Source organism: Paenibacillus sp. J5C2022 (assembly GCF_025567625.1).
Taxonomy (GTDB): Bacteria; Bacillota; Bacilli; order Paenibacillales; family Paenibacillaceae; genus Pristimantibacillus.
This window is the reverse complement of the sequence record NZ_JAOQJC010000012.1, coordinates 1-57,671: the sequence shown is the minus strand read 5'-3', so window position 1 is coordinate 57,671 and position 57,671 is coordinate 1. Positions and strand designations below refer to the sequence as shown.

Genomic DNA, 57,671 nt, shown 5'->3' with positions numbered 1-57,671 from the left:
CTGACGATGGCGTATCCCGCTATCCGCGACATGATTGCGGAAGGATTCGTCTCTCTCATCAAGGAACGCTACTCCGATGCGGAGGTTATCGCCGGTACTTCCACTGCCGGTATTCCTCATGCCGCCTGGGTGGCGTCGAAGCTGAATTTGCCAATGGCTTACATTCGCGATAAAGCGAAAGGCCACGGCAAGGGCAATCAGATCGAAGGCCGCATTGCGCCGGGGCAAAAAGTCGTCGTAATCGAGGATTTGATCTCCACCGGCGGAAGCTCGTTGAAAGCGGGACTTGCCGTACGCGAGGCAGGCGCCGAAGTGCTGGCTGTGCTGGCGATCTTCACCTATCAGTTCCAGAGGGCTGTCGATGCGTTCCTGCAAGAGAATATGCCGCTGGAGACGCTCTCCAACTATTCTGCGCTGATTGATACGGCGGTGAAGCTGGGCAAAGTGGCGGAATCCGACGTTGCCGCCCTGCAAGCGTGGCGCAACGACCCGCAGTCATTTGGCAAATAGCATAGTAGTCGCAAAAGGAAGAAGAGTGATTCTGCTGACGATGATCAGCCGGGTTCACTCTTTTTCTGTTTTTACCGATATAAATCATAGCTGATAATTAAATGAAAAGGGGTCTTGCGGTTGAGATTAACGTTGCGCGTGAAACTGTTATTGTTGGCTGTGCTGCCGATTTTGGTTTACTTGTGTACAGGGTTGTACCTGCTTGCGGAAGAGAGAGCGATATTCAAGCAAATGTCGAGCTCGATATACGAATCAGCCGCCAAGGTGGAATCGCTTATATTAAATGCGGACCGTGACATGTACCAAGCCTATGTCGCTTATATGAGGCTGGAATCGGGAAATCTGGGAGCTTCGGAGCAGGAAGCGGCATTGGCCGACTTGACGGAGAACCGGGATCAGGTCTTCGAACGCGCGGAAGAGGCCAAGGCGATATTGGAGAAGCATGAGCTGCTCGGTCTTCGGCATGTGAGTTCCGGGGAAGCGCTGCAAAGCACCTTCGATATGTCTGCTGCACAATTTACAATCTGGTATGAGGAAGTGTTGAGGGCTGCCGGAGACGGGAAAGCGCAGCTGCTCGACAGCGTTTACGAGGAGCATTTTCAAAAGAGCCGAACAGGCATCGATCATATCGGCGAAGTCATGGATGATTATGCCTATGATACGTTAACGGAAATAGATGAGCAACTGAAAGAAACGCAATTGTCGGTGTTCATCGGAATGGCAATAGTAACTGTGTTATTAATTGTATTCATGCTATATATCATAAGAGTGATTATGGTGACGGTCAGGAATGTCGTGAACAAAACGCGGAAAGTGAGCGAAGGCGACCTGACGATTTTGGCGGAGAAGCGCTATTCCAAAGATGAGCTGGGGGATATATCCCGTTCCGTGGACAGTATGATCGATGCGATGAAGGGGCTCATATCCGGCATTAAGCTCAATACGGTACGGGTCAATGAATCGGCGGCGCAGCTGTCCAATGCGTCCAAGGAGTCGTCAGCCGCGGCCGAGCATGTGGCCAAGCAGATCGGGGAAGTCGCCGGCAGCTCAGAGCTGCAGGCGAGAGGAGCCGATGAGATCGCGCGCGCGATAGAGGAGATGACGGCAGGAGTGAACCGCATTGCGGAGAATACTTCCACAGTAGCGGACGATTCCAGCTCCACGGCAAGCCAAGCGGATGAGGGACAAGCTGTGCTGTCAGGCCTTACGGAGCAAATGAAGGAAGTGAAGAGCGTCATCGGCAAGCTGTCGGAGGTGATCGGAACGCTGGAGCAGCGTTCTCAGGATATCGGCACGATCGTAGAGAACATTACGACCTTCTCCAACCAGACGAACATTTTGTCGTTGAACGCCTCGATAGAAGCGGCCAGGGCAGGCGAGCACGGCAAAGGCTTCGCCGTCGTGGCAGATGAAATCCGCAAGCTTGCGGCCAATTCGCTGCAATCCGCCGAACGTATCCATCAGCTTGTGAGCATGACGCGCAATGAAATATCCGATGCGTCAGGCTATATGAATCGGACGATGGAAGAGGTGGAGAACAGCAGTGTGAGGCTCGGAGACGTCGGAGCCAATTTCCAGTCTATCATCGCCGCGATCTCCAGAATATCGGAGCAGCTTCAGGATAATTCGGCGATAACCGAACAGATGTCGGCCAGCTCCGAGGAAGTGAGCGCGTCGGTGGCGGAGAGCTCGACCAGCGCCGCTCGCAATATGGAAAAGGCAGATAGCGTTGCTGCCGCTACCGAAGAGCAGCTCGCACTGATAGAGAGTATCTCATTATCGGCAGACGGACTGAACGAGGTTGTCCGCAAGCTGAACGAAGCAGTAGAACAATTTAAAATGAAATAAAAGAATGCGGCTGTACGGGATGATTTCTTATTTCGTGCAGCTTTTGTTATCCGTCCGGGACACCCGAAAAAATGTTTTTCAAGATATTGTCGTTTGCAGTAACTTTTTGCGCCGCATCAACGTCTATGGTGGTAAGATTAGAATTATGAAATCAAGAATGAAGGGGTGGAGAGAGCAGAGTATGACCATTACAACAAATAGAGAGGATGCCCATGCTGTTGAAGAACTGGATTCTCGCAGTGACCACAGTAACCACTCCGACGAAGGGCAGCGCGACCGGGAGGCGGGAGCTAGCAGCGATTCACAGCAGAAGCTGATGGCCGTCAACATGGTTGAACGGTCGTTTCCTGTGGGCGGGAGTACGCTTCACGTCCTGAAGGGCATTCAGATGGAGATCAAGCCTCGCCAGCTGGTGATGCTCAAGGGCAGATCGGGCTCTGGCAAGACGACGCTGCTCAACTGTCTGGGCGGGCTGGATACGCCGAGCAAAGGCGAGATCTGGTTCAATGGAATGCCGTTCAGCAAGATGAGCGACGATGAACGGACGCTTGTCCGGAGGAAGGACATGGGCTTTATTTTCCAGGCGTTCGCACTTATGCCCCTGTTATCCGCTTACGAGAATGTAGAGCTATCGCTCCGCATGGCGGGCAAGCCGCGTTCGGAATGGAAGAAGCGCGTGGAGGAATGTCTGGAGCTGGTAGGGCTGGCGAAGCGCATGCATCATCGTCCGTTCGAGCTGTCCGGCGGCGAGCAGCAGCGCGTTGCCATTGCCAAATCGATCGCTCATCGCCCGATATTGCTGTTGGCGGATGAGCCGACCGCAGAGCTGGATACCGCAATGTCTGCGCAAGTTATGTCGGTATTTCAAAATATTATCGAAACAGAAAATGTATCTATCTGCATGACTACACATGATCCTACAATTATGGAGGTTGCCGACCATGTCTATGAAATGGTGGACGGGAAGTTTATATAAACGTTCATTGATTGCCGTTATGAGTGTATCACTAGTATTCGCAAGCGGGTGCTCGCTGCTCCCATCGGAGAAGGAAGAGGAGCAGATTCCGGATATCACTCCGCCCAAAATATCCCAAAAGCCGGAATATGAAGTGAAGACGAAGACGCTGGAAACAAAAGTTCAGGTCATTGGCAAGCTGATCTCGATGGAGGAAGAGACGCTGTACTTTACGAAAGACGCGCGTCTGAAAGAGCTGTATGTGAAGAGCGGCGATAAAGTGAAAACCGGAGATCTCATCGGCGAACTGGACGTCTCCGATCTGGAGAAGTCGCTCCGACTGGAGCGGATCGCCTTCCAGCGGGAAGAGAACGCGATGAAGGAGAACTTGCGCAAGCGCGACGAGATGGAGCCGATGGCATTCGAGGAACTTCGAATCTCGTTCGAGGAGAAGCGCCAGCAGTTGGTGGATAAGCAGGAGGAGATCGACAAGGCGACCCTCTACGCGCCGTTCGACGGCACAATCGTATCCTTGAGCGTGCAGAAGGGCGATTCCATTAAAGCATATGACCCGGTAGCGATCGTCGCCGACACAAGCTTGATCACACCGGCGGCCAAGCTGACCAAGACGGAACTGGAGAAGGTGGCGCCGGGCATGGAGGTTCTCGTCAGCATTAGCGGCGTAGGAGCTTTCGATGGCAAGGTGAAGCAGCTGCCGGTGAAGTCGACGGAGAACGACAACAATAACGGCTTTCCGAACCCGAACAACAACAATAAGCCGGAACGTCCCGAGGACTTCATGATTGTGAACATTCCGAAGCTGCCCAAGGATCTGAATCGCGGCACTCCGGTATCCATCCACGTCATTACGAAGCGGACCGAGAATGCGATTGTCATTCCGCCGACCGCCCTGCGCAATATCGGATCTCGTACATATGTTCAAGTGATAGACAAAGAGGGCAATAAAGCGGAAGTGGACGTTGAAGTGGGACAGCAGACTGCGACGGACGTCGAAATATTGCAAGGACTGAAGCCCGGCCAGAAAGTCGTAGGTCGATAGCTTATGGGAATCCCGCTGCTAAAATTTCTATTCCGCAAAATGTGGAACACCAAATGGATGACGATAAGTACGCTGGCGGGCTTGATTATGGCGGTTGCGTTCGCAACAAGCATTCCGATGTACGCGGACGGCGCGCTTAAGCGCGTGGTGGCGAAGCAGCTTCAAGAGAAGAGCACCGGCTTGCCGGCAGGCTCGCTGCTCATCCGCTATCAGTCTACGCCTGGGGAGAAGACGGAGCTGTCCGATCTGACGGAAGTGGAGACGTATATTAAAGAGCAGATTCCGAAGGATATTGGCTTCGCTCAGGATGCATTCGTTCAGAATTATTCCATTCGCAGCTCGGAGGTGGTGCCGGAAGATCCGTCGAAGGTCGATGCAGGTCGCAACCGGCTGCTGTCCTTACAGGCGATGTCCGGCCTGAAGGAAGAGGTTGAGATTGTACAGGGACAATGGTACAAGGACGGCGCAGGGGATAAAGGGCTGATTGAAGCCGTTATGCTGGAGGAAGCGATGTACCGCAACGATGTGCATATCGGCGATATATTCGAATACCCCATATATGGCGGCCTTAACTTGACGCTCCGGGTGAAGATTGTCGGCGCCTTCAATCCCACTAACGACTCCGATCCTTATTGGTATCAAGGCTTGGAAGGGATGCTGGGCTCGCTGATCATTCATGAGGAAGCGTTCCAGCAGACGCTGCTGAAGCAATTGAATATCCCGATTCATAATGCAGCCTGGTATTATGCATTCAATCTTTCCGAGATTCAGACAAGTCAATTGACGCCGCTGGGCAAGACGCTGGAGCGAATGAACATTGAATTGTATCAGCGCCTGAAGGATACACGCGTAGAGCTGTCCTTCGCGGACACGCTTACGGAATTCAAGAAGCAGAGTTTGCAGCTTCAGACGCTGCTGTTCACATTGGCGGCGCCGATGATCGCCATGGTATTTTTCTTTATAGCGATGAATGCGCGCCAATCGCTCGACAAGCAGCGCAGCGATATCGCCGTTCTGCGCAGCCGTGGTGCCGGCACAAGGCAGATCATTCTCATTTATTTGCTGGAGGGACTGTTGCTGGGAGCTATCGCGCTTGCGGCAGGCCCGTTCATCGGCTGGTTCATGGCGAAGAGTATCGGTTCAGCCGACGGCTTCCTGTCGTTCGTCAACCGCAAGTCGATACCTGTCGGCTTCTCGACGGAAGCGATCATTGCGGGCGTAGCGGCAGTGGTGCTGGCTATTCTGGCGACGATCATACCTGCCATCATCTATGCCCGTGCTTCCATCGTGAACTACAAGCAGGATCTTGCCCGCTCCGACCGCAAGCCGGTATGGCAGCGCTGGTTCCTGGATGTGCTGCTGCTGGGAGCGGCGGGTTACGGCTGGTATATGTTCAATGAGAGGCAGATGCTGACATTCCAGACGGGCATGACGACGGACCAACTGAACGTGCAGCCGTTCCTGTTCTTTGTCCCGGCGCTTGCCATATTCGCACTCGGCTTGTTCTTCCTGCGTCTGTTCCCATGGCTGCTCAAGCTGTTCAACTGGCTCGGCAGGAAGTTTCTCCCCGTGCCGCTGTACTTGACGCTGACGCAGCTCTCGCGTTCATCGAAAGGTTATTATCCGCTTATGATCTTGCTCGTGCTGACGCTCGGGCTCGGCGTATACAATGCGTCGGCGGCGCGGACAATCGATCTGAACTCAACGGAACGCACGTTATATAAGTACGGTACGGACGTTGTTATTCAGACGATATGGGACGGTACGCCGGAGTCGAAGCCGCCCGGGCAAGGCGACGGGCAGAATCCCGGCAACCCTGGCACCCCCGGCAATCCGGGCAACCAGGGAGGCAATCCGCCGACGCGCATTCTGTACAATGAGCCGCCATTCGAGATATTCCGAACGCTGGAAGGCGTAGAGCATGCTGCTCGCGTGTTGAAGACGAAAGGCAATGTCATTATCTCCGGCAAGTCGATCGGTCAGGGCAACATCCTTGGCATCGACAATGTCGACTTTGCCGATGTTGGCTGGTTCCGCAACGATTTGTTCCCATACCATCCCAATATCTTCCTGAACAATATGGGGGCCTACGAGCATGGAGCAATCATCCCTTCCGGCGTAGCGGAGAAATATCAGCTGAAGCTCGGCGATATCGTATCCGTCGGCTTTACGGACGGCATGGTGGAGTTCACCGTCATGGGCATATTGCCTTATTGGCCTACGCTCTACCCGGATCAGGCGCCATTCCTGATTGCCAACCTGGATTATCTGTATGATCAATTGCCGATCATGCCATATGAGGTATGGCTGAAGATGAAGCCGAATGCTCCGGCTGCTCCAATCGTGGAGAAGCTTCTGGAAGCCAATATCGAGATTGCTTCATTCGAAGATGTGCGCAGTGAATTGATTACGCAATCGAAGCATCCGACCAGAGGAGGCGTATTCGGTATATTAAGCCTCGGATTCCTCGTATCGGTAATTGTCACACTGGCCGGTTATGTGTTGTATTGGTTCTTCAACTTGTCCGGTCGTGTCGTTCAATTCGGCGTACTGCGTGCGATGGGCTTATCCCGCAAGCAATTGACCGGCATGCTGCTGCTGGAGCAGCTGTTCACGGCAGGCCTTGCGATCGGACTTGGCGTACTGATCGGGAAGGCGGTCAGCTTGCTGTTCCTGCCGTTCCTGCAGACGACGGAGAATGTGGCGGAGACGGTGCCGCCGTTCCGCGTCGTCTTCAATGCAAGCGATACGAACCAATTGTTCTACGTCGTTGGCTTTATGATGCTTATAGGCGCAATGCTTCTGTTCCTTCACATTCGCAGATTGAAGGTCCATCAAGCGGTCAAAATGGGAGAGGAGCGTTAAGAGCGAATGATTGATTGCGAAGGCCTCGTAAAAATATATAAGACGGATGACTTGGAAGTCGTAGCTCTGCAAGGCTTGAACCTGAAGGTGGAGGAAGGCGAGCTGATGGCCATCATCGGCAACAGCGGCAGCGGCAAGTCGACGCTGCTCAATACGCTGGGCGGTCTGGACCGCCCTTCCGCCGGCCAGGTGAAGGTCGGTCCTTGGGACTTGCTTAAAATTACGGAGGAGGATCTCGTCAAATACAAGCGGGAGACGGTAGGCTTCATCTGGCAAAACAATGCCCGGAATCTGCTGCCCTATCTGTCTGCGCTGGAAAATGTGGAAATGCCGATGATCCTGTCCGGCAAAGTGGACCGTGAATACGCAAAGCAGCTGCTGGAGTGGGTTGGTCTGAAGGAGCGCATGCACAATAAGCTGCATCAGCTCTCCGGCGGCGAGCAGCAGCGCGTCGCGATGGCGATATCGTTATCGAACCGCCCGAAGCTTCTGCTTGCGGATGAGCCGACCGGCTCGGTCGATACGGCAACTTCAGATTTGATCATGGGCATATTCCGCCGCTTGAACAAGGAACTGGGCGTTACAATCGTCATTGTTACGCATGATATGACGCTGGCCAGCAAGGTGGACCGCGTCGTCGCAATTCGCGACGGATTGACGAGCACCGAGTTTATTAAGCGCAACCCTAACATCGGCGAAGGCGGCGAGCTGCCCCAGACGCCGGGCAAAGGCTTGCAGCAAGTGCATGAAGCCTATGTTGTCGTCGATCGCGTCGGCCGCCTGCAGGTTCCGAAGGAATTTTTGTCGGAGCTGGGCATTAAGGACAAGGCGTCGATGGAGTTCGACGGGGAGCGCATTATTATAACTGCACCTAAATCATTGGGGGGAGAATGAGATGATGAGCAATGATTTAACAAGTAAGAAGTGGAAGAAGTGGACGGCAACGGGCATGACTCTCGCACTGGCGACGGGCTTGCTCGCCGGCTGCAGCGGCGGCGATGATCCAGGCAAGCAGGAAAATCAGGTCGTGCGCATCGGGGTGCTGTATGGCGGTCCCGAAAATGAGCCGTACTTCCGCCAGCAGTACACGGATATGTATGAAATGATGAATCCGAATGTCCAGTTCGAGATTGTCACGGCCGTCAATTACGATGATCAGCGGTATATGCAACAGAAGCCCGGTGAAGAAGTGGAGCGGCCCAATCCTTACGAGGAAATGAAAAATCTCATGACGGGCAACAATCCCGTCGACGTTGTCGTCATCGACTATGGTATGCTGCGCAGATTCACGCAAGACAACCTGCTGCAGCCGCTTGATCCGCTAATCCAGAAGGATAAATTCGATTTGACGGACTACGTCGATACGGTCATTGAAGGCATCAAGCAAGCCGGCGACAATCAGATATTCGCATTGACGCCTACCTTCACATCTTCTGCGCTTTATTACAACAAGAAGATCTTCGCCGACAACAATATCGAGCCGCCGCAGGATAAAATGCAGTGGGCCGACATTCTCAACCTGGCCCGTCAAGTGAGCAGCGGCGAAGGCGAGGACCGGACATTCGGCTTCTCGTTCAATCGCTGGAGCAATGACGGCTTCAGCAGCGTAATGAGTTATAGCGAGAGCTTGCAACTGAAGATGTGGGATGACAAAGGCGAGAAAATGCTGGTGAACACCGATGGTTGGGCCGATGCATGGGATACCGTCTACAAGCTGTACCAAGAAGATATTGTCCCGGATGAAGAATTCATGCAAATAATGTACAACAAAATGGCCTCCAGCGACGGCTCATATACGTACGATCCGTTCGGCGGCGACCTGTTCCTGAAAGGCAAAGTCGCGATGACGATCGACGGCTATTATTATATCAATGAGCTGAGAAGGGCGAACGACAACGCTGACAAAATTGAAAACTTCGAAATGGTGGACTGGGACGTTGTGACGGTGCCGACGCATTCAAGCGCTCCGGACATTGGCGGCAATATTTATCTGAGCCAGCTGATGGGGATTAACACGAAGTCGCCTAACCCGGAAGGCGCATGGGATTTCATCAAATTCTCCAACAGTGAGGATTGGGCGAGGCTGAAATCCAGAAGCTTGCATGAACTGGTCGCACGCAAGGAATTCCTGAAGCCGATCGCGGGAATGGACTACAATGTCAATGCGTTCACGACGCTTAAGCCGATTCCGCCGTCCACTGTCGACGAGGAACGGATCTATCAGGACAATCCGGGCATATGGGATGTGCAAAACGTAGGCCGGGAGATGTTCCAGAAGGTGATGAGCGGCGAGATGGATACCCGTCAGGCGCTCGCGGAATGGGAAGTGAGAGGCAATGAGATTCTTCAGCGCATACCTGGAGCGGATGGCGGCGTCATCGAGCCGATGCCAATGCCAAGAGTAACGGAAGAAGAAGTAACGGAGGAAGTAACGGAAGAGGTGCCGGCAGAAGATACAGCTGCTGAAGCAAGTAGCGAAGCATCATCAGAGGATGCGGCAGTTGACGAACCTGCCACTGATGACTCCGCAGCGGACGATACTGTTTCAACGAGCAATACCTCTGAATAAGTTGAATCACGATCCGCAAGCGTTTCGGCGCTTGCGGATTTTTTGTCTATTTGGCTTGTGGCGCATCCCCGAGTTGAAACGACTGATGAGAGGTCCAACCGCCTTGCTCCGTCTGGTATAACAGATGGAAGCGATCGATAGTAGAAGTCAAGGATAATTCTTTCATTCGAAGATTGCCGTATATGTCATGGAGCTCGTCAGAAGCCATATTCTGGCCTATGGTGACATGTGGTGTGAAAACGAATCGATCCTCGTGCAATGCCAGCGGACCGCCGCAAATGGCATTGTGGAGCTTCTCGACAGGAGCGGGGTCTTCAAGGGCGAAATAGAGCACATGATTGACCGGGAAAAAGGTGGAAACACGGTTAAAATGAACGGTGAACGGCTGAATAGCGGCAGCTACCTGTTCCAAATGCCGGACGACCGCCTCAAGCGTCGCCTTATCCCAGTCCTCTGGATCGCGAAGCGTCATATGAGCCGGAATATGGCAGTAATGCGGATCGTAGCGTATTCTCCATTTGTTCGCTTCGTCCTGGACGCTTTTATCCGGGAAGATGGCTATACCGTACTGCATCTCATCAGCTCCTTCGGGCTTTACTTTCTTATAGTATACCCTAATCGTTGGTATGCTAAGAACGAATAATGCTTGCAATCGACCGAATTTGGGTATTCTAATCATTAACCGATAAGATGCAAGTGGGGGATATGGCAATGATGAGATGGGTATATTGGCTTCGGCTGTATGACACCAAATTTCAGGCGGGCTGCTTGTTAAGACGTATGGAAAACGACTGGTGGATTTACGGCTACGATTGTCCGCAGGAAGCGGAAATATTCCGGTCCAGGAAGGGAAGATACGGAGTTAGATATTTGCCGTAAGTAAAATTAGAAAATAATGCTTGACTATATGGCATGTTATATAGTATATTATTTCATGTCGCCGTTAAAATACTTCTGCAAATATTGGATGACGCGGGGTGGAGCAGCTCGGTAGCTCGTCGGGCTCATAACCCGAAGGCCGCAGGTTCAAATCCTGCCCCCGCAACCAAACTTTCGACTAAATGTGTACTCATTTATAGAAGCGAGGGCCCTTAGCTCAGTTGGTTAGAGCGGTCGGCTCATAACCGATTGGTCGGGGGTTCGAGTCCCTCAGGGCCCACCATTTGTAGAAGGATTTACCGTGCCGGGGTGGCGGAACTGGCAGACGCACAGGACTTAAAATCCTGCGGTGGGTGACCACCGTACGGGTTCGATTCCCGTCCTCGGCACCACATAATGAAACCCGTAGTTATGGGGTTTTCTCTATGGTTTCTTGCGAATTTGACCATTAGAAAATGTCAGTATATTACGATGCGTAAAATACAAAATCCTGTGTGATCAGTATGATCTATCGGGTAAGATTAGCACCTTATAATCGCGCTTAATTCGTTTTAATACGAAAAAAACGTGAAGAGAGGGTGCTTTTTTATGTCTGAAAAGTCAAAACCAGTGAGAAGGAAGAATACAATTGCTGTACATGGATATGACGCAGTAAATAATTCAGTTGAAGCAGAAGAATTTCAATCTGCAACAACAACTTTTATTCGTCACTGTTGTATTCGAAATCTGTCTGATGGAACGATTACTTATTACAAGGATGTATTATCGATGCTTTCACGAATGATGGAATCAAGGGGCATTAAGCGTCCGATGGATGTTGATGCGGATGCTATTCATGAATGTATTCTATCCAAAAGACAAGAAGGTGCTGTAGATGCTACAATTGACAAGTATCTTAGAGGTTGGAGAGCATTCTTTAACTTCTTAAACACCGAGGGTTATCTTACAAGTAATCCTTTTGATAAAGTGGCTAAAATCAAGTCTGAGCGTCGTATAATTGAAACATTCAGCAAGCCTCAGATTAAACAACTACTTGAAACCCCAAATAAGCAGACCTTTACTGGATATCGAAATTTTGTAGTTATGCTGCTTTTACTTGATACTGGTGTTCGTATATCTGAGTGTGAAGGAATTCTGATTCCAAATATTAATTGGAAAGAAAAAAGGATTAAGGTTTTTGGTAAAGGCCGAAAAGAACGATTTGTACCCTTCCAGAGAACTCTTGAACGACACCTCAAGGAATACATCTCGATTCGAGGTCTATTAGACCATGATTTTCTATTCATTAACATTGACAATTCCCCAATCAAAAAACGAACGATACAAGAAGTAATCTCAGAAATAGGAGTTGCAGCTGGAGTCACGGGAGTAAGGGTCAGCCCACATACATTTCGACACACGATGGCCAAGATGTATGTGATGAATGGAGGCGATCCATTGTCCCTTCAAATTATTCTTGGTCATGCTACACTCGATATGGTAAGAACCTATGTAAATCTCTTTTCGTCTGACATCTCTAAAAAACATGAGCGCCATTCACCACTTGAGAATCTTTATCTTGAAGAATAATATTTTCAAGACTGATAAAACCGATTTCACACTGTCTTGGAGTTGAAGTCGGTTTTATCGTTTTTTTATATCATTGATACAGGAGCAAACATTCCCGAGTATTGAATTATTAAACTCTGGATGAACAGGAACGGGATATCTCATCACAAACGCCCTAAATGATTCTCTAAGTCACCGCAAGATAGAACTGTATCCTTCTTAGGAGCTGACTGTAGAGGACGTTGTAGACCGCATAGACACGCAACAGAGGAGGTTCATGGTGGATGGTGAATGGTTTGAGATAAGGGATATTGAGAGTGTGAGTATTGTGAGATTTGAATTTTTCTGGGACATATTTCCTATGTTGATGTATAATTATGTTGAAGAGAAAGACTGTGATACAAATGATTATGCGAGTCGCATGCAATTCAGTGTGAATCAAACTAATGAATCGTATAAGTGATAGTGAGGAAATTATGAATGGGGAGTCATTTATGGCATTGGCAATTTTTTTACTATTAGTAGGATTAGGCGTTCTGGCATTAGGTTACAAAAAGGGAAAAGCAGGTAAGAAAGTATCAAAAAAATGGTTGGTAACAGGGGCAGTATTATTCCTGATAGGATGCATGGGCATGGCTGTAGAGTTAGACGGTGGTACAACGGAAGACTCACAGGAAATCTCAGCACCTAAAGAGACACAGAAGCCGAAAGAAACACCTAAAGAGACAACTAAGGATTTGTCTACTCCAACTCCAAGGCCAGAACCTACGTTGAAAGAATTGGGTTTAGATGGGCTTAAAGACTTGCCCGAACATACTGTGAACACCTATAAAGAAAACGATAAGATGCCTTCGACTAATGGTAATATTAATTGTACCAGTGAAACTTGCTACCAAGTAGTTTTCGACGTGGAAGTTAATACTCCTGAAGAGAAAGTTCTAGAGGAGAAGCTTGATGCCATAAAACCAGTGTTAGGAGATCGAGAGATTTCCACTTACATGGTTGAATATTGGGTTAAGGACAACAAAAGAATGCTAGGTGCTTCGTTCCGTTGACAGAAGTGTTGATTCGTGTCAAATACCAGAAAACAGTAATCATGTAGCAAAAGTAAATTAAACAATGAACAAACATTTCTGACCAGGTGAAAATACAATTTCTTGAGGTGTAACTGCATGTTTTGGAGGAAAAAGAAAGTGAATGACATTTCAGCTATGGGAATAGTCTCACTTGCTTTACCATTCTCATATAAAGTTCATGATGCGATAATGGAAGAAGATAAAGACTATCAATACTTTAGTAAGAAAGGTGAAAGTCTATTTATACATGTGATGGCTGCTTCAGTCATGATGACAATAATTGAGTTGGATGATGACTACTATGCTCTATACTACAATGAAATCGTAAATCGTTTAGAGGTGCATTATTCCAGTTTGAGAAGTGTCTGCGATGATTTCAACGAATTTGTTCGTTTAAACTACTGTAAATGCTAGACTTGATTTAATCGTATTAGAATGGATGCATCTTAGAGTAGGAACAGGCGATACATCCAACCAAGTAGAAGTTGAAATGTTGGCAGGTGCAGTAAAAGCGATATTTCTAGTATGGTATCAATGGTTCGAAAAAAATGGAATGATGATAAAATAACGGACTATGGAGGTCTTAAAATTGAAAGCTCCCTCAGATGATGTTGAGGTGAGCTTTTTTGGTGTCAAAATATAAGCCTAACCGTCCCCGATTTCAAATATAGACTGTCCTGCGATTTGCTTGTATGAGTTGATCTCTGCTGTGATAATGTTGATGTCAGATGATAACTATTTATGTTATGATCGTACTTACAACTACATCAAGAGGTGACATCATGGAAAGAAAGAAAGCACCGACATTTAAACTTGACGGAAAGAAAATGGAAGAAGAGGCAGTTGAATTTATCAAACAATTCGGTGCGTACAGCGATAAGGAAATGGCACTCATAAAAACAATGCTCAGTCCATCGATTACAGTAATTGACTTTAAAAGCAAGCAACTAATTGGTAAGTATAATTAACAACCTACTAAAGATTACATAGGGAGGGGCTTAAAACGGCTTCTCTCCTATTCTAGCTTGGATGAGTTAATTGCAATGTTAAAGACTGCTGTGATTATTAAAAGCTCTCCATTACTGGAGAGCTTTTCTCGACCTTCTTGCAATATGTACAATTGCTGTGATGCCTGCATATAAGGCTATAGTAGTCAGTACAATTGTCTGCCATTGTTGCTCTACATATGACAATAGTACGATTGCCGACAGGAACAATATCAATCGGTAGTAAAGTGACGGCTTTATTAAGATCATCTCCTTTCCACAGTAGTGACAATGTCAATCAGATAGCACAAATCCAACTATTCCAGATTTTTGGCTTATGCCAAAATTATAAATCAATCGCTCAAGATTTACTACAAGTATTTACCTGTATTATACTCCTGCTCATGTTGATACAATTGAAAGTGACATGGAAATATATAGTCTTAAATGATTGTGTGTTTTCATATTTTGCTTATTAATTCAACTAGGAGAGAGCATCATGGAAGAAACGGTGAAGGAAGTACAACAAGCACATAGTAACATCACAATAGTTAAAGGTATCGGCATAGTTAGAGAGCATGCGGTGCTAGATATCGAAGGATTATTCAAAAAAATCCTAGAAATTCACAATCGATATGGAACAAAAACCAAAAATAAAGAAAACTAAGTGGTATTGTTAGTATAAAAACCAAGACCTTCTCATCTAGAGGAGGTCTTATTTGCGTCTGCAGGCCATCTTATTCACCAGTAATTTCGAATAACTCTTCAACGTTTACACCAAGTGCTTTAGCGATAGCAAATACATGAACATCCGAGTGTTGTGTGTTACGGTCAAATCGACTGATTGCAGACTGTGGTACACCAGTCATCTCCGATAACTTAGATTGAGTAATTCCACGTTGTTTTAATATTTCAGTTAATCGCGGCTTAACTTCTAACATCTTTTCAATACCCCTCCAATCTAATATCCATTATACAATATGCAAAATTAATTTGACATACTCATTGACAATCAAATATGCAATAGTGCATAATGTATACATCACCAAGAAGAACATATACAAAGCACATTGAAAATCGAATAGCTATTCAAGTTTCAAATCCGCTTCACCAATCCAATCATTTCCCACGCTTAATCTAGAAATAAGCGTGTTAACATAGCATGTCGATTAAACAAAACCTTAGGAGGAATTACATATGCCACAAGTTAACTTTATCACATCCACTACACCATTCGAAACTCTGCTGGAGTCGTGGGAAACCAATGTTCAAGATTTCCTGACATTCATTATTAGATGCTGTGGAGTGGAACAAAAATCCGAAACGTTTGCAATACTAAATAACAATATCAAGGATGTGTCCGACATCGAAAAGTTTGTGGAACATTTTGATGGCAGTTTAGATAACATTGAGGAGTGTACAACGCTGTATCAAAAATCTCTAGTGCATTAACTCGACTAGGCGAGTATAAAAAGCCATTAAGCCTAGTGCGTTGACAGTCAGCTCATCGGCTGTCAGGTTGATAAAAATATAATAATATGGAGGTCATCTAGAGGATGTGGGAAAGGACATAAAGCATAGGTGGGGGTATTCGCCATTAAAGAGAAGGCGAGATTACACACTGGAAAAAAATAGTATCGTCTGTGCTCCCACTTTGTTGTTTGACATACAATGTATGCCGTGATATCATGTACCACATGAAGCATACTTTGTATGCTATTGATGAAGAGGTGTAAGTTAATGATTGGACTAGAATTTATAACACAAGTCTACGGTAAAAACTTTTCTGAAGTGGCGTCTGAGTTAAATATAAGTAGACAGACAATGAACGATTGGATAAAGGGTCGTAAGAATATACCGAAGAAGCGGTTAGAGCAATTAAAGAAGCAATTCCCGAATATTCCAACTGAGTACTTCCAAAAGTCGTTAACTAAGTCTGAGCAAATAAAAATCCAAGAGATTTTTTTCACTGAAACTGATGAATACGAAGTGATTGAGTATCAAGATATTGATGATGATGGTAATGAATACACACGAACTCAAACTGTAAGTCAGTATGAAGGCCTTATATATCATTTGCGGAATGAGCACGAGAAACAAGCACTTTTAGAAAGGTGTAAACGACTTTTAGATGATGAGGGAGAAAATGCATACTTTTCAGAGAAAATGATTGAAAAATATATGAGTATATTGGAATCCAATAACGGAAAGAAAATTGAGTTATTGAGAATGGTATTTCATTTCTTGACGGATGAAAAAGAGTTTGCTTTTGGTTCCGATCCATTTTTCAGTGCTTCTGATAATAAAATTGCTATTTACACTGAATTTGAAAACTTCATTAGAAAACATAAATTTATCGATTAAACTGTTTGATACTATGTGGAGGTGATGTACTTGCAGTTATGATGAATCATTTATGAATTTGTATTGGGTTTAAGATTTAAGAATTTTACAATTGGCAAACAGGAGGAATTATATAATGGATGAATTAAAGTACAAGATTCTTAAGGCGATTGAGGGTTCGGAGAAGTTAAATTCGACATTGCTTGGAGTTGAGCAATTACTATATCATAATGCACTCGAAGAAATTGTGGAGGAAGATCTTGCTGCTAACATAAGTTTTTCGAGAGGTGGGAGAGGAAACCCAATCCTAGTAGCATATACAAATGGCGCAAGAGTTACATCAAAAGGCCGTGCTTATATTAAAGGGTTCGAAACAAACTAAATGGTTATCAATGACATCCATCATCGGTTGGTGGTGGGTGTCGATCAATCAAAATCACAGGAGGAATTATTAGTATTGGATTATAAGCCTCAACTAAATGTCACTGATAAGATTCATAATAAACATACTCAATGGAAACGTGGAGATATTGTTCTTATAAGCAGTGGTACAGCATCAGGTAAGTCTTACTTTGTTCGTAACAAACTTGAAGAGTTAGCTGATCAGGATAACACGTACATTTTGCTATTGGTCAATCGTTCTAAGCTGTTTCGGCAGAATGTATCACTGATTGGTCAGTCGTTTTTATCACGAATCAAGGTTGATCTATATCAGAACGTTGAACGTGAACTGCGAAACGGAACAGGCTATGACTTCTCACGTTTCAAGTATATCGTTTGTGATGAGTCGCATTATTTTACTTCTGATAGCACATTCAATGATTACTCTGATGAGTCCCTGAAGGCCATATTAAATCTTAAGAATCATGTGCGTATATTTATGTCTGCGACTGGAAGCATTCTGTTTTCTCATATAAATGAATCATATTCAAGTGTAATAAAGAAATCAGTAAACAAGATATGGACATATACTATCCCAAAGAACTTCAGCAACATCGCATCTCTTTCGTTCTACACGAAATTCAGCAGCGTCGAAAGATTGATTGAGAAGCGATTCAGCGATGAGAGAGATAAAATCATTTACTTTGCGAAAAGCATCCAGTCAGCTCATGAGTTACATATGAAGTATCGAGATTCATCAATGTTCGTCTGTAGCGATAGTAATGCAAAATATGCAAAGTACATAGATTTTGAACGAGTTGAATCAATGGTTAAGACGAATAAGTTTGATTGCAAATACCTGTTCACAACAATCGTACTTGATAATGGTTTCGACTTAAAGGACGAAAATATTAAATTAATTATCTGCGACATATTTGATATTGATATTATGCTTCAATGTATTGGACGTAAACGATTCAAGGATTTAAATGATAAAGTACATATTGTCTTATACAATCACACAAATCGAGACCTGTATAATTACAAACTATCAGTCGATCAGATGATCAAAGAAGCAGAAACTTTTATGCAGGATGGCGTAGATGGATTAGTCAAATTGAACGGAAAATTCGGCAAGGGAAGCAATTATATCATCGCTGACAATGTAACGGATGACAAATACTCATCTGCCAAGACTGTTTCAAGGACTAAATATCTACAATCAAAAACTACTAGCCATCGAATAGGCGATATGCTTCTCGACAACAAGGAAAACAATAAGATGCGTAAAGCGTTAGGCGAACGAGAGGAAAGGGATGCATACATGATGTACATAATGAATTTGTTCAACTTGAATAAGATTGCCATATTGGATAGTGAGCAGAAAATGGATGGACTAAGTAATTACATAGACTGCCTAGTTGGAAAGAAAATATATAAAGATGAGCAATCTCATGTAATTGAGAAATTTAATTTACGTGATTATAACAATCGGCTTCAGAAGGACATAAAACAGCTTCAGGCTTATTTAATCTCAAATATGATGCAGTATTCGTTGGCATGTTTCAAGGATAACCGGAGAGTGTTAGAGGATGGGAATGCGAATCCCAATAGAGGAAAGTATTACTGGTCTTTCTCTAAGCATTAATTCTGTGGCTCCAAAATTGCTGATTATCTATATATATAGTAATCTCACGATTTGGTGTCAAACATTAAAAGAAAGGGGGGCTATCCACCAACTCTATCGTTATTGCCAGCATTGCTTCGCAATTCCGTCAAAACGCTAGACCTGCCGTACCACCCCTCGTGCTACGCACTTCACCCCTCACGGCTTATTCTGACTTCTGGATATCCGAATTCAGATCATCGTCACGCCAACGTGTTTTTCGTTGGTGGGGCGGACAAGCAAAGATGGTTTTCCTTTGCGCGTCAGGCACTTGGACTTGATTCCCTAATTATCCTAATCTGCACATCTATATACCTATATGCATAGTTACTGTAATAGATTTAGTTACAGATTAAATTAATCAAACCGAAATTTTAGGAGGAATTACATGACCGTTTTACATCCATCTGTTTACATACCATCAGTTCAAGCTTCTCATTTATATCTTCATCATGAGTATAACCAATCGTTGTACGTTAAGTATGTAGGTATGCTTCCTGCTTCTCTGGAGTTAAGTGAATTAATTAGACAGGGAGTCGTGCCAACTGATGGGGCTAAGCGCACATCCAATGCCATTATTTCTATCTCATTTAAGCAAGCGATTAAAACTCCAGCGGAGATGTTAGCCGACAAAAAGGACAGACTGATTAGGTTTGAAGCGGTTCTGGCGAAGTTACAGAGCAAGTATGATATGTCTAAAAACGAAGCGAATAAGAAGCTATATGAGGATAAGATTGAAATTCAGATGGATAAAATTAATAGTCTGTCACAGCAAATTGATGAGTTGAAAACAATGATTCAATCTGGTGTAGCATGGACTAAGATTAGTAATAAGGAACTACGCACACGTCTATATGAGAATGGATTCTCTATCACATCAGCTAATGGTATTGTTACACAATATAAGATTAGTCATCGAACCAGTGCAGCAGCTAGGACTGGCAAGGTTATCGCTGTACGTGCTGATTTATATGAGGAGATGAAGAATTGGAGACGTATGGGATTAGAATTAGACGGTAGAAAGGATATAGATTTTGTATCCGTATTGGCATATGAGTCTCTTACTTCATCAAGTGTCGAGGACATGATTGAGATTAATACAAATAGTATCCTTGTTATTGATAAAGGGGAAAGTAAATTTAGATACAACGCTATTCTCGTGTCATTGGATGCAGAGGGCAAAATGGTTAGTAAATCAGGGACAACTGACTTTAGTAATGAGATCTGGGATGGTCAGGCGTTGCTCGATGAAGAGTATTTTTATGATACTGATAAGTCGATGAAACTTTTGCGTCAGCATTGGTTCAAGGCCGCAGCTTTCCGTACTAATATTCAGCAATTCCTGTTGGATAAATGTCCTGATGGTGTTGAGTTTGATAATTGGTACTTGACCGATACATACGGCAATAATATGAAGGCAAGTAATATCCGAATGATCCTAACCGAATCAACACTAAAGTTTATGAAGGTGGCTCATGTGGTAGGGGACAAAAAGCAAATGTGGAAACATTGGTGCGAACGAGTTGAAGCAGATGGAAACTCGTTCGGAGTTGTCAAGCACGATAAACCAAGCAGACGAATGGAGGATAATAAGCCGGTTCGTACATTGTCGTACCAATACATTAATAGTCTGCTGATTACAGAGGGTCAAATTGCTACACTGTGCAAGTATGATCATGAGTACCTTGACAAATTGAAGAATGACCATGAATTCTTTATTGCTCATCTGGAACGAACAAGTAATGAAGTAAATGGAAATGAAATGATGGTTAAATTGTATCAACATAATCCTGCATTCATCGGTGTTGATTTCTTCCGATTGTTCAAGTCCAAGAAAATAGAGGATTGGAAGAAAGGATTGCTTGGTGGTAAGGTAAGTGTTAAAGGTGCAGATTACTATACACTGTTATCTAACCCCATTGAGATGTTGTATAAGGCTGTAAATATGAAGCCCAAGAAAAAAAGTACATTGAAAAAGTATCAAGTATACTGTAAAAGGTACGATTTCGATACGGATTTATGTGCTATGCGTAGTCCTCATACAGCAGCAAATAATGTAGTGTTGCTTAATAACACAGACAATGCGCTGATTAATGAGTATCTGCCGAATCTTAGCAAGTCGATTGTTGTTATCAATTGTATCGGTGTTCCTATACTCACTAAATTCAGTGGGGCAGACATGGACAGCGATTGCGTTTACATTAGCGATAGTAAAGTGTTGGTATCAGTTTCCAATAAATGCAAGAAGTATCCAGTTGTACAACATGATATTGATAATGAAACGAAGCCGTATACTGTATCACTCACAGATCAAGCTGAAATTGATATCAGTTTATGTAATGACTTTATCGGATCGGTTACAAATTCGGCAGCGTTATTGCTTAGTAGTATTTGGGACATGCAGAGCAAAGGAGAGGATACTACAGCACTTAATGATGATTTGTCTAAGTTGATTGTTATGCAGGGACTTGCGATCGACAGCGCCAAGCGCAAAAGTAAAGCGAATATTGATGGAGAGTTGAAGCAGATTAGTAAACCTAGCGTACATCCAATTTGGTGGAAATATAGACCAACTGATGATAATAAAAAAAAGGAGAAGAAAGAGAAGGGTAAAAAGAAAACGGCAAATGAAATAGATACAGAGATTGAAGCAGCTTGGAATTGTCCTATGGATAATATTGTGAAGCAATTTATTAAGACGAAACCTGCTGATGGTATCAAGAATGTTACTATCCAGAAGTTGCTTATCAAGAGAGAAGCAGGGAAAGCGAATAACAACCAATTTAATAAAGTTATTGATTTGCTTGATACTATGTCGCAGATTGACAAGTCACTCTATCGTAATGAGCAAATGACGGATGACGAGAAAGAAGAGAACATTATTGAGAAGCTGGACAACATGAGGGAACATATTGAGATTATCAAGAAGATGAAGATTAATGCAAATACTATGTATGCTATTATTTCTCATTATTTTAACGATAATAAACTCAAAGATGGAGGATATAAACGCATTACAGTTATAATGAAGGTATTATTTGAAGCGAAACATGATGTATTTATGTCATCATTTCACAAAAAATAAGTTTTTATAATTGAAAAAGTATCAAAAAAGCTATATATTATATAACTTTTTTGATACTCTATTAGATTACCTAGATGGGAAGGGAATGACTGAAGCGAAAGGTATACCAGTTTAGTTTGCGTCAGAATAAGAGTATGACAGTCATTCCTATTTTTATAAAAGCTATATCGACATTTGGATTTATTATAATACGATATATGATTTCAAGTCAAAAATAAATTATCCGCGCTATGCCTCCACAGGCAGATCCCCATCTTTCCACGGACTCTTCGCATTAGATTTGGTAATGCGATAATTAATAATATGGTTAGATATTTTGCGATTCTCGACAGTTTTATTGTCAATGAGATTACAATCGCAATTCCTCCGATAATCGCCAGCCTAGTGTTGGTGATTTGTATACAATGCCCAATGGCTATATTTATAAATCCGAGTGCTGCGGACGATAAGAATACAGCGGATCACCTATATTAGTTGAGATGACGCAAGAAACGAGAGCCGCCAGTATTGGTTGATGGCTCTTTTTTGCTTGTGCGAAAACTAATTTATATGAAAAGGTGAAGAAAAGAAAATGAGTAATGTACAAGTTTTTAAAAATGAATTGTTTGAAGTTGCAGCAAGAGAAAGTGGTATGAATGTTGAATTTGATGCTGAAACTGTAACCAAAGCATTAGGGTGGATTCAACATAAGAATGGAAGAGAATACGTTAGATGGGAAAGGTTAAATGGTTTCCTATCTGATTTTGATTATTCCCCATCAGTGGGGAAAGGTGATTTCATTCCTGAGCAATACGTTTATTTGCTCTTGATGAAAGCAGAGAATGATGTTGCAGTATCATTCCAAAGATTTATTGCATTTGATGTAATTCCGGCTATCCGCAAGAACAAGGTATATATTGATCCATCAGCTACAGATAAGGAGATTGATGCAGCTGTTCGGTTTGCTACTCCACAAAAACGGCGTAATGCATTGCTGGATGCCACAATTGACGGTAAAAGCAGTGTTTTTGCTGTATACGATGATATTAAGTCATACATAAACAAATGGACAGCAGATGAGAAGATTACGGTGTTACTACACATAGAAAGAGTCTTGACTGATAAACAAGTAGCGTATGGTAATGATGTTGCATTCGTACATAAGATTGAAGAGTTATTGCGTCAGGTCGCTAAAGACTTAGATAAGGTTAAAAATTGGAAGAATGGTGCTGTGAAACGTGGACTAAGTAAGGAGAATAAGAAACTCAAGGAACAAATTGATTACCTTAATCCTGAAATCGAGAACATGTATAAGGTTAACATTCATCCATTTAGTGAGAACTACATGTACGAGTTGGTGACATTTGGAGGAATGACAGTACAGCGGAAATCTAAAGCATACCTTAACTGGATAAGCAAATTTCCAGTGTCTGAACTGCCGGATATTTTTGAACTTGATGTTGATTTTAACAAGCCTGTTGAACTCATTTGTCACTTCGATCATATGGACAAATTTGACGTAATCAACCTTGATAAGTCGTTCGCAGATATGCTGGCTTTCCACTATGGATTCAATGACAATGTGATTAAGTCGAGTACACAAGAGACTAACAGACATGTTGGATCTTATGCTGAAGGGAAAATTTACTTTATGCTTCGCAATGTCTAAGCAGTGTAAAACTGACAATTACTCATTACATATCTACTATCCTCAGTGTCCTCAGCAACAATAATAAAATCACGGACTAATTGACCCTCAATCTCAGTTTGAAATTCGATTATATCCTTTATTAAAATCTCATCAATAAACTCAAACTGGATGAATACTGACACTGGCCGCTTGAAACTCTTTAATCGCTCTAACTCTGATAGTTCAGTGATTCGCTTTTGTTTAGACATAGAGACATACCCTCCAATTTAGATAAACTATGAATCATTATACAATAGCTCGGCATGGAAAACTAAATGTTATTTCGATAAAAGGGTGCTAATGACAAAAATGTTGATTTCTTATATAATGTGAATTACGAGAACGTGCGTTCTCGAATATTATGTTAGAGGTGATATAGTGAAACCTGAAAAACTCAACTATGCGATTCTTAAAGAAGTTGAAAAAGGCAATGTAAAATTTACTCACGATACGTATGGTGTAATTGAAGAAGATTTTATTGAGGCTATGCGGTATATTAGTCGAAATGGATACGTCAAAGGGATATTATGGGCTGACGATACTGCATACAATTATAATTTAATTCATCTTACTCCTACAGGTGAAGAGTTTATAAAGAATAATTCTATATTAGTTAAATCTTACAGTTTACTAAAGGAGCTTAGAGACTGGATTAAATGAGTATTATTTATATTTAATCACATTTTTTAGGAGGGGTAACTTTGAAGAGAGATATGGAATTAATAATCAAACTTTTAAAGATAATTGAAAATAGAACATCTGAGGAACCGGCTTCTGTTATACGATTAGACGGTTATGATAATAGTTTGGTGCAGTATAACCTTGGACTTATGTATGAATATGGATTAATAGATGCTATAGATATGTCAACATTAGATACGTCTGGTGAGATTAAAGAAATTTTACCGCTAAGACTTGAATGGAAAGGGCATGATTTTTTAGATGCTGCTAGAAGTGAAAATGTAGTAAATAGAGCGAAAGTTATAGCAAGTAAGCAAGGTATAGAGTTATTTAAAATGCCTATTGAAATTATAAAGAGTGTACTCGTTAAGGCAGCAACAGAGTTACTAATATAATTGAATATTAAATCTTAAAGCATCCTTCGAGGTGCTTTTTTTATTTATCGAAAATTACAAATATCATATAAGAGGTGTAAAAATATGGCAGGATCATTATCTAATTATGCAGAAAATAACGTGCTGGACACATTACTCAGCGGAACAAAGTATGTAGGATTGTTTACTGACGTGGCAGGTATAACCAGCGACGAACCGACAACGGAGGCAAACGGAACGAACTGCCCGGGGTATGCAAGACAGTCAGTGACACATGCAGCAGCATCCGGTGGTTTAAAGACAAGTAATGCAACCGTTACTTTTACAGCAACTGGTGCATGGGCAACTGTCCGTTATGTGGGTGTTTGGGATGCTGCAACAAACGGCAATTTGCTGTATTGGGCTGATATCACAGAAAAGACGCTGTTAGATACGGACGAACTCAGAATTGATACAGGGCAACTTAGTATCTCTATAGATTGAGGTGAAGGTCGTGAAATACAGTTGCAGAGGATATATACCAGTTAGCGACGGCAGTGCGATAGTGGCGACGATCAACAGTTACACACTTTGGAGACTAGTAACGCAAGATTCACAGGATGATCAAGGCAGGGACCTATTTACGTTTGAGGCGTGGGTAAATACAGAGGCAGACAAGACAGTGCTGTTTGATGACCTCAAGCCGTTTGTAAATACTCATGGTGGCTCGATTGACTGGCACGAATGCACCCATGACGAGTCTAACCCTCAACCTTGCGTTATTGCTGAGGCGTATACGGGGGAGAGTTGATGGCTACCTACCTACAGTTGGATGGGGTAGACGACGCATTCAAAATCCCCTCCCTCACCTTTACGAGAATAGTAATTGATATGACTGCGGAGTATATCGACGCTTGGGGTAAAGTTATCGGAAAACCTTTTGGCTATATCATTCAACAAAATTCAAACTCTGGCAACTTCCAATTTAACGCGGATCACGTAACCGCAGTCAATAGAGATGGGGTATCTCAAGCAGATATGACCCCGTTCGTAGAGTTGGGGGTTCGCCACGAATATGAGGTACTGACTTTACCCACCACTTTAGTTACGTACATCTATAATAACAACGGCTCAAGCGGATTTAGCAGCGGCAAGATATATGATCTAAAGTATTACAACGGTGCTTCTTTAGTTGCGCATTACGATATGTCTACGGTAACGGTACAAGATCAGTCAGGCAATGGCTATCATGCGACTCTAACGGGCGGTACTTGGCTTGATGATGGCGAAGGCGGGGGAGTAGTACACGATGTGAGTGCTGCATCTTCCAGTATTTCTGTCGCTTCATTGGCAGCGGTCAAGGTTTCAGTTGTGCAGGCTCAGGCAAATGTAGCATCCACAGCATCAGCCAGCAGCATAAAGTCAAGTATGATAAGTGCAATTGCACAATCATCGTCCAGCGCTGAAGCGTCTATATCATCAGATAGCAACATCACAGCATCGGCTTCGGTTGTTTCCAGTGCTTCTGCATTTATCACTGTCGTTTCTAAAGTCTTCGTTGCTTCTCAGAGCACTACTAATGCTATTGCTGCTGTTGTTAAACAGGTTAAGGTATCAGTAAACGCACAATCCCATTCAACAGCCACAGCGGGCGATGGCGGTCGTTCATTTTCAGTGTCTGCACATGCTCAATCTACTACATCAGCATCAGTTAGCGTGGTACGTAGAGCGTTCGCGGGCGGCGCGGCTGCTGCTGTATCGAGTGTGTGGGCGACTGTTGCAAAAATTGCACGCATCGTTGCAAAGGCTCAGGCTCAGTCTGTAGCAAGAGTTATAGAGAGTGCGCCAATCCGCAAAAAGGTATATTTACAGGCGAGTAGGCAATTATCGGTGCAGTTGCAGGCAAGCAGGCAAATAAGCGTCAGATTGCGAGGTGAAATGTAGATGTCAACCAATCAAAATTTCAGCTTATATGCAGGAGATACATTAGATATAGTTGTTGAGTTGGATAATGTTGATCTATCTGCTGCTACGATTAAATGGGCGATGACTACGCTTAATGGTAATGAGTATTTGATCTATAAGCAGACACCAGAGATTACAGTTGATGAGGATAATGGATTGATCATTTTTCGGCTTGAGAGTGCTGATACTATTGATTGTTTGGGCGATTATTATCACGAGTGTGAATTGACTGATGGAATTGGTAATGTGAGTACGATTATGACAGGACTAGTTAATATGAAACGGAGTAGAGTTTAGCAATATTATTATATGGATAAAAAGGCTCCAGACACATCGGGTATGTCTGGAGGAGAAAAAGGTTATGAAAATTAAGTGATGAATGTTAACCTCTTATATTACGTGGATCGTTTCCGTAAGAATTCTTTTCACGAAATTGACCATTTTTGCCTTGAATCGTATGTTCGAGTCCATCTCTAATAGCACGAGTTCTTGCATCAGCGATAGCCTCTCTATACTTTTGAGACACGATTATTACCGCCAATTTTGTTAGCCCACTTGTCTCCGTGCTTTACAGTGAAGATTTCAGACGACATTTGACCACCCTTTCTAATTGATTACTTTCTTCCTGCTCTTGATTGAGAAAGAACAGATCCAGCTAATGATTTAGCTGTCTTACTTGAAGAAGATGATGTAAGTACCTTTGAAGCTTTAGTAGACATAGCGGACGATGAGACTTTACGAGTGCTGCTTTTAGCCATTGAAAACACCTCAATTCAATTTGTGACTTCTGGTTACTATAACCAATTTATATCAATATGACGATTTAGTCAATCTATATATTGTTAATGTTCGTATTGTTCGTATCTATATATAGAAATATACAAAATTAGGTTGTGTTTGTTTGCCGATTAAGAAGGTATGTAGTCATGCTGCTTGCTCAGCGCTTATAGACGTTGGTAGTAAGTATTGCGATAAGCACAAAGACCAAGAACAGATGGTTAAGCGAGACAGGAATAAATATTATGATGAGAACAGGAGGAATAAGAAGGCTGCTGCATTTTATCATAGCAAAGAGTGGATAAGCATTAGGTTGACAGCAATGATTAGAGATAATTATCTATGCCAAAATTGCTTGGATGTGAAGAGGTTTGTTAATGCTGATGTAGTTGACCATACTCTGCCAATAAGTTTGAGATGGGATCTGAGATTGACGTTGAATAATCTTAGGTCTCTTTGTCATGCCTGTCATAATGCTAAGACTGCTGAAGACAAAAGGAGATATGAGTAAATGCATTAGTCAACTAAAGTAGAGTGAGGGGTAGGGAACATGTTAGAGGCAAAAAACCTATCACCGCGCGCCCAATCTCGTTTGCACCTCAACAGGATATTTTCAATAGGGGAGGTTTCCCAAGGAAGGAGTTGATTTAATGGATGACCAAATTAAAGCTCCATCATGGCTTAATAGCGATGCAAAAGCAAAGTTTAAACTTATACACGCTGCATTAAGTAGAGATGGAAAATGGCGTGATGGTGATGATATTGCATTGTCTGCTCTATGTGCCAGTTATCAGCATTGGATCGAAGCGGAGAAGGCAATCAAAAAAAATGGAAACTTATGTTTCACGACCGAAACAGGTTACAGACAACAGATTCCGGAAATCAGCATTGCCAATAATGCTATGAAACAGATGCTTTCCTTTATCAAGGAATTCGCTTTAACTCCGAGAGAGCGATCCAAACTGAAGGAATTAATACTTGAAGCAGACGATAATTCTGACTATGAAATGGAGGATATGATCCAAAAGTAAAGGTGATTGAATGAATGAATACGCAAATCAGCAGATTGCTATACAGACAAGCGGAAACATTGATAAATGGATAGCAGAGTTACAGGCTAAGTATGATGATGATAAGTATTATTTCGATGCTGACGAAGCTCACAAATTCCATAATTTTGTCTCTAAATTGGAGCTAGATAAGGGTAAAAAAGGGCAGAAAATTAAACTTCTCAAGTTTCAATTTATGATATGTACCAGCATCATTTGTGTTAAGAAGCGTTCTGATGGCTTCAGGCGATATCGTGAGGCTCACATCAACATTCCCCGTAAGAATGGCAAGGGATTCATTATTGCCTGTATCATTACCTACCTCTATTACTGTAAAAATGAATTCGGCTCTGCAATCCTGGTCACAGCAAATACAACTAAACAGGCAGGCGAATTGTTCGATACTATTAAGTATATGATTTCTAACAATGTTACCCTTAAAAAGTACGTGAAGATAAAAGATAGCCGTAAAATCATCGAGAAACCTAATGTGAATAGTAAATTACAGGTTATCAGCTCTGATGCCTCTAATGCGGACTCCTATGCTGGGCTATACTGTATTCTCGATGAAATTCATGAATCAAAGAACGGTGCATTATATGATAAATTGCGTACGGGTATGGGGATTTGGGACGAGCCGCTATTGCTTACCTTAACAACGGCATCTTCAGGCAACGATCCAACGAATCTTGAGATGGAACTATATACATATGCAAAGGAAATCGAAGCAGGTAGGACTCATAATGAGTCCTTTTTCTATGCCATCTATGAAGCTGATAAAGGCTGTAAACTCGATGATGAGGAACAGTGGTTCAAGGCTAATCCTGCATTGGGAGTATTTCGTAAGTATGAGGACGTTAAGGATCTGGCACAAAAAGCTATCAAGTTAAAGACAAGAGAAGCAGCGTTTAGGCGATTATATCTCAATCAACATGTTGCACTTGAAGGCGAAACCGCAATCAACATGAATCTGTGGCGTAACTGTATTGCTGATATCCGACTAGAAGAGCTAATTGGTCTGCCTAGTTGGTGCGGTCTTGATATGTCAGCAGTAAATGACGTGACCGCATTCGTTCAAGTTTTCTACGATGATAGTTGTGACAAATATATCATCTACCCTCATCTATTTACTCCGAAAAACACCCTCCATGAACGAAGCGAACGAGACAATATTCGATATGATGTCTTTGTTGATAAAGGATATATGACTGTTTTAGACGGTGACTTCATTAATTTTGAGCAACTATTTAGCTACATTAATGAACTGAATGGGCAGCACATTATCGAAGAGATTGGATTTGACCGTTGGGGAGCAATTGGTATCATTTCAGCACTCGAAAAGGATTATACCGTTGTTACAATGGGGCAAGGTGGCAAGACAATGGCACCAGCAATAAGTGATTTCGAGAACCTCCTTATGGAAAATCGACTTATCATTTCCAATAATCCTGTACTCAGCTGGATGGCTGGTAATGTCGTTGCTACAGATTCGAATGGAGTTAAATATGACAAAAAGAAGAGTCGAAATAAGATTGATGGAATCATTGCTATGCTTATGGGGCTATCGCGAGCTATTGCTAATACTACTGCTGCCGATAATACTCCTCAGCCATTAACAGAGGAATATCTAAAGGAATTTTGGGGGATGGAATGAAGAAACTAGCTGACTATATTGACGATTTATTGATAGGCGCAGGCTTGCTAATAGCGACCCTGACGACATTTTTAATAAATTGTATTGCAGGGCTGTACACTCTTAGTACGGTTCTTTTTGTTGTTGGACTGTTTTTTGCCATTACATCACGAAAGGAGTGAAATATAATTGGGAATTCTCAGTAACAGAATCAACCGCTCAATCAACATAAGAAACTCGGTCAGTGATGGCTTAATGCAGATTTTCGGGATTAATGATGGTCAAATAGGAACACATGTACTTGGCGAAGCGACATACTTTACGAGTCTTAAGATGCTTAGTCAAAGTGTCGGGAAGCTTGATCTGGAACTGTATCGTGATAAGAGCGATAGCAGCACCATTGACCATAAACATTATCTCAATGGCGTATTACGTAGACCAAATCCGCATATGACTGCATTCCAATTTTGGGGTTGCCTAGAATTACATAAAAATCATTATGGGAATGGCTATGCCTACGTACATACCGAGCGAGGTAAAGTTAAAAGCCTACATATATTAGATAGCGAACGAGTTCAACCGTGGATTGATGATGCTGGATTATGGTCGAATGACGGGAGTGTTTGGTATGTCTATACGGATATTAAGGGTAGGCAATACAAACTATCTCACGATCAGGTCATTCATCATAAGTCCAGTGTTAGTTTTAATGGCATTACTGGCTTATCAGCAAGGGAATGTCTATGTCTAGCCTTTGATAATGCTAAAGCAGGGCAAAAGTATATAAATACACTCTTCAATAACGGTCTGACAGCCGGTTCTGTAGTCTATTACACTGGTGATCTTGATGAGAAGGGGAAAATACTGATTCAACAGAAATTAATGAGCCTTGGCGGTGGAAGCCAGAATGCTGGCGGTATTTTACCTTTGCCTTTGGGTATGGAGTTGAAGCAGCTATCACAAAATCTTGTTAATTCGCAGTTTTTAGAACTGAATAAGTACAATGCTACTCAGATCAGTGCAGTTTTTGGTATCAAACCGTCGATGCTTAACGATTACTCCAACAGTAAATATGCCAGTGTGGAGACAGAACAGCAATCATTTTATGTCGATACGTTAATGCCCATTCTGGTGCCGTTAGAAGATGAAATTTCATACAAGTTATTGATGAGGAATGAGTTTAACAGTGGCTATAACTTCGAATTTAACATTGATGCTGTAATTAGAGCCGACTTTAAGACTCGAATCGAAGCACTATCTCAAGCCGTTGACAAAGGTATCTTTACTCCTAATGAGGCTCGTAAGACTGAAGGGAAGCCTCCTGTAACAGATGGGGATACACCACTCGTCAACGGAACATACGTACCACTCTCGATGGTAGGTAAACCAATTCCGAGAGGAGGTGAATAGATAAATGGAATGGCTAAATGTGAAAAATGGTGTTGAGAAAGCTGAATTGTACATATATGGGGACATCGTAGGATCTGAATGGGATAAATGGACTGATGCTGACACAGCTCCAGAAGATGTGTTGAAGCTTCTTGCTGAGATTGGTGAAAATAAACCTTTGGACATTTTTGTCAATAGTGGCGGTGGAAGCGTGTTTGCTGGATTAGCCATTTATAATGTTCTTAAGCGTCATAAGGGCTATAAAACAGTACATGTTGATGGGGTAGCAGCGTCTATTGCTAGTGTAATTATGCTTGCTGGTGACAAGGTTATTATTCCTGCAAACAGCATGACGATGATCCATAAAGCATGGATGTTTACTATGGGAAATTCAAACGACCTTCGTAAAGCTGCTGATGATCTTGACCGAATAGAAACTGCTATTCACGCTGTGTATGAGGAAAATCTCCAAGAAGGCGTAAGTATTGATACGATTAAAGACATGATGGTAGCCGAAACATGGCTAAACGGCATGGAAGCAGCTCAATACTTCAAAATTGAAGTAGGCGAAGCAAATCAAATGGCCGCTTGTGCGAAAAGCAATTACTATCAGAACTATTTAAGAGTCCCAGACCTGAATGTTGCTGAAATTGCTGAGAATAAGCAAGATGATCAACAAATCAAAATGGAAATTGAGAAACTGAGTCTGCAACTCCAATTGTTGTAGGCTCTTTTGTTTGGAGTGAGAAGCAAATGAAGACTATTGCTCAATATCAGGATGAAATTATGAGCCTTATTAAGGAAGGCAAGTATAACGAAGCTAGAGTGCTGAAGGAAGAGATGCGAAAGGTTCAGCGATTAGAGCGTGCCGCAGACACTGTGCAAATCGATAAACTAGATGTCAAAGATAAACCAACCAAAAAAACAGCTAAAAAAGCAAAGGGGAATATCAAAAATGAAGAAAATTGACGAGATGAAGCAACAACTTGAATCTATGAAAGTAGAAGCACAAGCACATCTAGATAAAAATGAAGTTACTGAAGCTAAAGCCAAGATAGAAGAAGTTAAATCGATGAAAGAGGCTATTGCTATCCAAGAGGCTCTTGACGCTGAACATGAAACTGAAATCACAAACAAAATGAACAAAGACAAGGGAGACGATACACAAATGAAGGACGTCAAACAAACAGCAAATGCAATGAGAGCAATTATTAAAGCAAGCATGGGTAAGCAATTGACGGAAGCTGAGAACGCATTGCTTGTTCCTGCAACTGGTGACGGTACAAATGGTGAAGGGTTTATTCTGCCGAAGGATATTCGTACATTGATTCAAGAGAAAATCCGTCAATACAAATCTTTGCGCGATATAACAGGTTACTATCCGACTACTGCATTAACTGGTTCGTTCCCTGTTGAAGATGTTGAGACGTTCTCCGAGCTAGTAGACTTTACTGATGGTACTGACGGTACTGAGCCAACTGACATCAAATTTAAGAATGTAGCTTTTGCACTTAAGCAAAAAGGCGCAATCTTGGCTTTGTCTAATACATTACTTAAGATGACTGACAATGCGCTTATTCAGTATATCGCTGGCGTGTTTGCTAAGAAAGCTGTTGTCACTGAAAACAAAATGGCAATTGCAAAAATTGAAGCTGCCAAAACTAAGAAAGCAATTGCTGACTGGAAAGCATTAAAGAAATCGATCAATGTAGATCTGGACGAAGGTGTAAAATACGGCGCTGCCATTGTTACAAATCAAGACGGTTGGAACGTTCTTGATGAAGCGGTTGACTTGGATGGTCACCCTGTTCTGCAACCAGATCCTACAAATGCAACACGCAAACTGTTTGCCGGTCTGCCAGTACATGTCTACTCCAATGCAATGATTCCAACTGTTGATGACGCAGGCACTTTGAAGGCTCCTGTATACTATGGCAATCTGTCTGAGGCTATCAAATTTGTTGATACAAACAATTATGCATTTGCAACGTCTGAACATGCTGGCTTTACGAAAAACGTTACATATGCTCGTGTCATCGAAAATGTTGATGTAATCCAAGTTGATTCCAGCGACAAAATGTACATTGTTGGTTCGATGGTAGTAACCGCCTAAAAATGAAATAAAGGGGAGAGATTAACTTAATGACATTGAGCTTAAGCTGTCCTCTTTTCCTTAAAGGAAGTGAATTATAGTGTTGGACTTTATAAAGACCTATCTTCGGATAGATGGAAATTATGAAGATATGTTCTTGGTTACATTGTTAACCGCAGCTAAAGTATATATTCGAGAAGCTACAGGTGTAGAAGTTGATGAAGATGACTTTTTGCATCGATTGACTATCAGCTTGTTGGTCACTCAATGGTACGAGAATCGTATTCCTGTCGGTAAAGCAGATGACATGTCCTTTTCACTTCGCTCTCTGTTAACTCAGATTGAGTATAAGGCGAGTGATGCAACATGAATCTAAGTAATATGCGGCACAGGATTGAGATTTACACCAAAACGAAGACAAAGAATGAATTGAATCAGACAACATATGTTGATTCATTACTAACAACTGTATGGGCTGAGATTATGCCTCAGACTGGTAAGATGATGAACCAGCAGGTGGAGACGATGCTTACCAATGTCAGTCATAAAATCATATGCCGTTATAATCAATCGATTATGGACGCATATCAGCCATTTGATAATAAAGCAGACATGCATATTAAATTTAATGGTCATCGCTTTGATGTCAAATACATGATTGATCCTTATTTTCTAAGAAAATCTTTGGAAATTTTCGCAGTGGAAGTGATTGGTTGATGCTGACATATAAGCAGATTGTTAGAGCAGTGACGAATCAACTAATTGATAAGTTTCCTGATATCGAGATTCAGGCTTCTGATGTCGAGGAAGGGTTCCAGCGTCCGAGTTTCTATGTAATCCTCGATGACATTGAACGTGATACTCGCAAGAATTACTCCATTGTATCTATGACCATCCGCATTTACTTCTTCCCATCAAATCGATATGAATATGCTTTAGAGGTTCTCGATATGCAATTTCAGCTTGAACAACTATTCAATCTAATTATGTCGCTTGAAGATCGAGTTATCACTATAAATAGGACATCTTCAATGGTGGTCGATAAGGTGCTCGAATTTGGTATCGAGCTTGAATATCATGATTCTGCATTTGCTCAGCAGGAACCGAATACCGAGGTAATGCAGGAGTTGAAGTTGAATGTTTAAGATTAAGGATAAGGGCTTGAGCGAGTGGGGAGAAGCGATGGCACTGATGGAAAAAGAGATGCCTAAACAATCGAAGCAATTGCTCCGTAGAGTAGGTACTGTCTCCAGACAGATTGTCGCTCGTAAAGCTAAACAATTGGTTAAGAGGAAGTCAGGGACTTATCACAAGTCGATTAAGCGAGGAAAGATATGGACTGAGAATGGACAATTGTTGATTCGAGTTTACTCGAAAGCTCCTCATAAATTTCTCATTGAACTTGGACATAGGATCGTAGGCAAGGATGGTACAGAACATGGATTTAAACCTGGCTTAAAGGTTTTTGAGAAGGCAGGCAATGAAATCGAAGATAAATATGATCAGTTAATTGAACAAGAGTTCGACAGGCTGATGCACAAATTGAAATAGAAGGGATGATTAACAATATGGGTTTACCACAAATTAGCATCACTTTCACATCACTAGCGGCCAGTGCGGTTACGAGGTCTGCTCGTGGTGTTGTCGCCTTGATTCTTAGAGATGCTACAGCTGGAGATACAGTAAATGAGTATAGCGTGGTCACAGAAGTAGAAAGCAACGATTGGACAGCAACCAATCTGCAATATATTAAACAAGCCTTCCTTAGCACTCCCTCGAAGGTTATTGTTGTTCGTGGAGCAACTGCGGATGAGGATTACAGCGATCAACTAAGTGTTTTGGCTAATAAACGTTGGAATTACCTAGCGATTCCTGACATCGAAAGTGCTGACGTTAGCGATGTAGCAAGCTGGTTGAAGTCTCAGCGTGATATGAGCAATAAAACGTTCAAGGCTGTCTTGCCTAATCATGACGGTGATCATGAGGGCATTATTAACTTCACCACAAACGGTATCGTTGTAGCAGGAACAACACATTCTGCAAGTCAATATACAGCACGAATCGCTGGTGTTTTGGCAGGATTACCATTGACGAGATCCGCAACGTTTTACGAGCTATCGGAAGTTGAATCCATCACAGAATCTGCTACTCCTGATGCTGATATTGACAATGGAGAACTTATCCTCATCAACGATGGCGAAAAAGTCAAAATTGGTCGAGGCGTAAACAGTCTTACAACTGTGACAGGTGGCAAATCAGCAGATTGGAAAAAAATCAAGGTAATCGAAGGTCACGATATTATCAAGGAAGACGTTACACGTACATTCAATGATAATTATGTGGGTAGAGTGCTTAACTCATATGACAATCAAGTGCTATTCCTCACATCCGTTAACAGTTATCTTCAGCAACTTGGTGGTACTGTGCTTGATTCCACTTCCAACAATAGGGTTGACGTTGATGTCGAAGCACAAAGGGCAGCATGGACTGGTATTGGTACTGACGTATCACAATTGACTGATGAACAAATCAAGGAAAAAAGTTTTCAAGATAAAGTATTTGTCAGTGGAAATCTTAAGTTTCTTGATGCTATGGAAGATCTACAGTTTAAAGCTTACGTATAATCGAAAGGGGATAGATTAAATGGCTACACCAAATATAAATCAAGTGTTTAACGGAACGTACGGCACAATCTGGTTTAATGATGAGTTATGGGCTGAATGTGATAGTTTTGATGCCAATGTTAATGGTGATTATGAAGATATCAACTTAGGAGGTAAATCCGGTACATATAGGAAGGCAGTGGGTTGGAATGGCACAGGGAGCATGACAATCAGAAAAGTTAATTCTCGTATCCAATCCTTGATGGCCGCATCGATTAAAGCGGGTAGGACTCCACGATTTAAGATTGTTGGTAAACTTGATGATCCAGATGTTAGTGGCAATCAGCGAATTGTCCTGAATGACGTTACGGTTGATGGTTTCAACCTGCTTAAGTTCGACCAAAAAACCACGGTAACAGAGGATATTTCGTTCGCATTCAGTGATTACGATCTAGTTTCGACAATTAACTAATAAGGAGCCAAATCATATATGACTAAAAAGTTGACTGTAGCAGAATTGCTTAAAATGAAGGATTCGCTTGTTAATCGCAAGGAGACAACAAAGAATCTTTACGTCGAATCTCTTGCTAGTGAAATCACAATCAAGGAGTTGCCAGCTTCCATTATCGAAGAAGCGACAGGAATGGAAGAGCGATCCGATGAGTATGCGCTGCTCTATGGCGTTTCTGAACCGAATCTTCGAGATGCATCCCTACTGGCGGCATATGAATGTAATGAACCTACGGATATCGTAGTCAAACTGTTTAAAGTAGGCGAAATCAAGGCGATTGCTGGAGAACTAATGAAGCTTAGTGGATATGGAATAGACGCAGTTAAAGTGGTGGACAAGCAAATAAAAAACTGATCAAGAGTGGTGATGAGGACTTTTATTTCCTCCACCACTACATTCAGCGTGGCTTTAAGCCTGAATACTTGCTTAGCCTAGACTTATGGACGAGACGTTTATTTGTACAGTCCATGTTGAATGAATTAAATATCAAGTAATTGAGAGAGGTTAATCCTCTCTCTTTTTTTATGGAAGTGAGGTGAGGATATTGGCTAGAGGAAGTGAAAAGGCTGTACAGCGAGTCATGTCGCTTAAGGATATGGTGAGTCCATCCTTAAGGACTATTGCCAAGAATACACAACGATTCGGAAGCGAAACGAAGAGAACAGAGAAGGCGACAAGCCGACTATGGAGCGTAATCAAGACAGGAGCAAGTCAATCTGTTGTATCATTAGGTAATCTGACTAGAGCAACAATGCGATTCAGTGCTGTAGCAACAGCGGCAGGTGCAACAGCGTTGTTTGCTGTCGGTAAGAGTACGGTTGATTCGGCTGCTCAGCTTGAATCGTATAGACTGACTCTTGAGACCGTAATGAAGGACAGTAAGAAGGCAGGCGAAACGCTGAAGTGGGCATCCAACTTTGCTGCGCTAACTCCATTTGAGACTGATTCTGTTGTTGAAGCGACTGTTCGATTACAAAGTTACGGTATTGTCGCTCAAGATACGTTAGGTAGTATTGGTGACATGGCTTCCGTAATGGGTAAAGACTTAATGCAAGCTGTTGAAGCGGTAGCCGATGCCCAGACTGGAGAGCTTGAACGCCTAAAGGAATTCGGAATTACGAAAAAGATGCTTGAGAAAAAGTCTGGAGAAATGTTCAAAAATCAAGTTGTAGTCAACAATAAAGGTCAAATCGTCCAAATGGAGAAGTTTAATGCCGCTCTATTTGCATTGATGAACGAACGCTTTGCTGGTGGTATGGAAAAGCAATCCCGTACTTATAAAGGCCTGATGTCTCGTATTAAAGGTACGATAAAGATGGGTATGACCGAAATCGCAGGTATTACGGCAGATGGAACAATTCGAACTGGCAGTCTATTCGATAAACTTAAAGGTCATGTCGAGAGTATAGCCGACAAGTTCGCTGAGTGGGAAAAAGACGGTACTATTCAACGAATCGCCTCTAAGGTTGACTCCATGGTTGGTAACTTCGAATCCAAACTCCCCGAAATTAAGCAGTTTTTTATCGATCTAAAGGAACCACTTCAGACAACAGGAGATGTACTATCTACAATCGGTAAAGGGTTAGGCAATATCGTCAAATTTGCGAATGAGAATCCTGAGATTGCTAAGGCTATTGGACTTACTGCTGGCGGTGCGTTTCTGGCAAAAAATCTAGGCTTATTCGATTTGTTAAAGGCTGCTGGATCAGCGACAGGTAATAAAGTTGGCGTACAGAATGTACAGGCTGGCGTTGTCAACGTATACGGTGGAAAGGTCAATGGTGGTGGCGTTGCTGGTGCTCCTGTAACAGGAGGAAAAAGTGGTAAGAGTACAACAAAGTCAACCTCTCCTGCATCTACAAGCACAACTCCTAGTAGGGTACAGACTTACGCTAAGAAACCTTCAATGTTTAGCAATCTCAAGACCTCTAAATCAGGTGGCTTGTTAGGTATTGTTGGTGGCACAGTTGCACTTAATCTGATACCAGAGAACGCCCCAACTTGGATCAAGGACATCAAAAATGCTATCACAGGAGAACCAAGCGAAAAGTTACAGAAGCATCTTGCGGCGAAACAAGAAGAACAGAATACACAACTTGAGAAGATTGCAGCTAATACAAGTAAGCCATTGCCTAACAACATTAACTTGAACATTAGTTATGGTGGCGTGACTGTTCGTGAAGAGGCTGATATAGACAAAATCACGAGCAAATTGCATAGGGAGATAATCACTAACCTTCAGAACATGACAAACAGATTTGCGACGAATTGAGGAGACGATTAATGGACATTTTTATTTCGCAGAATAACAACCAAACAGTTATCCAATTGCCTGTAATACCTTCACAATTTAATGTGTCATTGTCTCAAAACAATGATATATTCAGCAGCATTAGCCAAGGCGATCTAAAGTTAATCGGACTAGTCGGACTCAAGACAATCAGTTTCAGCAGCTTTTTTCCTTTCGATGATGATAATAACGCTCCTTATATTCGGAGTAAAGAGAGATATGGTCATTCCTATGTATTGTTGATTGAATCGTTTATGAAACGGAGATACCCAGTCAGGTTAATCATCACCGAAACGGGAATAAACCTACCTATGACAATTGAACGTTTTGATTGGTCTGTAGGCAAATCGAAGGACATTGATTATACGTTAGAACTTTCAGAGTTCCGTTTTGTGAATGCGAAGGGTGTGCCAACAGTATGAGTCGTAAGCTAATCTTGATTACTCCAGATAAATCAATCGATATTACTCCTATTGTTGGCAATATTACGCTAGATAGCGACATTGATACACTAGGTCAATCGCTGTCATTCGATTTAGCAAACAGTGATACCAAATTCTTTCCGAAGAATCCTTGTGATTTAGGTCATATTGTTGTGCTGACGAACGGTAGCAAAGAACTGTATCGTGGCATTATCGTAAGTGAGCAAAAAGACGGTAGGTATCACATCGCTTACAGAAGTTTCGATTTTGCCTTCCATCTTAATCAATCTACTGTCGTATATCAGTTCAATAAGACAGTTGCCGCCAATGCGGCAGAGGCGATTAAGAAGATATGTAAAGACTTCGGAATGTCTATTGGATCAATCTTGAATATGTCACCTGTTATTAAGAAGATATACATACAGGAGTCTCCAGCAGCAATCATCAAGGATATTATTGACCAAGTTGAGAAGCAGCTTGGATTTAAGATTCTAATGGAGATGCGAGGTGGCAAACTGTATATCGAGAAACGTAATGATCTAGTTGTTGATGATACTTTCCAGTTAGCGGACAACCTTATCAAGAACAAAATAATCGATGCAATAGGCGATCCTACTAGGCATAGATCAATAGAAGAAATGCGGAATAGTATCAAGATTATTGTTCGAGGCGAGAAGGATACCTATACAGTAAAGGCAACTGCTAATGATAAGTCATTAATTGATAAGTATGGTTTGCTACAACATACAGAGACAATTGACGAGGAAGACATTGCTAAGGCTAGAACGATTGCCAATAACAAGTTGAAGGAATTGGGTCGTGTATTCGAGGACAACAGTATTCGATTAATCGGACATGACGATGTTCGAGCTGGACGCATCATACAATTAAATGAGCCTATAACAGGAATAACAGGTAAATGGCTTATTAAGTCTGTCATGCATACGATATCAGGAGGACAGCATTTCATGGATGTTAATCTAGGAGTGATTACATGAGCAATAATCCATACGTGGAATTTGCAAAGCTATTTAAAGAGCGAGAAAATCCAAACTTAATGACAGTCTGTACAGGTAAAGTGCTATCCCCTCTGCCAGATATTCAGGTGCAGCTAGGGGATAGCATTATTTTGACCAGCGAAGACATGGTAATCTCTGCTTCACTAATTCAAGGATATATAGATGAATCTGAAATTGTGAATGTAAAAATGAAATTGAACAATGGTGATGAAGTTATCTTGATTACGACAGCAGATAAGCAGATGTATTACGTGATTGATAAAGTAGGTGCTGTATAATGACGCTTCCACAATTAGCACAATTGGAATTTGAGATTACCGACGAATTTGAAGTATCAGCCTTAAAACAAAGCGTACATAAGACATTCGATTGGGATTTCGAACAAGGCGATTTCCGATTGAGTGACGGTAAAGTTGTCGAGGTAGCTGGTATTGATTACTTGAAGATATGGATTGAAAAGACGCTACGAACGCCGAAAGATAGTTTGATCTATGTAGGAACAGGTTACGGCAGCGAACATTTTTCGATGATTGGACAGAGTTTCAACCCTTCATTTGTGAACGAAGAGATGAAGCGGATGATTTCGGAAGCGTTGACATTCAACGATGCAATAACTAATGTAGACAACTTTACATTTACCCATAACGGATCGACAACAACAATCGAGTTTCAGGTTGAAAGCATATATGGAACATTAAATAGCAGTGCACAGGTGGTGAATTAATATATGGCAACTAAAGAAGAGATTCTGATAACATTACTTAATCTTGTTGATGATAAGCATGACAAGCGAGTAGGCTCATTTATATATGATGCCTTATCTCCAGTCGCTGAGAGACTAGCTGATATCGACTTGTCCATTTCTGAAACTAAGACAAAGATGATCATTGATAATTTGACTGGCGATGAATTAACTCAGCGAGTTAAAGAGAGAACGGGCATCGACAGAAATGAGGCAATCAAGGCTAAGGGGCAAGTGACGCTGACAGGTACAGGAACAATTAACATCGGGGATATATTCGAAACTGAAGGTGGTATTCAATTCGAATCTGTTGAATCCAAAGCAATTACAGGTTCTGGAACAGTCAATATTCAAGCAATTGATGGCGGCATATCGGGCAATGTGAGCGCAGGAACAATTAGGCTGTTCCCAGTGACGCTTGCTGGCTTTACAGCAGTGACCAACAATCCGACAGAAGGCGGTTATGATGAAGAATCAGATTTCGACTTGATTAAGCGATACTACGATTATTTAAGGAATCCTGCTACATCAGGGAATCAAGCTGCTTATGTGAGTTGGGCGAAATCAGTAGATGGTGTAGGCGATGTGAAGGTTTTGCCAGCTTGGGATGGGGGCAATACAGTCAAACTCGTTATCATCGATGTCAATAAAGAGCCTGCTTCACAGCCAATAGTGGACAGCGTTAAAGAGTACATTGATTCCAGTACTAATGGAATAGGCTCAGGCGTTGCTCCTATTGGTGTTGTCTTAACTGTTGAACCTGCTACAGCTCATAACTTAACGATTGATGTTGATGTTGATTTGGAGACTGGATACACAATTGAACAGGTAGAAGAAACCATCTCGCAGCACATTGAAGCATATCTTCGTTCTATTGCTTTCGTCAAGAATAACGTTAGCTTCGCAAAGATCGGTTCGGCTATATTGGACAGCGAAGGGGTAAATAATTATACATCATTACTAATCAATGGAGCTGCATCGAATGTTGCGCTAGATGTTAATGAAGTGCCTGTTCTCATTGGAGTGAATGTGACATGACCATAACTGCAAATGATTTGCTTAAGCGTCTTCAGACATTTCAAAGAGGATCTAAAGTGTATCAACAATTATTCAATGCCGATGCTATTCAAATTAACATGAGAAAGCAAGATATTGATTCGATTATTGCTAACCTCTCCTACGATACAGCGACTTGGGCATTAGATATTTATGAAACTGAACTAGGGATAGTCACTGACAAAACGAAGACGTTGCAGGAACGACGAGAAGTCATCAAATCTAAATCTCGTGGTGTAGGAACGGTGAATGAAGCATTAATCAAAAATGTTGCTGATGCATTTACAGGTGGGTCGATTGATGTTGACTTTAATGCGGGTACAGTCACGATAACCTTTATTGATATTCTAGGCGTTCCTACCAATATAGATGATTTAAAGAGTAATTTGAGATCTTTGATCCCGAGTCACTTAGCCATTATCTATGCATTCAAATTTATTCTATACAGCGATATAAAGTCATTAAACATTACATATGAACAGATTAAAAACATGGATATAACTTATGAAGAAATACTGAATGGAGGTATCAATTAGTGCCAACACCTAATCTAGGATTACCCATTTTAGAACAAAATCAAACAGCAGACATTGTGCGAGACATAAATGCTCTTGCTAATTCGGTGGATGCATTACAAATTGAAACGCCAACAGGAGCGCAAGCGAAGGCAGATGCAGCGGTACTGGCACATGAAACGAAATCATCTGATGCTCACATAGCTACTGCAATTTCCACTTCTGGTGGGAGCAATGTTCAGGCCGAGTTAGACAGCAAAGTTGACAAAGCAGGAGATGTAATGTCGGGAAACCTGCGAATAACTGGCGGAGTGCACCCCTCTAAGTCAGAGGTTCCAAGCTCAGACGCGCCATCGACATACCCTGTTGGGCTTACAATTACTAGGATAAACTCTGGAACATCCAACGGATACCCTGTAAATCTAGGAGTATTAGAAACCTACATTGCTGAAAGCCCTATACGCAGTTATCAGATAATTACCGAAAAAACTACAAGCAAACAGTTTATACGCTCAGTAGACATAAACGGAACGACCTGGGCGGATTCTTGGATACAAATTATAAACTCTGATGGCGGAGCTTTCACAGGTAAAATCGAGTTAGCCCCCAATGTCTTCAACTCAGCTGGCGGAGCTATGGATGCTAAGAACTCCGACATCAAGGGCTTGAATGGGTTGTATATGGCAGACGAGACTGGAGGAGTAGCTGCTAATACTGGTGAAGGAATAAACTACTTGAAGACGGGCAGTCCAATCGGAAGTGCTGTAATAAGTGATTACTATAACTTGCGGATAGGCGGTAATGGGGATTTTGTAGCCGGGGATGTCGCGCTTAGAAGAGTAGGTGGATTACTAGAATATCATGACGGAACGGAGTGGAGGCCAGTGGGTGGAACAATAACAAAACTAAGCAATACAGTTAGGGAGAGCGCTGCTACAGAGTGGTCGCACGATTCCACAGGAGGGATATATAACAAGCTTGTATATATATTTTATCCCAAGTTCACTGGGGAATATCGAATCGCTGCTGAGATTAAAACCGCAAACGCGTCATCTTTCAGGTTCGGGGTGACGTCCGGCAACCGCAACTCTGGCACAAGTCTATCTCCTTTTGCCCTCACGCCACATTACTGGTGGAGCTCCTTAACGCCTTTAGGAACTACGGGCAATATAACCAATCAAGCAGTTATGTCGTATATTAATGGCCCTACGACTAATTCATCAGCTTACGTTACCAAAACTCTAGATATTGTTGTGTCTGAACTCGCACCGTTTTTTATATATACTCAAGAAGACGGTTCTATACGCAACATACAGATTAGATACGATTACGCGTAAAGGAGGGATTATTTTGATAGCAATAATTTACAACAGCAGCACTGTATCGGGTATCCACCCTACGCCGAACATCGAAGAATTTGACGCAAACGGCGTAGAGTACGAGCTAGTAGAGGAGATACCCGCTCTAATAGCCAATACGCCGGAAGGGCACTACGTCATTAAAAACGATGCTGGAGAGCTTGAGGCGGTACCCTTCCCGGTGCCTGAACCGACGGAGGAACAACAACGAATTACTCAACTCGAAGCTGACAACCTGACGCTTATGGAAGCCGTATTTGATCTGTACCTACTGGTAAACCCAGAGGAAGGAGGTGTATAGAATGGCTTTCGTAACCGTTTGCGTAACACTAATCATCAACGGTCGTCGCACTTTCGATCAAGTACCTACCTCTATTCAACCAGCAGTTCAGGCTGAACTTGCTTCTATGGGATTGGGGATAGATGGGAAACCTGTAGTATAGATGATGATTCTGTGCCCTGCTTATGCGGGGCTTATTTTATTGGAGAGGGGGCTTACAGTTGCTTACGCAAATTAAATTGTTAACTATAAAAGAAGTAACGACATATGGAGTATTAGCGTCTGTTTTTACATATGCATTTGGCACATTCACTGGTATTTTAGAAATATTCTTCATTGCAATGGCGATTGACTGGTTTACAGGCATCACAGCATCAATATGGGAGCGAAAAAGTATTAAAGCATTGAAAAGCGCAAAAGGGTTTTGGGGTGGGATGAAGAAGTTCTTTATGATTCTTACTGTATTCTTTGCCCATCGAATTGACTTGGCGTTTGGGATTGATTGGCTTATGACTGGAACATTGTACTTTTGGATTGGCAATGAGTTGATTAGTATTATGGAGAACTATGCTCGTATGAATATGAAATTTCCTGAGCCGTTTCGAAAATGGATTGATGGTTTGAAGGGGAAGGTTGATGGTAAGTAGAAATGAAACTTTGGGACATTCCCAAATTAGAAAACTAATCAAATTTTATCTAATAGAAGACTTCCAATTGTGTACTTTTACCAGTTAAGATGGTAGAATATTGGTGAGGCCAATATTGGCGCTTTTATTATACCCGATTTATGTTTTGTTTATACATATCTAATTAGATTCTCTCATATCTATCTTACTAGTTTCAAAACTAGGAGGTAGATATTATGAGTAAAAAGAGGAAGGTGATCAAAATGCCACAAGTTGAAACTAAACCCATTCGCCCAACACGGATTACCTTTGCTAGTTCCGATGAAAAGATGAACTTTGTAAATAATGCTACTAAAAGTGAAAAGACTAAAACAGTTGGTATGGATAAAGTGAGGCGAATGGTAAGAGATCACAAAGACAATAGAAAGTAGACTGATTGCATGCTCCTATGGGAATATTTAAACGAGAGCCACATAGTACAATTGCAAAGTTTTGAGTGTAATGACGAACCCACGGTCAAAAAATACTTAGTTGAAGAAGCTCTGTTCAATCATAATATAAATTTAGCGAAAACTAAATTGTTTTTTGATTCTAATGGAAACATCATCGGATTCTCTTCTATGTATAACGACATGATGCAAATAGGACGGAAAAAGCGAAGAAAGCATAAACTAACTGAACTTCCTTCATTTAAATATTATCCAGCAATAAAACTACATTATATGGGAGTAGACTCACGTCATAGGAACAATGGTTATGGAGAAGAGATACTGATATCAGTTTTATCAAGTGCGAAGGAATTATCTGAAACGACAGGCTGCCTTTTCTTAACTGTTGAATCTCTTAAGAGTGCCGTTGACTTTTATTTAAAATATGAATTCCAAAGGTTGTCAAACAATGGGCAGTATATGAATATGTTTTTCAATTTAAATGAATTGTAGAAGCCTCTCCATCCTAAGGAGTGGCTTTTTTCATGTCCATTTTTATTTATACGATTCACAAATGAGAAAGGAGAACTCACAACAAATTGACTTATACATACAAACAATCACATATTCCTAAATCAACACCTAATTATCGTCGTCCAGCATACAGCATGAATCCTACAACAATCACGATTCACAATACCGGAAATCCTGCAAGTACTGCACAGAATGAACGAGGCTGGCTAACCAATTCTAGTAACCATCGTACCGCATCATATCACATTGTCATTGACCAGAAGGAGGCCATCGAGTGTATTCCTTTGAATGAATCCGCTTGGCACTCTGGAGATGGATCAAGCATAAAAAGTGGGAATCGAACATCCATTGGAATTGAACTTTGTGAAAGTGGTGACTATGAGAAGACGGTGGAGAATGCTGTTGAGTTGGTTGCTAAGATGCTGAAGGAACGTAACTGGGGTGTTGATAGATTGAGAAGGCACTTTGACTGGTCAGGTAAGATTTGTCCTAGACTCATGTATGATAGTGACGCGTGGTCAACTTGGTATGAGTTCAAGAATAGAGTGCAAGCAAAATTACAGGAGGATGAACCAATGACTAAAGAGGAGAAACAGGCATTCGATGAGTTGAAGGCTGTTGTTGAATCGCAAGCAATGTTGATTAGTCAGTTACAGGATAAGGCGAAGATGAAGGAATTGCCAACGTGGGCGAAGGATGCTGTTGATGCTGCTTTAAAGGCTAAGTTGATTGATACGCCTGAAGGCGGTAGTTATGACTTCTATCGAATACTGACTATTTTAGAAAGAAAAGATGTAATTTAACAAAAAAATATTCCCCGCTGGCGGGGAATATGAGTTAACTATTTCTTCCTTTCCATATAAAGTTTAATATGGTTGCTCCAAATCCCAGTATTCCTAAAGTGTTGATAAAATAGGGGTTCTTTATTTGGTACGAAGCAAAAATTAACGTGATGATGACAATTAATAACGTAATAATTTGAGTGACTTTACTGCTGAAAAAACCAATTACGTTATTCTTCACTAATTTTTCTGATTTGTGTGACTTAATTTCAGTGATAACCTCTTTAAGTTGGTCATAGTTAACTTTAACTAATTCACTATATTTTTCGGGTTCTTTGATGACTTTATTTGCAATTGTTATAGATGAATAATTAATTGTTGTTTTGAGGAAGTTATGAACAACTTCATTACTATGATCTTTCTTAATCAATTCCCTTAGAATATAAAAAGCATCTTGTGTATCTGATATTATCTCTAACTTCTTCTTCTTTGTCTTAAAGATGAATTGATTTTCTATGTGATACTTTACTTTAACCAAAGCTTCGCTTACCCAAAATAATAGTATACTCAGTTTACTTTTTTGTAAAAATGAGAGCTTATTCGATTTGACTTTGTTGATGATAACATTTAAGTAAATGAAGAGTGCAGTATTAACATTGAATTTTTTTAAAGGGTTTTTAATAACTGCAAAAAATAAAAAAACACAAGTTCCAATCAAGCAAACTATATAAATAATAGAATAGATATTTCTCTTTTCAGTATCACCTGTACTTAAAGTAAGCACCCCATAAGTAAGCCCAACAATGAAAAGTACTATAGCCACTAATAGTTGAAATAATGTAATAGTTGTTTGTCTTTCTAAAGCTACTTCATCTTTAGTTGTGAAAATGTTCCTGAAATACTGATCTGTGTTTAACATTGGATTATCCCCTGTTTTTTATTCGCAAGCTATTCCATCGCCATCTCGATCTAATTTGGTACTATATCCAGGATCACCCCTACGGATTGGTGCTTTACCTGCTGCTCGTACTGCTGAACAATTAGCATAGTAAACAGATTTAAGTCCGATTGTGAGTAATTTCTTTTTCATTGAGACCTCCTAAGTATTGGTATGTATTAAACACCTGAGACTAGTTTACATGATATGTTGTAATTTGGCGATACGTGGAAACACAAAGATAAGAATTGATCGTAAAGTTCAGACCTGCAAGATGAATGAGTTGTGATGACACAACCAATTAAGAAGCCGAAATGATACTTTGCATAAGGAAGTGGCTGAGTGGTATAATCGCTTTAGATTATAAGAATAAAGTGCGACTGTATGGATCGAAAAAAGCGTGGTATTCATATAGCCATAATCCACTTAGTGCTAATTAAAAAAAGTATTCTACGCAGGTGCCGAATAAAGCGTGGTGCTAATACTCCAAAAACCCAGTAATATCAATCAAACCGTGCCGGGGTGGCGGAACTGGCAGACGCACAGGACTTAAAATCCTGCGGTGGGTGACCACCGTACGGGTTCGATTCCCGTCCTCGGCACTTCTTGATTTATAAGGGTTTTCCTTAGAGAATAACATTCCTAAAAACCATAAAAAATGATGAATCCTGTGTACCAGATTGTGGCCCTTTTAGCCGCACAGGACTCGTCGCGTGAGATCCTTTTTCGCACTATCTGTATCCAAAATACAGGTGAAGGCGAAGGAGGATTTTTTAGTTATGGCGGTAAGAATGAACAAGGTGAAGAGAGCACCTGCGACAGTGGAAGAGGCACTGGATCGGTTCATTACGTGGAAGAAAGCAAATAGAATTAGTGATCAAACGATACTGGACTACACGACGCATGTGAACTTGTTATTTAAGAGGTACCCTGATGCAAAGCAGTCATTTGACCAGCTGGAACAGGCTGTGGTTGATAATCTTGGACAAGAGGGGATCAAACCCGCAACCTACAACAATCGGCTGGTATACCTCCGTACGTTCTTTAACTGGTGCATGGAACATGGCATGATATCCGACAACCCCTTGAATGGCTTTAAGAAGCGCAAGGATGAAGGAAGGCACGTTAGTGTTGATGAAGATACACTTGCACGTCTAATAGCCCTTCCGAACCGCGAGACGTTCGCAGGATTAAGGGACTATACATTGTTCCTGCTTTTCCTCGATTGCGGGATCAGACCTAAAGAAGCATTCAGCCTGGATGAGGGGGATTTCCACCCGCGAGCCAGAGAAATACGTGTTGATGCTGCAAAAGCCAAAACCCGAGTATCCCGCACTTTACCATTGTCCCCAATGACAGTTGAAGCGATTCAGGAGCTGCTGTCAGTTCGTCCTAATGAGTGGAGCGGGAAAGCTCCCATATTCTGTACGAATGAAAGTAGGCCGCTTAACAGACACACATGGGGTGATCGTGTTGAGATGTATTGCAAGAAGTTGGGGACACATTATGGCCATATGCATTACGACATGCGTTCTCCATTGTATTTCTACGCGGCGGTGGTAATGCATTTGGATTACAACAGATGCTCGGCCATGTGGATATGACCATGACTAAACGATATGTGAAACTGTCGAATACCGATGTTAAGGAGCAGCACAATACAGCCTCGCCTTTGAATAGATTGATCCAGCAGAAGGTGCGGGTAGGCAAGATTAAGTAAATCTGAATGCAAGCAGCACCTTCTCCACTAGGGGATAGGTGCTTTTGCTTATTAAAGTAGCTATTAGTTTCTACCTTTCTTAATCAGACGATTGATGCCGATAATTGCAAAATAGATGATTAGCAAGATAAACCAAGCTGGAGCAGAAAATGCTTTCCCGCCTCCCAGAGCGATTCCGACGTTACCTATGTAGATTCACCTTATCAGAATATAGATCTAATGTAGGAAGAATGGCTACTAGCTGTTGCCAAGCTTCTTGAGTTGTTGGATTACTTAGAATATCCTTTAGCTGCTGTCCGAAAGTGCTACAGATCAAGCCCAATATGTAGAATTTGTAGTTCCACGTTGGATCAGATTGATTATATTGTCCATAATAGCTCGTGAAGGCCCTTAACAAATCCCCTAACAGCGGGATATGGAATTCAGACTGGAAGTTACTCATTAACTGAGACCAGTACTGTTTTATGAGAGCAATAAGTTCAGCGGTCTCTTCAAAGTCTTTCTCTGAAGAGCTCTTTAGTTTTGCATGCCATTCAGATATGTTGATCCTGGAATGGATATGAAGCGATTCATTAAACTTCCCAATAAAATCAATCCGCATCAGCTGTATCATTTGACTTAGCACATCGATATTGATTTTGTCATGCACAAATACATGAGAGAGAAGGGAAAGAAGTAACTCATAAAGCTGTGCTGTAACTTTCGATCTACGCTCTAAGGTTTCAAGCGCAGACTTGGACGGTCTTCCAGCGGGTTTTAACTTATTAACGTCATCTGATGCAATTTCTTCGATAATATCCCCATAGTAAGGATTGTTACTTAACTCTTCGATCTTCTCGAAGGTGTCCACCACTTCAGTATGGAATTCCTGAATCCTTTCCTTGAGCTTGTCCCACTGAACAGGGTAGCCTTTCCAATACAAAATGAATATGTAGTCCTTCTGATACGTATCGGATTTCAATACTGCTACAATGACAAAGCAGGAATAGCGCCTACGCGGCGCTTTTCTTTTGCTTCAAGCAGGGTATTCGACCGCTAGTGTCGAATAATAGGACAAAAGCTGCATTGATCGGCGATCGTTATTTTGATAGGAGAACTTATAATGAGTATAGGAAAGCTGGAGCCTGTTCCGCTGCGTGATATATGGAAGCATGAGGAAAGAGATTTCTCTAGTTGGCTTGAGGGAAATATTGAACTACTTAGCGAGACATTAAACATAACCTTCTCGGCTGTGGAACGTGAGAAAAGGGTTGGATCGTTTGAAGTCGACTTGGTGGCCGAAGATGATGACGGGAATGTTGTAATCATTGAAAATCAGCTTGAATCAACGAATCATGATCACTTGGGCAAGGTTATTACATATCTGACGAATCTTGATGCTAAGACTGCAATCTGGATTGTGAGTCATCCTCGACCTGAACACACTAAGGCGATCACTTGGTTAAATGAGTCTACTCCAGCAGATATCTCTTTCTACCTGGTGAAGCTTTCTGCGTATAAGACCGGTAACTCTGAACCAGCTCCACTATTTACGATTGTTGTCGGACCAAGTGCTCAAGCTAAGGAAATCGGTAAAGAGAAACAAGATATGGCAGAGCGACATGTACTCAGGTTGAAATTCTGGGGAGGATTGCTGGAACGGGCGAGACAAATAGGGTTTAATCTCCATGCAAACCGATCAGCTACTAAATACATGGCTCTGGGTACGGGGGCAGGTAAGGCAGGACTGTACTTAAATTACACTGTGTGGAGCGAAGACAAGACAGGGATTGAGCTTTATATTGATACTTCAGACCATACTAGGAATAAGAACATCTTCGATACATTATATAATCAGAAACAATTGGTTGAAGATAAGTTCGGTGAGTCGCTTATCTGGGATAGGCTAGATATAAAAAGGGCATCGCGCATTCAATACCTTTTGAATATGGGCGGTTTGAAAAGCGATGAGTCCAACTGGCCGCAAATACAGACAACAATGATTGAGAAAATGAAGAAGTTCCATGCGGCTCTTCAGCCACTAATAAAGGACATTCAAGAATAGATTGAGGTGTAGAATTTGCTTACATGTAAAGAATGTGGAGGCGTTTTATTTGTAATAAGTGTAGAGACTCCACCAGATCACTTATCCAAGCAGGAGAAGCTTGTATATAATCGAGTATGTGATGTACAATGTATCGACTGCAAGAAGGTCTATTATTCTCAGCCCTATGACTTCGGTAAAGGTATTAATGTCGTAAGAGACACTAGGTTGATCACATAAAGCATATAGTGTATCATATCCGATAAGAACAAATGTTCTACACCCTGATTTGGGAACTTATTCTACATTACGGAGGTTCGCATGAGATCACTTGAACTATTTGCTGGAGCAGGCGGTCTTGCTCTTGGCACAGAGAAAGCAGGGTTCGAACATGTTGCAGTTATTGAATGGAATTCAGATGCGTGTGCCACAATACGTCGAAACAGACCTAACTGGGAAGTTGTCCAAGCTGATGTGAGAACTATACAGTACAGTCAGTGGGGAACAGATTTAGAACTTGTCTCAGGAGGTCCACCTTGTCAGCCGTTCTCAATTGGAGGAAGGCACAAAGCTTGGGATGATAAAAGGGATATGTTTCCAGAAGCTATTCGTGCAGTTCGTGAAATAAGGCCTAAAGCGTTTGTGTTTGAAAACGTAAGAGGTCTAGCCAGAGAGAAGTTCACCACATACCGTGAATATATCCAACTTCAGTTAACTTATCCATCGTTAGTTCGCAAAACTGATGAAGAATGGGATGCTCATCTGGCAAGACTCGAAAAGCACCATACTGGTACTGGTGGTAGAAATCCTGAATATAAGGTTATTCCTCCACGTGTACTTAATGCTGCTGACTACGGGATCCCACAGAAAAGGGAGCGAATATTCTTCGTAGGCTTCAGGTCTGATATTAATGCAAACTTTTCTTTTCCATCGCCGACGCATTCCAGCGAGGAACTTATGTATCAAAAGTGGGTCACCAATAGATATTGGAAATCTAGAGGCATTCAGCCTACACAAGTTAGACCTAGTGATAAAGTGCTTGAACGCATTATTAAAAATCGGAATCAGAATACTCACTTAAAACCATGGGTTACCTTGAGAGACTGTATATCTGATTTGCCAGATCCTAGGTTACAGTCAGAACCTGAGATCGCGAATCACATTTTCCAAGCTGGAGCTCGTCCTTATCCTGGACATTCAGGTAGTGTACTCGACGAACCAAGTAAAACGTTAAAAGCAGGAGATCATGGGGTGCCTGGGGGAGAGAATATGATTGCTTTCCCAGATGCAACGTATCGTTACCTTACTGTTAGGGAATCCGCAAGAGTCCAAACCTTTCCTGATGACATCGTATTTGAGGGCTCTTGGACTGAGTCAATGAGACAACTTGGGAATGCTGTTCCAGTATTATTGGCTGAACAAGTCACTAGTCAAGTTGCTAATGCTTTATATAATGCGAACGTTATACCGTTGGAGAATAGAAGGTGCATGTAATGAATGTCAAAGGATTTGATGAATTTGAGCTAGACCTTGAGTTGGCTTTTAAGAGAGACCTGCCGCCGTTTATCGACGGGTTAGAGGCTGCGCCACTAACCTTTATTAATGTTTCATCCATTCCATCAAAGAAGAATGGTGTCTACCTACTATTACAAGAAGATACGGTTTTGTATGTTGGTAAGACCGATTCAAGAGGTGGCTTCCAGAATCGACTCTTAAGACACTCTGAACATGTTAAACATAGGCGTAATTTTGATCCAACAACAATGTATTTCAAAGCTGTTGCAATACCAGTGTTTAAAAATGCGGATTTAGAGACAATTCTTATTGATCATTACGGTGCACCATGGAACAATTCTGGATTTGGTGGGAACGATCCTGGGAAAGAGCGGGATACTCAAAGACCAGCGGTTTATGATCTAGACCATCCCATTGACGTCGATGTAGAACTCGATTTTCTAGAGGAAGGCACAGTAAGTGTTCAGGAACTATTGAAGTTACTATCTGCACGATTGCCTTACACTTTTAGATACGAAAAGAAAAGGTATCAAGAAGAGCTTGATTTCAATATCGAGATAAGTTCTACAAGATCATCTTTGAGGGATATGCTAACGTTGATTCTTCAGGGATTACCAAGTGGTATGTGGCAAGCAACGATACTATACGGTAGGATCATTCTATATCGTGAAAATCGTGAATATCCGTTCTATCAAGAGATTATTCGATCATAAGAACCTACATTTGAGCTAACAAGGGAGTTAAGATTAAGACCTGATGGTTATGATAACATAGTTGAGGATTTTAGGACTTTGCGCTCAGAAGAGCGCTTTTCTTTTATCCATTTGCAGGAAGATTGTCGGATTGTAGCGAATAAAGTATCAAAAGATTATATTTGATTAAGTCAGGATTAATCGCAATTCAGTAAACTAAAGATATTGGAAGGTGACTTGTATGTACGAAAAAAAGATTGTGTCTCCCCTTGAGTTAATACTAGACCCTAAAAACCCAAGATTCATAGTGCCTGACACAGGAGATAGTCAAGCAAATATACGAAATTATCTACTTGTTCAAGAAGGAGCATTATCATTAGCGCGAAGTATAGCTGAAAATGAAGGTTTGATGCCAGGAGAGCGTATAGTCGTTTGTATCGAAGAAGGTAGATATATTGTACTTGAGGGAAACAGGAGAACTTGTGTATGTCAGTTGTTCCTTAATCGTGACTTACTCACTAAAGAGTTTGAAAGTGAATTTCCTGAAACGAATGATGTTCTTAGAGCAAATATCCAGCAAGTTGAAGTCGATATTATAAAATCACGTGAGGCAGCACGAAGGTTCTTGGCTGTAAGACATATTGAAAGAGCTAGAGAATGGAAGCCTATAGCAAAGATGCGGTTCTGTTTTGAAGATTATATTGCTGGTAAATCTGTCAGTCAGATAAATGATCGAACTGGAATACCTGTGTCAAGTATAAATAAGTTTATCCGAGCTTATAAAATCCTTAAGAGAGGGGTAGATGCGAGTTGGAGTGCGCGTGAGAAAGAAAAACTCAATATTCTTAACATTGAGCCTTCTAAGTTGCTTCGAATGTTTGAACTCCAGGATACAAAGAAGACGCTTAAGCTTTACTTTGATGATCAGTTCGTGCTTCGGTCCAATAGTATTAGTGATATTGATCTAGACAAGATTATTAAGATTTGGACAAAGAAGGCATTTATTGAAGATGATATGAATACCCGCACCGCGTTCTTTACTTACACCAAAGATGGTGGGGAAGTAACAGGTGCTTATGAGTATGTAAAAGATATTCTTACCAGGTATCATGAGGATGGAGAGGAGGCGCCTCATTCTCATTCAAGTTCAATAGATAGAACTACATCTCGGACAGATGCTCCCAATCCTAATCAATCACCGCCTAGTGAATCGCAGGGCGGTCAAGAGAAAGGAAAGCCTACTCCTGCTTCTGGAACGCCTAACCCTAAGCCAGTTGGTACAGTTGGGATTAAGTCGGTACCAACGAGTAGCCCCTTAAACGGTGGAGGGCCAAAGAACTTGCCATTCTTTAGCTCATTGGACTGGAGTAATGTTGATCCAGCGATAAGTTCAAATAAAGGGATTATTTCTGTTTCTAACGAAATGAAAAAGATATCTGAATCTGCATCATTCATTAACAACTATCCAATATGCACTGCATTCATTATCCGAGCACTAATTGAACAGAGCCTAAAATACCATGCTCGTACTAAAGGCTACTTCGCAGAGATTAGGGCGGCCTATAATGCTCCAGGAAGACCTGGCGGTGACCCAACGTTAAGCTTTATAATTAAACAATACGAAGTTAACATTAGGAATTGGATTCCAGAACAAGGTGTCCGTAGATTATTTCCTCTTGTGTTTAACTTCAATTCGCAAACTGAAAAGTTGAATATGGTAGTACACTCACCTGAAAGTTATCAATTGGCTCCAGAAACATTGAGATCAATTCCACAGGAAGGATTATTGGAATTGGTTAACTATCTACTTCGGTAACACTGAAAGGACAAATATTCATGCCAAGGTCATTAACGCCGCTGAGATACCCAGGTGGAAAAACAAAGCTCTATAACACGGTCTTAGATTTGATTGTGAGAAATGAAATTGTAAATGGTACATATATTGAGCCGTTTGCTGGTGGTGCTGGAGTAGCGATTCGTCTGTTATTAGACGGTATTGTATCTGACATAGTACTAAATGATTTCGATTATGCAATATACGCTATATGGAAAAATATAACCGAGCATACCGATGAGTTATGTACTTTTATAGAAACAGTTCCGCTTACTACTACAGAATGGTTACGTCAAAGAACAATCTATACGAATCAGCATGATTATAGTCTTTTAGAAGTTGGTCAAGCATCATTCTATTTGAACAGAACAAATGTCTCAGGTGTTCTTACTGGAGGTGTAATTGGGGGGCTATCCCAAGAGGGTTCATACAAAATAGATGCCAGATTTAATCGTGATAACTTGATAAAAATGATTCAAGCGATTGCGCAGCATAAAGAGCATATCCATATATATAACTGGAATGCAGAGGATTTTATCTTGCATATAATCCCAAACTTTGATAATGTTTTTGTCTACTTTGATCCACCGTATGTCAAAAAAGGACCTGGTTTATACAGGAACTCTTTTTCAAAAGAAGATCATAAGGCGTTGTCGGAAATCATTAAGGCCTCCCAGTTTAAATGGATTGTGACATACGATAAGTGTGAGTTAATTGAGCAGTTATATAGCAATTTTAATAGAAAAGTACTATCGATTAATTATAGTGCAGGTCAAACTAAGAGTGGTAACGAGATAATAATATATGGTAATAACATCGTATATCAAGAAAATATTGGTCAAGTGAGCAATGAAGGTTCATAAACATATTGAAGTCCATGCGAAAGATAGTATGAACTTTCTTATGATCAGATTCATGATCACGATCTTATGATTGTTGACGGATATACTAGGATATATTGAATAAGAAAAATCCCGTAAACCCAAGAAGGCTTTCGGAACTATCGGTTACAGCAGGATACCGTGCATACCACACTGGCAGTGAGGAGATCAGTTCAGTACTGTGATAGCAAACTCAGAATCATAGTTGGATTTCTTGGGTAACAATGATATTAATTCTTCAATGAATTTAGGGGGATTGCAAATGTCTAAGGATTTTATTAAAACAGTAGCAATGAATGCTGTATCTAGTGTAGTTCCTGGTGCTTCAATAGCTAGTCTCCTCATTGATGTCGCTTCGAGCAATATTAGGAAGTCGAAGGAAGTAGCGGATGAAGGAGACCCAGAGAAGCTGAGAATAGAAGAAGTCCGACAATCGCTTGAATGTAGGATTGCCGAATATCAGGCACGTGTTGCCCAAGAGGTGGCGATTGCGCGTCGAATTGAAACTGCTTACGAAGTAGAAATCGAAGAGTTCTATGATGCAAATGGTGAAGGAAAACTAGGGTTAAATGTTTCAGAGGGGGAAGGTATCAATCTTGGAGCTAGTGGATCGGGTAGAAAGGTTACCAGAAGAGTCTATCGATTTAAGGGGTTTGCAGGTGATCTTTCGGATGACCAATTTGAACAGAACCTTCAAGAAAAACCGACTAACGAGTGAGAGTTCATTTTACCCAGTGAACAATATACACTAGCGAATTGGCTTAAGAGAGAGGCTAGATAGTAAATTGTAAATGTATATAAAAGCTTTAGAAAAATGAAGGTATGGTGTAGATGAATGAAGAAGAAGTTATGCTTTGTTTTGCTGACTATTGGCCTGCTATGCCTGCCATCAATTGCTGATGCGGATAGCAGCACAAATATAGACTATAATATTATAAGCGAGATCGAAAGATTAATAGATGACAAGTTTGATCAAACAGTTAGTCGAGATGACATTGATTCAATTCTAGCTAGCAAGAATGTTCTAACAGATAGGGAAGTCATGCAGCAACTAATAGACTTACAAAATGATAAGATTGAATTGTATTAAGGAAATATCTCCGTAATATTAGATATAGCAGCAATTTTTGTGGCGATTCTTGCCTTCTCGGGATTTGTTTATAGTTATTGGCTTAAGAAGCAATTAGCCGAAAAACTGGAAGATGCCGAAAGAATACATATTGAGATTAAAACTGAAAAAGAAGAGGTCACTCGCTCTATGAGTGAAGCTTCTGCCCTGAAGAAGGATTTGAGAACTTCTATAAATGACATAGATGAAGTTAACCGAGAACTAAAGAAGCACAAGTTACTTTACGAGGAAACGATTGAAGATGTCGAGCGATTAAGGAAGTACATTAAATTTCGGGCTCAAAACCGAAATCAGCGCTTGACTCAATGAATCGGGGATAAAAATGGAAAAACATCTGCTAATCCTGTATTGTTGTAAGTCCTACCAAACAACAAAAGGAATAGACAGATGCAAAA

At 41.7% G+C, this 57,671-nt stretch carries 67 protein-coding genes, 4 tRNA genes and 2 pseudogenes (1 of these 73 running past the window's edge); 66 read left to right on the top strand and 7 right to left on the bottom strand.

Features of this window, described 5'->3' with window-relative positions:
• The 7 genes from pyrE to M6D81_RS11955 all read left to right on the top strand — a co-directional run.
• Positions 1-510, top strand: the 3' portion of a protein-coding gene (gene pyrE / locus M6D81_RS11985; RefSeq protein WP_262677133.1) for an orotate phosphoribosyltransferase. 138 nt of this gene lie to the left of the window's left edge; only the last 510 of its 648 coding nucleotides appear in the window; its start codon lies beyond the left edge, outside the window; its stop codon occupies positions 508-510.
• Positions 511-630: 120 nt separating this feature from the next.
• Positions 631-2,358, top strand: coding sequence for a methyl-accepting chemotaxis protein (locus tag M6D81_RS11980; RefSeq protein ID WP_262677132.1), 1,728 nt, complete (start codon positions 631-633; stop codon positions 2,356-2,358).
• Positions 2,359-2,539: 181 nt separating this feature from the next.
• Entirely contained in the window at positions 2,540-3,334 is a 795-nt protein-coding gene (locus M6D81_RS11975) for an ABC transporter ATP-binding protein (RefSeq protein WP_262677131.1), read from the top strand.
• On the top strand, positions 3,300-4,373 hold the full coding sequence (locus tag M6D81_RS11970) for an efflux RND transporter periplasmic adaptor subunit (protein ID WP_262677130.1): 1,074 nt from the start codon (positions 3,300-3,302) through the stop codon (positions 4,371-4,373). Before M6D81_RS11975 ends, M6D81_RS11970 begins: the two co-directional genes overlap by 35 nt.
• 3 nt (positions 4,374-4,376) lie before the next feature.
• Positions 4,377-7,238 carry an ABC transporter permease gene (locus M6D81_RS11965; protein WP_262677128.1) on the top strand — a complete coding sequence of 954 codons (2,862 nt, stop codon included), beginning with the start codon at positions 4,377-4,379 and terminating at the stop codon, positions 7,236-7,238.
• A gap of 6 nt (positions 7,239-7,244) precedes the next feature.
• A complete protein-coding gene (locus tag M6D81_RS11960; protein ID WP_262677127.1) occupies positions 7,245-8,132 on the top strand; it encodes an ABC transporter ATP-binding protein in 888 nt (295 codons plus the stop codon).
• Position 8,133: 1 nt separating this feature from the next.
• Positions 8,134-9,807, top strand: a complete 1,674-nt coding sequence (locus M6D81_RS11955; RefSeq protein WP_262677126.1) for an ABC transporter substrate-binding protein — start codon at positions 8,134-8,136, stop codon at positions 9,805-9,807.
• Positions 9,808-9,853: 46 nt separating this feature from the next.
• On the opposite strand, the gene M6D81_RS11950 is transcribed toward M6D81_RS11955, so the two are convergent.
• The gene (locus M6D81_RS11950; RefSeq protein ID WP_262677125.1) at positions 9,854-10,381 is read right to left on the bottom strand and encodes a 2'-5' RNA ligase family protein; all 528 of its coding nucleotides are present in this window, start codon (positions 10,379-10,381) and stop codon (positions 9,854-9,856) included.
• A gap of 137 nt (positions 10,382-10,518) precedes the next feature.
• Between M6D81_RS11950 and M6D81_RS11945 the strand changes: the two genes are divergently transcribed.
• From M6D81_RS11945 to M6D81_RS11905, 9 genes are all read left to right on the top strand, one after another.
• A complete protein-coding gene (locus M6D81_RS11945; protein ID WP_262677241.1) occupies positions 10,519-10,686 on the top strand; it encodes a hypothetical protein in 168 nt (55 codons plus the stop codon).
• A gap of 92 nt (positions 10,687-10,778) precedes the next feature.
• Positions 10,779-10,855, top strand: a tRNA-Met gene (locus M6D81_RS11940).
• 37 nt (positions 10,856-10,892) lie between these two features.
• Positions 10,893-10,969, top strand: a tRNA-Ile gene (locus M6D81_RS11935).
• 20 nt (positions 10,970-10,989) lie between these two features.
• Positions 10,990-11,078, top strand: a tRNA-Leu gene (locus M6D81_RS11930).
• A gap of 196 nt (positions 11,079-11,274) precedes the next feature.
• Positions 11,275-12,255 carry a tyrosine-type recombinase/integrase gene (locus M6D81_RS11925; RefSeq protein ID WP_262677124.1) on the top strand — a complete coding sequence of 327 codons (981 nt, stop codon included), beginning with the start codon at positions 11,275-11,277 and terminating at the stop codon, positions 12,253-12,255.
• Between the two features lie 473 nt (positions 12,256-12,728).
• Positions 12,729-13,289, top strand: a complete 561-nt coding sequence (locus tag M6D81_RS11920) for a hypothetical protein (RefSeq protein ID WP_262677122.1) — start codon at positions 12,729-12,731, stop codon at positions 13,287-13,289.
• Between the two features lie 138 nt (positions 13,290-13,427).
• The gene (locus M6D81_RS11915; RefSeq protein WP_262677121.1) at positions 13,428-13,724 is read left to right on the top strand and encodes a hypothetical protein; all 297 of its coding nucleotides are present in this window, start codon (positions 13,428-13,430) and stop codon (positions 13,722-13,724) included.
• A gap of 368 nt (positions 13,725-14,092) precedes the next feature.
• Positions 14,093-14,278, top strand: a complete 186-nt coding sequence (locus tag M6D81_RS11910) for a hypothetical protein (protein WP_262677120.1) — start codon at positions 14,093-14,095, stop codon at positions 14,276-14,278.
• 517 nt (positions 14,279-14,795) lie between these two features.
• Entirely contained in the window at positions 14,796-14,963 is a 168-nt protein-coding gene (locus M6D81_RS11905; protein WP_262677118.1) for a hypothetical protein, read from the top strand.
• A 70-nt stretch (positions 14,964-15,033) separates the two neighbouring features.
• Here M6D81_RS11905 and M6D81_RS11900 read toward each other — a convergent pair whose 3' ends face one another.
• Positions 15,034-15,237 carry a helix-turn-helix domain-containing protein gene (locus tag M6D81_RS11900; protein ID WP_262677117.1) on the bottom strand — a complete coding sequence of 68 codons (204 nt, stop codon included), beginning with the start codon at positions 15,235-15,237 and terminating at the stop codon, positions 15,034-15,036.
• A gap of 256 nt (positions 15,238-15,493) precedes the next feature.
• On the opposite strand from M6D81_RS11900, the gene M6D81_RS11895 reads away from it, so the two are divergent.
• From M6D81_RS11895 to M6D81_RS11870, 6 genes are all read left to right on the top strand, one after another.
• Complete coding sequence (locus M6D81_RS11895; protein ID WP_262677116.1) at positions 15,494-15,748, top strand: hypothetical protein; 255 nt, start codon at positions 15,494-15,496, stop codon at positions 15,746-15,748.
• Positions 15,749-16,036: 288 nt separating this feature from the next.
• Positions 16,037-16,660 (top strand): helix-turn-helix domain-containing protein, encoded by a 624-nt coding sequence (locus M6D81_RS11890; protein WP_262677115.1) that lies wholly within the window; start codon positions 16,037-16,039, stop codon positions 16,658-16,660.
• A gap of 115 nt (positions 16,661-16,775) precedes the next feature.
• Positions 16,776-17,021 (top strand): hypothetical protein, encoded by a 246-nt coding sequence (locus tag M6D81_RS11885; protein WP_262677114.1) that lies wholly within the window; start codon positions 16,776-16,778, stop codon positions 17,019-17,021.
• Positions 17,022-18,668, top strand: coding sequence for a DEAD/DEAH box helicase family protein (locus M6D81_RS11880; protein WP_262677112.1), 1,647 nt, complete (start codon positions 17,022-17,024; stop codon positions 18,666-18,668).
• Between the two features lie 406 nt (positions 18,669-19,074).
• Positions 19,075-21,771, top strand: a complete 2,697-nt coding sequence (locus M6D81_RS11875; protein ID WP_262677111.1) for a hypothetical protein — start codon at positions 19,075-19,077, stop codon at positions 21,769-21,771.
• A 571-nt stretch (positions 21,772-22,342) separates the two neighbouring features.
• Complete coding sequence (locus tag M6D81_RS11870) at positions 22,343-23,419, top strand: BRO-N domain-containing protein (protein WP_262677109.1); 1,077 nt, start codon at positions 22,343-22,345, stop codon at positions 23,417-23,419.
• Here the strand turns inward: M6D81_RS11870 and M6D81_RS11865 are convergent.
• Positions 23,416-23,649: a hypothetical protein gene (locus tag M6D81_RS11865; protein WP_262677108.1), complete on the bottom strand. Its 234-nt coding sequence runs from the start codon at positions 23,647-23,649 to the stop codon at positions 23,416-23,418. The two genes, M6D81_RS11870 and M6D81_RS11865, sit on opposite strands and share 4 nt — an antisense overlap.
• 169 nt (positions 23,650-23,818) lie before the next feature.
• Between M6D81_RS11865 and M6D81_RS11860 the strand changes: the two genes are divergently transcribed.
• The 5 genes from M6D81_RS11860 to M6D81_RS11840 all read left to right on the top strand — a co-directional run bounded on the left by M6D81_RS11860 (position 23,819) and on the right by M6D81_RS11840 (position 26,736).
• Positions 23,819-24,100 carry a YjcQ family protein gene (locus tag M6D81_RS11860; protein ID WP_262677106.1) on the top strand — a complete coding sequence of 94 codons (282 nt, stop codon included), beginning with the start codon at positions 23,819-23,821 and terminating at the stop codon, positions 24,098-24,100.
• 41 nt (positions 24,101-24,141) lie between these two features.
• A complete protein-coding gene (locus M6D81_RS11855) occupies positions 24,142-24,516 on the top strand; it encodes a DUF2513 domain-containing protein (RefSeq protein ID WP_262677105.1) in 375 nt (124 codons plus the stop codon).
• Between the two features lie 84 nt (positions 24,517-24,600).
• Complete coding sequence (locus M6D81_RS11850; RefSeq protein ID WP_262677104.1) at positions 24,601-24,978, top strand: phage tail fiber protein; 378 nt, start codon at positions 24,601-24,603, stop codon at positions 24,976-24,978.
• Positions 24,979-25,284: 306 nt separating this feature from the next.
• Positions 25,285-26,418 carry a hypothetical protein gene (locus M6D81_RS11845; protein WP_262677102.1) on the top strand — a complete coding sequence of 378 codons (1,134 nt, stop codon included), beginning with the start codon at positions 25,285-25,287 and terminating at the stop codon, positions 26,416-26,418.
• Positions 26,419-26,736: a hypothetical protein gene (locus M6D81_RS11840; protein ID WP_262677101.1), complete on the top strand. Its 318-nt coding sequence runs from the start codon at positions 26,419-26,421 to the stop codon at positions 26,734-26,736.
• 85 nt (positions 26,737-26,821) lie between these two features.
• Here M6D81_RS11840 and M6D81_RS31805 read toward each other — a convergent pair whose 3' ends face one another.
• Positions 26,822-26,965 (bottom strand): DUF2188 domain-containing protein, encoded by a 144-nt coding sequence (locus M6D81_RS31805; RefSeq protein ID WP_410795727.1) that lies wholly within the window; start codon positions 26,963-26,965, stop codon positions 26,822-26,824.
• A gap of 468 nt (positions 26,966-27,433) precedes the next feature.
• Here M6D81_RS31805 and M6D81_RS31690 point away from each other — a divergent pair, with 468 nt between their 5' ends.
• The 29 genes from M6D81_RS31690 (at position 27,434) to M6D81_RS11700 (ending at position 46,566) form a co-directional block, all read left to right on the top strand.
• Positions 27,434-27,727: an HNH endonuclease gene (locus tag M6D81_RS31690; RefSeq protein WP_317259117.1), complete on the top strand. Its 294-nt coding sequence runs from the start codon at positions 27,434-27,436 to the stop codon at positions 27,725-27,727.
• 139 nt (positions 27,728-27,866) lie between these two features.
• Positions 27,867-28,247, top strand: a complete 381-nt coding sequence (locus M6D81_RS11830) for a phage terminase small subunit P27 family (RefSeq protein ID WP_262677099.1) — start codon at positions 27,867-27,869, stop codon at positions 28,245-28,247.
• Between the two features lie 10 nt (positions 28,248-28,257).
• The gene (locus M6D81_RS11825; RefSeq protein WP_262677098.1) at positions 28,258-29,919 is read left to right on the top strand and encodes a terminase large subunit; all 1,662 of its coding nucleotides are present in this window, start codon (positions 28,258-28,260) and stop codon (positions 29,917-29,919) included.
• Positions 29,916-30,080: a DUF1056 family protein gene (locus M6D81_RS31800; protein WP_410795726.1), complete on the top strand. Its 165-nt coding sequence runs from the start codon at positions 29,916-29,918 to the stop codon at positions 30,078-30,080. Before M6D81_RS11825 ends, M6D81_RS31800 begins: the two co-directional genes overlap by 4 nt.
• 7 nt (positions 30,081-30,087) lie before the next feature.
• Positions 30,088-31,308: a phage portal protein gene (locus M6D81_RS11820; RefSeq protein WP_262677096.1), complete on the top strand. Its 1,221-nt coding sequence runs from the start codon at positions 30,088-30,090 to the stop codon at positions 31,306-31,308.
• Positions 31,309-31,312: 4 nt separating this feature from the next.
• On the top strand, positions 31,313-32,014 hold the full coding sequence (locus tag M6D81_RS11815; RefSeq protein WP_262677095.1) for a head maturation protease, ClpP-related: 702 nt from the start codon (positions 31,313-31,315) through the stop codon (positions 32,012-32,014).
• Between the two features lie 26 nt (positions 32,015-32,040).
• Complete coding sequence (locus tag M6D81_RS11810; protein WP_262677094.1) at positions 32,041-32,256, top strand: hypothetical protein; 216 nt, start codon at positions 32,041-32,043, stop codon at positions 32,254-32,256.
• Positions 32,243-33,400 (top strand): phage major capsid protein, encoded by a 1,158-nt coding sequence (locus M6D81_RS11805; protein ID WP_262677093.1) that lies wholly within the window; start codon positions 32,243-32,245, stop codon positions 33,398-33,400. Before M6D81_RS11810 ends, M6D81_RS11805 begins: the two co-directional genes overlap by 14 nt.
• Before the next feature lie 79 nt (positions 33,401-33,479).
• Complete coding sequence (locus M6D81_RS11800) at positions 33,480-33,749, top strand: head-tail connector protein (RefSeq protein WP_262677092.1); 270 nt, start codon at positions 33,480-33,482, stop codon at positions 33,747-33,749.
• On the top strand, positions 33,746-34,096 hold the full coding sequence (locus tag M6D81_RS11795; protein WP_262677091.1) for a phage head closure protein: 351 nt from the start codon (positions 33,746-33,748) through the stop codon (positions 34,094-34,096). The genes M6D81_RS11800 and M6D81_RS11795 overlap by 4 nt, the downstream gene beginning before the upstream one ends.
• Positions 34,096-34,524: a phage tail terminator family protein gene (locus tag M6D81_RS11790; protein ID WP_262677090.1), complete on the top strand. Its 429-nt coding sequence runs from the start codon at positions 34,096-34,098 to the stop codon at positions 34,522-34,524. The genes M6D81_RS11795 and M6D81_RS11790 overlap by 1 nt, the downstream gene beginning before the upstream one ends.
• On the top strand, positions 34,517-34,930 hold the full coding sequence (locus M6D81_RS11785) for a hypothetical protein (protein WP_262677089.1): 414 nt from the start codon (positions 34,517-34,519) through the stop codon (positions 34,928-34,930). Before M6D81_RS11790 ends, M6D81_RS11785 begins: the two co-directional genes overlap by 8 nt.
• A 17-nt stretch (positions 34,931-34,947) precedes the next feature.
• Positions 34,948-36,003, top strand: coding sequence for a phage tail sheath C-terminal domain-containing protein (locus M6D81_RS11780; protein WP_262677088.1), 1,056 nt, complete (start codon positions 34,948-34,950; stop codon positions 36,001-36,003).
• A 19-nt stretch (positions 36,004-36,022) separates the two neighbouring features.
• On the top strand, positions 36,023-36,454 hold the full coding sequence (locus tag M6D81_RS11775) for a phage tail tube protein (protein ID WP_262677087.1): 432 nt from the start codon (positions 36,023-36,025) through the stop codon (positions 36,452-36,454).
• A gap of 18 nt (positions 36,455-36,472) precedes the next feature.
• On the top strand, positions 36,473-36,847 hold the full coding sequence (locus M6D81_RS11770; RefSeq protein WP_262677086.1) for a phage tail assembly chaperone: 375 nt from the start codon (positions 36,473-36,475) through the stop codon (positions 36,845-36,847).
• 190 nt (positions 36,848-37,037) lie between these two features.
• On the top strand, positions 37,038-38,765 hold the full coding sequence (locus M6D81_RS11765) for a tape measure protein (RefSeq protein ID WP_262677085.1): 1,728 nt from the start codon (positions 37,038-37,040) through the stop codon (positions 38,763-38,765).
• 11 nt (positions 38,766-38,776) lie between these two features.
• Positions 38,777-39,205, top strand: a complete 429-nt coding sequence (locus M6D81_RS11760) for a hypothetical protein (RefSeq protein WP_262677084.1) — start codon at positions 38,777-38,779, stop codon at positions 39,203-39,205.
• Positions 39,202-40,203 carry an XkdQ/YqbQ family protein gene (locus tag M6D81_RS11755; RefSeq protein WP_262677083.1) on the top strand — a complete coding sequence of 334 codons (1,002 nt, stop codon included), beginning with the start codon at positions 39,202-39,204 and terminating at the stop codon, positions 40,201-40,203. Before M6D81_RS11760 ends, M6D81_RS11755 begins: the two co-directional genes overlap by 4 nt.
• Positions 40,200-40,502: a DUF2577 domain-containing protein gene (locus tag M6D81_RS11750; protein WP_262677082.1), complete on the top strand. Its 303-nt coding sequence runs from the start codon at positions 40,200-40,202 to the stop codon at positions 40,500-40,502. The genes M6D81_RS11755 and M6D81_RS11750 overlap by 4 nt, the downstream gene beginning before the upstream one ends.
• Complete coding sequence (locus tag M6D81_RS11745) at positions 40,502-40,948, top strand: DUF2634 domain-containing protein (RefSeq protein WP_262677081.1); 447 nt, start codon at positions 40,502-40,504, stop codon at positions 40,946-40,948. The genes M6D81_RS11750 and M6D81_RS11745 overlap by 1 nt, the downstream gene beginning before the upstream one ends.
• 3 nt (positions 40,949-40,951) lie before the next feature.
• Positions 40,952-42,004, top strand: a complete 1,053-nt coding sequence (locus M6D81_RS11740) for a baseplate J/gp47 family protein (protein ID WP_262677080.1) — start codon at positions 40,952-40,954, stop codon at positions 42,002-42,004.
• Positions 42,001-42,558: a YmfQ family protein gene (locus tag M6D81_RS11735; RefSeq protein ID WP_262677079.1), complete on the top strand. Its 558-nt coding sequence runs from the start codon at positions 42,001-42,003 to the stop codon at positions 42,556-42,558. The genes M6D81_RS11740 and M6D81_RS11735 overlap by 4 nt, the downstream gene beginning before the upstream one ends.
• Positions 42,558-43,874, top strand: coding sequence for a hypothetical protein (locus M6D81_RS11730; RefSeq protein ID WP_262677078.1), 1,317 nt, complete (start codon positions 42,558-42,560; stop codon positions 43,872-43,874). The genes M6D81_RS11735 and M6D81_RS11730 overlap by 1 nt, the downstream gene beginning before the upstream one ends.
• Before the next feature lie 13 nt (positions 43,875-43,887).
• Complete coding sequence (locus tag M6D81_RS11725; RefSeq protein ID WP_262677077.1) at positions 43,888-44,196, top strand: hypothetical protein; 309 nt, start codon at positions 43,888-43,890, stop codon at positions 44,194-44,196.
• 1 nt (position 44,197) lies between these two features.
• Entirely contained in the window at positions 44,198-44,338 is a 141-nt protein-coding gene (locus tag M6D81_RS11720) for a CD1375 family protein (RefSeq protein ID WP_262677076.1), read from the top strand.
• Between the two features lie 58 nt (positions 44,339-44,396).
• Positions 44,397-44,822: a phage holin family protein gene (locus tag M6D81_RS11715; RefSeq protein ID WP_262677075.1), complete on the top strand. Its 426-nt coding sequence runs from the start codon at positions 44,397-44,399 to the stop codon at positions 44,820-44,822.
• A 215-nt stretch (positions 44,823-45,037) separates the two neighbouring features.
• Complete coding sequence (locus M6D81_RS11710) at positions 45,038-45,232, top strand: hypothetical protein (protein ID WP_262677074.1); 195 nt, start codon at positions 45,038-45,040, stop codon at positions 45,230-45,232.
• A gap of 51 nt (positions 45,233-45,283) precedes the next feature.
• Entirely contained in the window at positions 45,284-45,742 is a 459-nt protein-coding gene (locus M6D81_RS11705; protein ID WP_262677073.1) for a GNAT family N-acetyltransferase, read from the top strand.
• Between the two features lie 86 nt (positions 45,743-45,828).
• Positions 45,829-46,566, top strand: a complete 738-nt coding sequence (locus M6D81_RS11700) for a peptidoglycan recognition protein family protein (protein WP_262677072.1) — start codon at positions 45,829-45,831, stop codon at positions 46,564-46,566.
• A gap of 34 nt (positions 46,567-46,600) precedes the next feature.
• On the opposite strand, the gene M6D81_RS11695 is transcribed toward M6D81_RS11700, so the two are convergent.
• Both M6D81_RS11695 and M6D81_RS11690 read right to left on the bottom strand, forming a co-directional pair.
• The gene (locus M6D81_RS11695; protein ID WP_262677071.1) at positions 46,601-47,464 is read right to left on the bottom strand and encodes a hypothetical protein; all 864 of its coding nucleotides are present in this window, start codon (positions 47,462-47,464) and stop codon (positions 46,601-46,603) included.
• Positions 47,465-47,482: 18 nt separating this feature from the next.
• Positions 47,483-47,602, bottom strand: a pseudogene (locus tag M6D81_RS11690) (excalibur calcium-binding domain-containing protein); the annotation flags it as partial.
• Between the two features lie 396 nt (positions 47,603-47,998).
• Between M6D81_RS11690 and M6D81_RS11685 the strand changes: the two are divergent.
• Both M6D81_RS11685 and M6D81_RS11680 read left to right on the top strand, forming a co-directional pair.
• Positions 47,999-48,084: transfer RNA gene (locus tag M6D81_RS11685), tRNA-Leu, on the top strand.
• A 177-nt stretch (positions 48,085-48,261) separates the two neighbouring features.
• A pseudogene (locus M6D81_RS11680) lies at positions 48,262-49,202 on the top strand (site-specific integrase).
• A 181-nt stretch (positions 49,203-49,383) separates the two neighbouring features.
• Here the strand turns inward: M6D81_RS11680 and M6D81_RS11675 are convergent.
• A complete protein-coding gene (locus M6D81_RS11675; RefSeq protein ID WP_262677070.1) occupies positions 49,384-50,124 on the bottom strand; it encodes a hypothetical protein in 741 nt (246 codons plus the stop codon).
• A 180-nt stretch (positions 50,125-50,304) separates the two neighbouring features.
• On the opposite strand from M6D81_RS11675, the gene M6D81_RS11670 reads away from it, so the two are divergent.
• From M6D81_RS11670 to M6D81_RS11635, 8 genes are all read left to right on the top strand, one after another.
• Positions 50,305-51,246 carry a DUF4268 domain-containing protein gene (locus M6D81_RS11670; RefSeq protein ID WP_262677069.1) on the top strand — a complete coding sequence of 314 codons (942 nt, stop codon included), beginning with the start codon at positions 50,305-50,307 and terminating at the stop codon, positions 51,244-51,246.
• A gap of 300 nt (positions 51,247-51,546) precedes the next feature.
• A complete protein-coding gene (locus M6D81_RS11665) occupies positions 51,547-52,719 on the top strand; it encodes a DNA cytosine methyltransferase (RefSeq protein WP_262677068.1) in 1,173 nt (390 codons plus the stop codon).
• Positions 52,719-53,453: an Eco29kI family restriction endonuclease gene (locus tag M6D81_RS11660; protein ID WP_262677067.1), complete on the top strand. Its 735-nt coding sequence runs from the start codon at positions 52,719-52,721 to the stop codon at positions 53,451-53,453. The genes M6D81_RS11665 and M6D81_RS11660 overlap by 1 nt, the downstream gene beginning before the upstream one ends.
• A 220-nt stretch (positions 53,454-53,673) precedes the next feature.
• Positions 53,674-55,248: a hypothetical protein gene (locus M6D81_RS11655; protein WP_262677066.1), complete on the top strand. Its 1,575-nt coding sequence runs from the start codon at positions 53,674-53,676 to the stop codon at positions 55,246-55,248.
• 20 nt (positions 55,249-55,268) lie between these two features.
• Positions 55,269-56,129, top strand: coding sequence for a DNA adenine methylase (locus tag M6D81_RS11650; RefSeq protein WP_262677065.1), 861 nt, complete (start codon positions 55,269-55,271; stop codon positions 56,127-56,129).
• Positions 56,130-56,409: 280 nt separating this feature from the next.
• Positions 56,410-56,865: a hypothetical protein gene (locus M6D81_RS11645; RefSeq protein ID WP_262677064.1), complete on the top strand. Its 456-nt coding sequence runs from the start codon at positions 56,410-56,412 to the stop codon at positions 56,863-56,865.
• Positions 56,866-56,982: 117 nt separating this feature from the next.
• Positions 56,983-57,237 (top strand): hypothetical protein, encoded by a 255-nt coding sequence (locus tag M6D81_RS11640; protein WP_262677063.1) that lies wholly within the window; start codon positions 56,983-56,985, stop codon positions 57,235-57,237.
• Positions 57,238-57,276: 39 nt separating this feature from the next.
• On the top strand, positions 57,277-57,585 hold the full coding sequence (locus M6D81_RS11635; protein WP_262677062.1) for a hypothetical protein: 309 nt from the start codon (positions 57,277-57,279) through the stop codon (positions 57,583-57,585).
• The last annotated feature ends 86 nt before the right edge of the window (positions 57,586-57,671 follow it).

Coding starts and splice junctions, on each gene's coding strand:
- M6D81_RS11785 (WP_262677089.1), top strand. CDS start 34,517: ATGTTTAAGATTAAGGATAAGGGCTTGAGCGAGTGGGGAGAAGCGATG.
- M6D81_RS11910 (WP_262677120.1), top strand. CDS start 14,093: ATGGAAAGAAAGAAAGCACCGACATTTAAACTTGACGGAAAGAAAATG.
- M6D81_RS11900 (WP_262677117.1), bottom strand. CDS start 15,237: ATGTTAGAAGTTAAGCCGCGATTAACTGAAATATTAAAACAACGTGGA.
- M6D81_RS11850 (WP_262677104.1), top strand. CDS start 24,601: ATGGCAGGATCATTATCTAATTATGCAGAAAATAACGTGCTGGACACA.
- M6D81_RS11665 (WP_262677068.1), top strand. CDS start 51,547: ATGAGATCACTTGAACTATTTGCTGGAGCAGGCGGTCTTGCTCTTGGC.
- M6D81_RS11670 (WP_262677069.1), top strand. CDS start 50,305: ATGAGTATAGGAAAGCTGGAGCCTGTTCCGCTGCGTGATATATGGAAG.
- M6D81_RS11885 (WP_262677114.1), top strand. CDS start 16,776: ATGGATGAATTAAAGTACAAGATTCTTAAGGCGATTGAGGGTTCGGAG.
- M6D81_RS11920 (WP_262677122.1), top strand. CDS start 12,729: ATGGCATTGGCAATTTTTTTACTATTAGTAGGATTAGGCGTTCTGGCA.
- M6D81_RS11780 (WP_262677088.1), top strand. CDS start 34,948: ATGGGTTTACCACAAATTAGCATCACTTTCACATCACTAGCGGCCAGT.
- M6D81_RS11975 (WP_262677131.1), top strand. CDS start 2,540: ATGACCATTACAACAAATAGAGAGGATGCCCATGCTGTTGAAGAACTG.
- M6D81_RS11870 (WP_262677109.1), top strand. CDS start 22,343: ATGAGTAATGTACAAGTTTTTAAAAATGAATTGTTTGAAGTTGCAGCA.
- M6D81_RS11645 (WP_262677064.1), top strand. CDS start 56,410: ATGTCTAAGGATTTTATTAAAACAGTAGCAATGAATGCTGTATCTAGT.
- M6D81_RS11845 (WP_262677102.1), top strand. CDS start 25,285: ATGGCTACCTACCTACAGTTGGATGGGGTAGACGACGCATTCAAAATC.
- M6D81_RS11905 (WP_262677118.1), top strand. CDS start 14,796: ATGGAAGAAACGGTGAAGGAAGTACAACAAGCACATAGTAACATCACA.
- M6D81_RS31690 (WP_317259117.1), top strand. CDS start 27,434: ATGGTTAAGCGAGACAGGAATAAATATTATGATGAGAACAGGAGGAAT.
- M6D81_RS31800 (WP_410795726.1), top strand. CDS start 29,916: ATGAAGAAACTAGCTGACTATATTGACGATTTATTGATAGGCGCAGGC.
- M6D81_RS11720 (WP_262677076.1), top strand. CDS start 44,198: ATGGCTTTCGTAACCGTTTGCGTAACACTAATCATCAACGGTCGTCGC.
- M6D81_RS11755 (WP_262677083.1), top strand. CDS start 39,202: ATGAGTCGTAAGCTAATCTTGATTACTCCAGATAAATCAATCGATATT.
- M6D81_RS11875 (WP_262677111.1), top strand. CDS start 19,075: ATGACCGTTTTACATCCATCTGTTTACATACCATCAGTTCAAGCTTCT.
- M6D81_RS11735 (WP_262677079.1), top strand. CDS start 42,001: ATGACCATAACTGCAAATGATTTGCTTAAGCGTCTTCAGACATTTCAA.
- M6D81_RS11710 (WP_262677074.1), top strand. CDS start 45,038: ATGAGTAAAAAGAGGAAGGTGATCAAAATGCCACAAGTTGAAACTAAA.
- M6D81_RS11865 (WP_262677108.1), bottom strand. CDS start 23,649: ATGTCTAAACAAAAGCGAATCACTGAACTATCAGAGTTAGAGCGATTA.
- M6D81_RS11745 (WP_262677081.1), top strand. CDS start 40,502: ATGACGCTTCCACAATTAGCACAATTGGAATTTGAGATTACCGACGAA.
- M6D81_RS11805 (WP_262677093.1), top strand. CDS start 32,243: ATGAAGAAAATTGACGAGATGAAGCAACAACTTGAATCTATGAAAGTA.
- M6D81_RS11750 (WP_262677082.1), top strand. CDS start 40,200: ATGAGCAATAATCCATACGTGGAATTTGCAAAGCTATTTAAAGAGCGA.
- M6D81_RS11760 (WP_262677084.1), top strand. CDS start 38,777: ATGGACATTTTTATTTCGCAGAATAACAACCAAACAGTTATCCAATTG.
- M6D81_RS11925 (WP_262677124.1), top strand. CDS start 11,275: ATGTCTGAAAAGTCAAAACCAGTGAGAAGGAAGAATACAATTGCTGTA.
- M6D81_RS11640 (WP_262677063.1), top strand. CDS start 56,983: ATGAAGAAGAAGTTATGCTTTGTTTTGCTGACTATTGGCCTGCTATGC.
- M6D81_RS11740 (WP_262677080.1), top strand. CDS start 40,952: ATGGCAACTAAAGAAGAGATTCTGATAACATTACTTAATCTTGTTGAT.
- M6D81_RS11795 (WP_262677091.1), top strand. CDS start 33,746: ATGAATCTAAGTAATATGCGGCACAGGATTGAGATTTACACCAAAACG.
- M6D81_RS11770 (WP_262677086.1), top strand. CDS start 36,473: ATGACTAAAAAGTTGACTGTAGCAGAATTGCTTAAAATGAAGGATTCG.
- M6D81_RS11945 (WP_262677241.1), top strand. CDS start 10,519: ATGATGAGATGGGTATATTGGCTTCGGCTGTATGACACCAAATTTCAG.
- M6D81_RS11790 (WP_262677090.1), top strand. CDS start 34,096: ATGCTGACATATAAGCAGATTGTTAGAGCAGTGACGAATCAACTAATT.
- M6D81_RS11895 (WP_262677116.1), top strand. CDS start 15,494: ATGCCACAAGTTAACTTTATCACATCCACTACACCATTCGAAACTCTG.
- M6D81_RS11955 (WP_262677126.1), top strand. CDS start 8,134: ATGATGAGCAATGATTTAACAAGTAAGAAGTGGAAGAAGTGGACGGCA.
- M6D81_RS11660 (WP_262677067.1), top strand. CDS start 52,719: ATGAATGTCAAAGGATTTGATGAATTTGAGCTAGACCTTGAGTTGGCT.
- M6D81_RS11775 (WP_262677087.1), top strand. CDS start 36,023: ATGGCTACACCAAATATAAATCAAGTGTTTAACGGAACGTACGGCACA.
- M6D81_RS11825 (WP_262677098.1), top strand. CDS start 28,258: ATGAATGAATACGCAAATCAGCAGATTGCTATACAGACAAGCGGAAAC.
- M6D81_RS11840 (WP_262677101.1), top strand. CDS start 26,419: ATGTCAACCAATCAAAATTTCAGCTTATATGCAGGAGATACATTAGAT.
- M6D81_RS11880 (WP_262677112.1), top strand. CDS start 17,022: ATGGTTATCAATGACATCCATCATCGGTTGGTGGTGGGTGTCGATCAA.
- M6D81_RS11655 (WP_262677066.1), top strand. CDS start 53,674: ATGTACGAAAAAAAGATTGTGTCTCCCCTTGAGTTAATACTAGACCCT.
- M6D81_RS11830 (WP_262677099.1), top strand. CDS start 27,867: ATGGATGACCAAATTAAAGCTCCATCATGGCTTAATAGCGATGCAAAA.
- M6D81_RS11890 (WP_262677115.1), top strand. CDS start 16,037: ATGATTGGACTAGAATTTATAACACAAGTCTACGGTAAAAACTTTTCT.
- M6D81_RS11970 (WP_262677130.1), top strand. CDS start 3,300: ATGTCTATGAAATGGTGGACGGGAAGTTTATATAAACGTTCATTGATT.
- M6D81_RS11695 (WP_262677071.1), bottom strand. CDS start 47,464: ATGTTAAACACAGATCAGTATTTCAGGAACATTTTCACAACTAAAGAT.
- M6D81_RS11965 (WP_262677128.1), top strand. CDS start 4,377: ATGGGAATCCCGCTGCTAAAATTTCTATTCCGCAAAATGTGGAACACC.
- M6D81_RS11650 (WP_262677065.1), top strand. CDS start 55,269: ATGCCAAGGTCATTAACGCCGCTGAGATACCCAGGTGGAAAAACAAAG.
- M6D81_RS11960 (WP_262677127.1), top strand. CDS start 7,245: ATGATTGATTGCGAAGGCCTCGTAAAAATATATAAGACGGATGACTTG.
- M6D81_RS11815 (WP_262677095.1), top strand. CDS start 31,313: ATGGAATGGCTAAATGTGAAAAATGGTGTTGAGAAAGCTGAATTGTAC.
- M6D81_RS11950 (WP_262677125.1), bottom strand. CDS start 10,381: ATGCAGTACGGTATAGCCATCTTCCCGGATAAAAGCGTCCAGGACGAA.
- M6D81_RS11810 (WP_262677094.1), top strand. CDS start 32,041: ATGAAGACTATTGCTCAATATCAGGATGAAATTATGAGCCTTATTAAG.